We start from the raw sequence: 53,977 nt of genomic DNA, 5'->3' as shown, positions 1-53,977 counted from the left end.
GGCCTTGGTGACATCCTTGGTGCGCATTTGCAGTGCGATCCCGATTGTCGTTTCGGGCCAGATGCTGATGCGTCAATGACTGTAATGCCCTCAGGGGGCGGCTCAAAGTACAACTGGCCACCCACCTTGCATCTTCTCAAAGCTAGTGGTCTGGCTTTTCGCGCACGATCACGCCGGTCTTAGGGTCGGCGTGGAATTCCATCTTCTGTCCGTTCTTGATGCCTTCGCCCTCCCATTGGCCGTCGTCGGCTTCAAGCTTAGTGACCTGCGAATAGCCCGACTCCATGACCTTGGCCTTCACTTGCTCCATCGGCATCCAGTCAGGTCCGGGTTGGTCTGCTCTCGCTGCTGAGCCAATGGCGAGGGAACCGAGAACCAGAATTGTGGCAAGCTTCATTTTGGCCTCCTCTCGATGAAAGGCTTCAACGGGCGCGCTGAATTGATGTTCCTCTGTCGCGCCCGCGGACTTGGTGTCAGATCGACGCAAACGAATGGACTTCCGTTTTGGGCCCCTGGGGACAAGATGGTCGGCTTCGGGTCAAAACCGGCAACGCGGCCCCTTCTTACGGGAAAGACGATCCCTATCTCCGCATCATGCGTACCGCGTTCGAATTCTGCCTGCCGACCGCCGCCAAGGTGGTGCCGGCTGGCCCCGACTGGATCCACGAAATCAAGTATGACGGCTATCGCCTGCGCGTCGAGGGGCAAGACCGTGCGGCTTTTCACCCGCAACGGCCACGACTGGACCAAGCGATACCCCTGGATCGTCGAGGCCGCGCTGAACAACCGCGAGCAGCAATTCGCCATCGACGGCGAGGCCGTGGTGCTCGGCGTCGACGGCGCCTCGGACTTCAACGCCCTGCACTCGCGCAAGCATGATCACGAGGTTCAGCTCTATGCGTTCGACATCCTCGCGCTTGGCGGTGAGGACCTGCGCCAGCTGCCATTGACGATGCGCAAGACCAATTTGGCGCGGCTGCTGCGCGGCCGGCCTGATGGCATATTCGTCGCGCCGTTCGAGGCTGCCGAGATCGGTTCGGATCTATTCGCCGCCGCCTGCCGCATGGGCCTCGAGGGCCTGGTCTCGAAACGCCGCGACCGGCGTTATGGCGCCGGCCGCTCGAAAGACTGGATCAAGGTGAAGAACCGGACCCATCCGGCAATGACGCGAGAATTCTGAGCGTTCGGTCGCGCGCCTCCTGCCCAATCAAGGCCCGGCGGTTCAATTGCCCCTTTCCGTCCATCCCCTTTCTGGGCCCCTCGGTCGGCTGCGGGCAGCGTTCAGTCTATCGGCCTCTGCTTCAGCAGTGGAGTGCGACAAGCCAGACAGAGGCTTCCCGCCTTTTCCGATCGCAGGCACATCTAGTGAAAGATCCAGTACGGTGAACCGGCCGGTTACCGGTCGCTCATACCAAGCAACGTACCGCGCCTTCATTTCGGTCATTCTAGACCCCCTCGGTAGCGGATCGATCCTCGAATAGATCAACGTATCGCGCATGGAGAATCACGTAGCCCTTGGCACCGTCTAAGAGCACCTTGACCTGAGTGGCCGTTGCTCCCTGACCAAGAACGATGCCTTTCTTACCGCTAAGACGCGGTCCAGCCAAAGCAGCAATGACGATCCGTCGACCAGCAAGAAGCTCGTCCTTGGCGGCCATTAGGTCCGCAGATCTCGGCAGGTTACGGTTTGTGCTACGCGGCATGGCTTTAAAATAGCGCAGCACCATTGAGTTAAAAAGCCCGTGTGTCGGGGGACCACGGCTTGCGCGACCTTTTCGATCGGTCAAGCTGGCGAACCGCCAAGCGTGAATGGTGATCGCAATGCGTACTGCAGAACAATTGATGCAACTACCACATGTATTCAATCTTGGTGCACGTGATCAAACCCGCACGGTCTAACAAGCCGCTTATTTGTGCGCGCTGCTCAACAAATCTGCTAACTGCGAGGCGCCAAGCGGCGTTGACTTTCAGCGGGTCCTTGGCGTGACACCTAGATGCCCCCGGCGCTAGCCTCAGGCCATCCATCCGCGGCAGCCCCTGTCGTAAACCGGCAGGGGTTGCTTATTGGTGGTAGGCCCGCCAGTGAACCAGCGGGCCTTTGCCCGGCGGAGTATTTACAGCTCCCACTAGAGTGAAGCACTGATGTCTGACGACGGCGCACTCAAGAAGGAAATCGACGCTCATCAGCAGCAGATGACAGAGGCTGAACGTAAACTTTTGGTCGGCCTCGATGAGTTCATCAAGGGCAAGGTCGCGCTAGGCGTGCCCAGAGAGCGCGCCTACGCCATAGTTGCGGAGATACTCCCGTACGCTCGAGAGGTCAGAGCACGCGATCTACGCCGCGCGTTTAGGGTCGTCTAAGGCGTCCCGGGAGAGCTAGGCCCGCCAGCGTGACCAGCGGGCTGGTAGCGATCGTCAGGCGCAGTCGCGACCTCCGCGGGGTACGATCGAAGTACTGGCTCGTGGAGCTTCGCGCGCTTTGTCAATGTCCGAAAGGAGGTTCCAATGCGTACTCCGGCCTTGGCGATTTTGGCAATCGGGATGGCATCAACAGAGCCGGCGGCAGCTCAGACGTATAATCCGGCCTTTCCGGTTTGCCTGCACGTTTACCGCGCGGGGGCCAACTATTACGATTGCAGCTACACATCGCTGCCTCAGTGCAATGCTTCGGCATCGGGCCGCGCAGCAGAGTGCGCCATAAATCCATACTTCGCGGGCGTGGAAAACCCCGCAGCTTATCGGCGGCACGGCCGCCGCGCCTACTAGGGCAGTTGCGAGAGACGCCCAGCCCGCCATCGTGAACCGGCGGGCCTTTGCTTTTCCACACCCGCGACGCGCAGTAGTTCGCGCGCGTTCCGCGGCCCAAGGTTCGGATTAGCCTACGTCGTTCTGACATTGCCCCATAGGCTCCCGATAGCGTGAGCCGTGGGTCAACCACCGAGAGCAAGTAAAACCGGCCACAGCTTTGCAAGGAGCCAGAGCATCAGGGCGAAACACGCCCAAATGCCCATTAAAGCAAAGACGGCCCGAGGATTCCTGAAGATCATCACAGTGCCAACTTAGCACTCGTCGGAGATCTCCGCACTGAGCGAATGGGGTAGCCCGCCAGCGTGGAATTCGGCGGGCTCTCTATGCTCATGCGGACTGGGGCAAATGCGTCACCTTCTCCGCCGATCAATGTTGTTGTGGCCGGGGAAGAACAGACCGGCTAGCACGCCAATAGCAGCAGGTATGACAAGGCTGAGACAGTCCATGACGCACCGCCTCTCAGCAAACGGATCGCCTGCCCGATAAACTGACGGGCCTTCAACTGCGTTCCGCCTTCAACTGCGTTCCGCATCAGCGACAAAAACCCGCCATCGTGAATCGGCGGCCCTTTGCTTTTCCACACCCACGACCGGCAGTAGCTCGCGAGCATCCCGCGCCGCTAGGAATCGATAATTTGACTCTCGCCTGCGCCGCGGTTCGATGGCGTCATGACCAAGGCAGAGAACAGAGCGGCGGCGAGAGCTTGGCACCAACTACGCATGCGTCAGCGCGCGGAGGAAGTGCGGGCCGAGGCGATAGCGACCGATCTGGCCGAGCTCGGCCGGCTTCGCCACTACCTCATCTTTGGCAGGAAGGATCGCCGCGCCGACCGCGAGAAGCTGATGAGCGCCATTGACGACTACGTCGGTGAGATGACTGGCGATCGAACCGCGCTGCACGCCAAAAACCACAAGTGCGGGTGAAGCAGTTCGGCCTGGGGGGACGAAGAATCGGGTAGTCGATCTGCATGAAACTCGCCGCCGAACGTGCCTTTGCCGCACCTGAAGCCGCCGCCCGCAAACTGGTCGAGCTCGCGAAGACCATTGAAGCCGTCCAGGACGGTCGCATTCACATCGAAAAGCTCAATGCTCCGTTTCTCTACACGCTCAAGGCCACCGGGTCGGAGTTCGGCGCCGGCATCAAGCATTGAGAAGGGCTGGCCCGAGCTGCACGAGAGCGGGACCTATGTCCGGCTGATCAGCATCAGCGCAAAAGCGGCCCCAGCAAAAGACTAAGTTGCCGGGGCCGTTTGGAGGTCACCTTGGCGGTAATGGGGTCGCCAGGTGGTCATGAGCATAGGAAAAACCGGCAATCAGTTCTGTCCACTTGTGCCCAAAGCGGTATAGTTCCTCATCGGGAACGGAACCGATCGCAATGAAGGACATGCAGGCTCAGTTAGAAAAGCTCCGCACGGATGCTGCCGAGTGCGCCTTGATCCGCGATCTTGCTACTGAACCCAAGAAGCGAGAACTGTTCACAAGGCTGGCCGAGCATCTGACAGTTCTGGCCGACGAGGTTGAACACGCCATTGCTGCCGCGGGACCTGAACTGAAGCGAAAGGAATGACCGAACGAGGCTGGCGTCGGCCTTTCGAGGGTCCGATCAGGATCGGCGAACGCACTCTGGTGACGCTGCTCGACGCCGGCGAGTACATTGCCGCACTGCCGAAGAAAGAGCACGCGGCACCGGAGTGGCAAGCGGCGATGGAAGCCTTGATCCTGGTGGCGGAAGGTGGCGGTCCGACGATGTTTGCCCGCATCGGGGTCATACGGGCGTTGAACCGCCACCACGTCCTGGAGTTTAACCCGAAGGGAAAAGAACCGCATTGGGGCCGGCGCAAGCTGAAGAGGGATCAATGACCGTCTTCGTGTACGTCAATACGGCCAAGCAGGTCGGCGACATCGATCACATCAAGGTTTTCGCAACGGTGGACGCCGCGGAACGATGGTTCGATGAAAACGATCCGGAGGGCGTCGCCTTCGAATACGATGTTTTGGGCTTGCCAGCCGGAACCGCGTGATCTGAGACGCGGGTCCAATGGGAAAAGCCGCAGCGTGGTTCCAGCCCCCACTGCGGCATTCCCGGAACTACGAAAAACCTTGGTGCTCAAATCTCGCCGGTGTTCTTTTAATAGAACACCCCGTTCCGAAAATGGATTCCGTAAGAATACCGGTGCGCGAAGTTCGAGCATTGCCGTGTGAGGGCGAACATGGCACGGGCATGCATTCCAGCCCCAATGCTCCCGGCTGTCGATCCAATTGCGGATTAGAGCGCCGGGAGTGCTAGGCCCGCCAGCGTGAACCGGCGGGCCTCACTTGGTCGAAACTGGCGTGTACTCATAAACGTCAGCTTCCGAGAGCAAAGTGGAAGTTGCCCCGCTTACTTGGCATCGACTGCTTGTGATCCGAATTAGGCCGCCTAGGATGTCCGCCCCGCTCGCATCTCGCGCCATCTGCGTTTGGAACTGAAACATTTTCTACCCTGAATGATTTACTCCCGGGGCTTCGTAAGATGCGAGGCATTCATGAACCCTCTTTCGGCGAGCGACGTGTTCCTTACGGTCGCGGTTATGAGCACGACGTTCCTGATTGAGATCGGGTTTTTCATCCTGATCGGAATGTTCTGAAATAGCGCGCTATTGGGGTGATACGCAGCGGGTGCGAAGGTCTAGTTCTCCTCGAACTTGATGGTTGAGACCGGCCATCTTCCGTCATGACCTTTGATTGAAATCCGAAGCCCGTTCAATTCATCCAGCCAAACGTTCTCGACCGTGCCTGCCTTTCCGTCAGTAAGGACGACGGTTTTGCCGATCAATTCGGATTGCGCCTTACCGTACTCATTCAAGATCGTCGATGCACGAAGCTTCACCGGCGGCATCGTTCATCCATGTTCGGCCGAGGCTGCGGCTCAACCGCGCGCCTTGTTCCAGTGCTCGGCCGCTTCGAATTCGCGGAGCCGATCGATTTGCGCTCTCAGGCTCGCCGGTAGTTTCGACTCTGGTTTCAGCGACGCACGTAGTCTCTCGCCGATCTCTCGAATGATGGCCCGACAGTGTATGTGGTCAATGTCAATTCGGTTACGCATGACGGAGCCTTCGGTTCCGGCAGCACCCGTGCCTCCCCGGCAACCGATCGGGGCACTGCTGGCGATTTTGAATAGAACTGGAGACCGTCGCTTTTGGCTATCTGCGCGAGCGCTTGTGTTAAGAACAGCGGGTCGTTCGCCACGACCTTTGGCTATCCGCGACATGCGCCGTGTTACTACCGGCGAGCGACGGCCTCAGTTTTTCTAAAGCAGGCGGACGCTTTCGTTCCTTGATTTCTGATCGCGACCGCGATGTTCCATTCCGAAGGAGGAACCTGCCCCAGCGGCTAGTCGCTGGCGCCATGGAAGCAACTTCCGATGCGGCCGAAAACATTGGGCCGCAGTGTTCGGGAACCATTTCTGAGAGTGTCCGGTTAGTTCATGGGGCGATAAAGGGCACCATCGTCATGAGGACCAAATATCTCGCTGCGATTGCGATAGCTGTTCTTGCTTGTAGTGGGCTGGTCGTGAATTCCGTCGGCTCGCTTCATCGCGAAAAGCAGTCCACGCCGGGCGCCAACCAAGTGGCGGACCGTTTAGCTGGGTCCTTGGATCCGTATTTGATACGGTCTGGTGGCTAAAACGGCCGGTGCAACTCAGAAATGCATTGGCGGCGCTGCCTTAAGTCATGGGGCATCGCGCCCGTTCGGCAAGCAAGGCTGTAACGCCCTTGCCTCACATCCCATCGCACTCGCATCCATACGTCGCATTCCTCGTCTGTCGGATTGAACGCTGCCTCCGCCTACGGCGCAACTTCGTGTCCGTTACTTCCGATATTGGCCCCGAGCTGAACACCACGGAAGCCAACGCCACGTCTGCTGTCGGAGGGAAGCCGGACGTCGCCCCACTGGTTGGCTGGCAGCCGCTTTTGACCCTCAACGGACATTCAGGCGGCATCGGACGACTTCAACGCTGGTTCAGGATTCTTGGGTCGCAAATCCCGGTGGCTCTCCGCGCGCGCACGAACTTCTTCTTCCATCTTCCGTGACTGAGCGATGCGCCGAACAGCCTCAGCTATCCGGCGGAGGAGCGGCGTGAAGTCGGGTATGTCTGTCATCGCCACCAATAGAGCGGCAATCAAAGGAGATTGCCGCGAGCAAGCAGAGCGTCGCAACGACCTCATATTTGGCCTTCTGTTCCTGCGGGACCATTTTCTCAGGCAGGCAGAGAAGTCGGAGCATCAGGACGCCCATTGCCACGATGAACAACAAGAGAAAGGCTGCGGTGAACACCATGAGCGAGTCAATTTGCCCAGGGCTGCGTGATGAACCAAGGCAAATGCGTGGGAGATATAGGATGCCGCGTCTCGATCATTTCTTCCCTTCATGAACGCGAGCTACTGCACGCGCTGCACCGGGACGATGAGCGGAGATGAAGACCTATCGACCCACTACGCTCTAGCCAAGCTACTTAGCTGCCCCCGTCGTAACTCCTGGCGCCGGCGTAACACCGCGCCGCACTTGGCGCGCCTCACGGCGACCCTCGCGGCGCACTTGGCGCGCGTCACGGCGATCCTCGCGGCGCTCGTGGCGCCCCTCACGTCGATCTTGACGCCTTTCCATGCCAGCGGTCTGCGCCTCCGCGTCAGGGACCATCAGCACGGTCGGAAACGCGGCAATTGCAGTCGCCAAGCCGAAAGAAGAAAGAAGCTTCCGTCGAGAGATCATGACTGCCTCCCTCACTGGACTGCCCCAAGATTAGAAGTTTACTCGCTCTGCCTGTCCTCGTCTTGATCTATGTCATTGGACGGTTGCGCTCACATCCGCCATCCTTCGACGGTCGCGCCGTCGCGCGCGCATCAGCTCGACCTCGACCACGTCATCATGTCGGGACATCCATCGACACACATGCTTGCACTGCGCCACCGCGCCGAAGCCTCCTTTCGCAAGTCAGGTCAGTGCTACTGTCCACTCGCTCAGTCCACACTGATGTAGATCAACCCGAGGCGACTGAGTTGGTTTATACTTGTTGTGCGGGAGAGCTTGAGGAGGATCTCATGATCTCTCGGCGAAAGGCTCTTTCTTCTCTCGGATTGGCGACCGCGTTTGGCCTGATAGCGCTCCCTGCGATGATGGGGTCCTTGCCCGCTTTTGGCGGTGCTTTCTCGCATCAGCGGCATTTGGGGCCGCCATGCCAATAACGCCGCGATATCAACATGGAGACCGATCATGAAAAAGCTCAGTGTGTTTGCGATTATCGTTGGAGGCGCATTATTGGCGGCGGCGCCCTTCTCGTTTCAGTGGTCGCCTGAAAAGAACGTGGTGCTATCCCTTGACCGTGCTGATGCCCGAGTAGGACGGCCGCTAACTGCAACGAGCGTTGCAGGCGTCGGTCGAAGGACTGCGCGACGGGCATATCGCCGCGGATACTAACGGCGGCTGGGCTGGCGGTCGCTGCGGGCATCACCCGCGCACCCTGCCGATCAGCCTACGCAGCTTGCTTAGTCGGCGTTGAGCCTCGGTGGCGGCTCATCCATCATGCGCTCACCGGTCAGCTCTTCTGACCGCTGGTATAATTGCCGCGATGCAGGAGTCCGGAAGTGGCCCATCAGCGAAGTGGCGACACCTTTCATTGAGGTCCGCTTGGTGGAGTAGAGCGGACTGACTTTGCTCACTCTGAGTTCTTCATTTTGACCCGAAGCGGTCCTGCACGCGGATGGCGCGTTGTCGCATGCGCCATCCGCTCCCACAATCAATCTCTTGCGAAGAAGCGAGCGTTAAGCCTTCAGGTCGGTGATCCGCATAATCGCGACCACATTCCCGTCGTTGTACGCCTGTTCCTTAGTTTCCTTGTTGCAGGTCCAGACAAAATTCTTCTTGCCCGAAAAGGTCTTTCCCTCCTGCTCAAGCCGAAGCTCCCCTTCGGTGATATGGCAGACCATGGCATTCATCATCGGGGGCCCCATGGTCTTCGACCCCGGCTGCATAATGATATCGCGCATTGAGACGGTCTTAAAACCTGGGATCAGGGATGGTGTTTCGCCTTCATATTCACGCACCACCACACCTGGCCAAGGCGTCGTATCCTTGTAGCTTGTGGCTTGAGCGGCGGCAGGTTTGACCATGGCAGCCGAAACTGCAGCCAACCCGATTCCCAGTGCGGACCTTCGATCGACCTTGCCCATCGCTTTCCTCCCGACATTACTCGAACGAGCCGCCGCAAACGCAGCGCGCAAAAGTTCGTGGTGAACGGTGGTGCGAAACCGAAAAAAGAACGGTCTCTAAGAGGAGTGTGCTTGCCGATAGCGCCAGTGCTGCTCGTTTGCCCGGACGGTGATTTCGGCACGTCCCGCTTCAAGGGCAGTGACATTCTACGTCACCTGACGCATCCGGGAAACAGGTGGCGTCACACGAAGACACTGCGGGTTCCTAAGCAATGTTCGGCGGACCTTCGTGAAATGTCGGCCTCCGCGCCGCTGTTGGCGAATAAGTGGGTACTGGCCGAAATAGGCCACTCGCGAAAGTGAATTAGTGCCACTGGTAGGAACTAAGGGATTGCCCGCCCTGTTGCATGTTGTTCCTCCCTCTAAAGGAACAGCCTTATGGCCGACGACAACAACAAAGATCCAAATGAGAAGCAGCCCGGCGAGAATCCGGACGGCAAGTACCATTTCAATCCTGGGAACATGGCCGGGAAGAAGCCCGGGGATTCGGAGCAGACTGCCGAAAACCGTGGCGAGCAGCCGCACGCGGACAAAGAAAAACCCGCCGGTTAGGTGCTGGCCACTCGGAGGCCGCCAACTGAGGCGGCCCTACTCTTTTGCTTTGAACTCGCAAATCCTGCGGTTGAGGTGCCAAAGCTCTACATCATGACCATCCACAAGCTGTTCGGCCTGTTCCTTTGCGGCCTCGTCGTTCTCGCACAGAAGGTCGATCCGCTGTTGAATGTGACCATCCGCGCCTATGAGATAGGTGCGATATCCGATCATTTCGGGGCGCCAGACCCGGCGAGTTTAGCCACTCGCTTATGTGAGCGCCGGTCTCGGCTTGCCGAGCTTTGCGCACCGCCCGCTCCCGCTCGATACCTGGCGGAAGCAATTTGGGCGCTTCGCGCAGGCGAAAAGCTTCTAAGGCAAGGCGTTCTTCAAGGGTTGTGGTTTGCTTAGTGCGGCGTCGGTGCTGTATTGCGCCAGCTCCTGTCCCAAGGGAAGGAGGCGGGAGCGCGTGATGGCGTTCTCATCACCGATAGATGCCGGGGGCCGCGCGGTGATGGGTCCAGTGTCGCATGTCCGGTACCGGCCATATGGTGAATTTTGATCACCTCGCAAAAGTTACCGAAGGTAAATCAGGCCACTCCCCTCATAGGGGACTCTATGTGAGGCCAATACAAAAATTGCGGCTCAAGTCGTCTAGGTTCATCCTGTCGGCGAGCTTGCGGCGAGTTTCGAGGCCAACGAAGTTGACCTACAATCCACGGTGTTCCTCTCCCCGGATCTTGAAGCCCGATCTGGCAGTCGCTGAATGCGCTTAGGACCATAATCACAATGGGCTCGAGAGCGACGCATGCCCAGACGCAGGCGGGCTTGGAGGAAAGGAGTTGACTTGCTGTCCATGTCAGATGCGCTGCCATCCATTCTGCAACCGTCCGCTCGGTGCCGCTAAGGGACACACCGATTTACGTTTGCACCGAATTCACATCGGAGTAGCTTCTGGGTGCCGGGCTGGCCAATATCTCAGTTATTTTTTAAACCCGGCGAGAGCCGCAGCGTCAAAAGGTGCTGCGGCCCCCTTTTGCAGTTGGCAAAGCCCAACAGCGTGAACCGGCGGTTTGACGTGAAGACGGTCACGCGGCTCAATCAGCAAGGAGGATGACAATGGCCTTCTTGAATTGGCTAGGTGCACAACCGCCAGGAATCGCCACCTTCCTCGGCGCCCTAACGGGATCTAGCCTGGGCCTTCTGGCTATTATTGTGGGTGCGCTATTCAATGCCCATCTCAATCGGCGCAGAGACGATCGGATTCGCGATCACGACGCTCGGGCAGTCGCTACCGCGCTTTATGCAGAACTAACTGGGATAGACCGCGCGCTTCGTAGAGGCAGTGAAGCTCTCAGAGGTGCCCCAAGGGATGGCGAGCGATTCCTTGTCAGAACTCCGCTTGTAATTCAGATCTTCCCAAAATTGATCGATAAACTCGGGCTGCTTCACGCAGAAACCATTAGAGAAGTTTCCCACACGTATCTTGTCGCCGAAAGATACAAGCAGGACCTCTTGCTCTTGCCCCGCGGAAGGCATCACGCTGCCGAGGAAACCCCCTATGGTGTTCTGCTGCCCTTGGACCTCTCGGCATCAGTGATCGAGCTCAATGAAATGACGATGGCAACGACGAGCAAGACGCTTCAAATATTGAAACCTTACCTTTAGACAAGCCCGCCGGGAGCGTTGGACCGAAGCCCACGCGCCCATGTCGTCATCACTTTAGGGCGTGTACTCATAAAAGGTCGGATTACCAACGCAAAGCGGAAGTCGCCATCTTGAGCGTGATCGGCGGCTTGTGACCCAACTGCGACCTAGTGCACATCGAATGTTGCGGCGCAAAGTCAACTTTCGCCCTTCCAAAATCCCGATTGGAATCCTTACGATGTGGCCCCTCTGAGGCTTTTGGGGATGAGATGAGACGGCGGGAATTTCTTGTCGGGATTGCCGGGCTCCTTTTGCACCCGTCATTCGGCATTGCGCAGCCAGCAGGCTCTGTCCCAGTCGTGGGCGTCCTCTGGCACGCCGGGAGTGCGGAAGAAGAGAAGGATTTTGCGACCCCGTTGCGGGCAGGTTTTGCTGACCTAGGCTACATCGAAGGCAAGACAATCAAATTCGAGGAGCGGTTTCCGGCGGAGCAGAAAGAGCTTTTCGATCGCATGGCGACCGAATTGGTCGACGCAAAGGTCAATGTGATCGTGGCCGGCTCCATCCCAGCGGCGCTGGCAGCTCAACGGGCGACGTCGCTCATCCCCATTGTGCTAGTGGCCAACCCCGATCCCATAGGTCTGAAGCTGGTTGCCAGCCTGTCACGCCCCGGCGGCAATATCACCGGTCTCTCCTCGATGGGCTTCGATCTTGCGGTTAAGCGGCTCGAAGTGGTGAGGGAGGTCATTCCTGCGGCCTCGCGCATTGCGCTCCTGGTCAATCCCTATAATCCCTACGACGGCGAGCGGCAGGCCTCCGAACTTCTACCCAGCGCTCAGAAGCTAGGACTCGTCATCAAAGCATTCGAAGCCAAACACCCCGAACAGCTTCAGCCCGTAATAGAGCAGATTGCGGCGGAAAAATTCGATGCGATCATCATCACCCAGAACGCGATGTTCTACAACGAGCGAAAGCGGCTCGCGCAACTCGGGCGTGCCTACCGCATCGCGACCATGGCCCCCGCTGATCTGTTTTTGGATGCCGGCGCAGTCATGTCATATGGGCCAGTCTGGAGCGCCATGTTCCGGAATGCGGCGCGCTACGTCGATAAAATTCTCAAGGGAGCAAATCCGGCTGAACTTCCGGTGCAGCAGCCGACCCAATTCCGCTTCGTCATCAATTTGAAGGCTGCAAAGGCGATTGATCTCGAAATTCCTCCCATCGTCGTGTCTCGCGCTGATGAAGTCATGGAATGACTGCGTTTGGCCCTTCGGCGAAGTGGCGGCATCGCTCCACGAGGTCCGCTTATTCTTCGCATTTTGACCCACCCCGGACATCCGACCGCTTGCACGACGCGAGCCGCTGCAGGCAATAGTTGTCAGGTGCCACCGGCGATAAGCCGAGCGCCTGCCACATATCCGCTGCCTCCCTCGACACACCGAGGTTTCGTCCGTCTATGCCCTGAAGCAACGACTCCGACCGTGTTGCCAGGACATGGTTTTGCCGGTAACGGCGAAGCTATGCCACGAGCCAAACGACCTCAGCTCTCACCTGCCGCTGGTCAGCCGCGGCGGGATCTGGGACATCATCCAGAGCTCGATCGCTGCCAGGATCGCGACCGCCGCGCCGATGATCACATGCACCGTCATCGCGGTGGTTCCCTGGAAACCCAATACCCAGGGCGATACGAACGCCCACAAGCCGACGATGAGGTTCAGCCACTCCTCCCACACCGCGAATGCCGCCAGTGCCGCGATCGCAAGGATCGCGATGGCGATACCGGTGATATAGGCGTTTTGAGAGACCGTCCCGGCATCGAAACCGAATATCCAGGGCGAAACGAAGAGAAACGCGCCGAGGATCAGGTTCGCGACGTCACAAAATTTTGCGTTCGTCCAATTCTCTAGCCAATTCTGCATGACACCCTCCATTGGAGGTTTTCCATGTCAAATCAACCGTATGATCGCCGCGCCGGTTCCATCGCGGCCCGCGGCATAATGGCAAGGGAGCGGTGTACCTGCCGCGCCTGCCGCTGTCGCTGCTCGGCCGCGCCGACGTGATCGAACAGCGATGCAGTTTGTTGCAGTGCACGAGCCTCTTCCTGTCCTGGCCCATCAGCGAAGGTCGATCAGAACGATCTGCAAGAATACGCTAAGGACATCCGTATCGAAATAATCAGGCACGGGTCATGTCCCCGCGTCAGGGGAATGGGCAGCTGCAAGCGAGATCGTATACGTCTATTGGATCGGTTCGACCGATACTGCCACCAGGAAACGGGGCCCTAACGTCGCCGGTTTATCAGGGGCTAGTGCAATCGCTTAGAGCCGCGTCCGAATGTTGTCCGACCGGTTGCTCGAAAAGCAGTGCCACTTGATCTGGTTCGCCAAGGATCGCTGCGGCACAACCCATCATGGTCAATGCTCCGGCAACATCCCATAGCGTTACATTTTCTAATGTCGCATTTCCCGACTTTGCCCAAGCCAAGAGCGCAGTGATCATCGCGTCTGAGAAAAATAGAATACTGAGCGCTGGTAAGACGAGCTGGGAATCCAGCAGGAGTATCATCAAGAATGCAGGAGCTGCGACCAGTATGCTCAACACCGCGCATGTGCAAAATGCTTGCCGCCAAGAAGCATTCCTGTTTGTCCAACTTGCACGAGAAAGGATCATTTGATCCTCCTGCATAGGAGCACTTTTTAGCGCCACTCACCTGCTGAACTACTCTGGTCTAGCTGATCGTTTTCCGACGTCTCCCCATCAATGTTTTGTCCTATGCCGCTGACTCTCAATTAGCGTAAGAATGCCAGCGGTCACCACGGCAATAACGACGACGGCTGCCAGCGCCTCGACAGAGGCCAAGGTCCCGTACCACTTGTTCCAAAGCTCAATCATGTGCTGGCCTCTCGCGAGAGCGCACCCACGATCGATAAGATCTGCTCTCGAAAAAGAACGAACTGTGCGATCAAAAAAAGCAATGCTACTCATCGTCGCGCGGTTTTTCACCGCGCGGCAAGGTGACTTACGCGGCACCGATACGCAGGTCGCGCGGGTGTTTGGCGTCCGGATATCGGGTGACGCTGCGATCGAGTAAGCGTGCCGGATCAAGTCTATCAGCGTGATGGTTTCTTCTTAAAGAGCGCTCTCAGCTGCTCCCACTTGGCCTCGATCCACCTCAAAGCCATGAGAAGAGGCTTCTGTAGAATAGGGATGTCCTGTGCGATCAGAAGAAGGCCTAGAGGCAGCATCCAGAGGCCGAAGATAGGCAGAAAGCTGAAGACGCCTCCTAGGATGAGCAACCCGGCGACAACGACACGGACCCAAAACGAGGAGGTTCTCGTAGCCACAGAATGAAGGTCGACACCTTCGTAGGCACCCGTCGCCGGAACAATTCAAAGTATCTATCCAATTCCGCTTTGACAGAAGCCATTAACTCGACCTTCTCTGATACCAGGACGCGGCAACTCGCTCGAAATCCGCGACTAAATCAAAAGATCTGTACGGGAAGCGTTCCAAACCCTTCGGCTTGGAGATGACGGACGATCCGTCTGCGGACAGTCAGGGCCGAGACGTTGCCGGCACTGGACCGGTTCTCCATGGTGGCTTCGAAAGACCGCCGCCAAATTTCCTCAGGGTTGCGCAGGGCAGATGATAGCCGGCAAGCGCGGGTATGCCGGGTAGCCCTCGCCTAAAGCGTATCCGGTGTGCGTCGAGGTGAGCTTTGATCCTCGTTGAGCAATTCCTGCTCGGCCAAGCGCCAAAAGTCTTCGTCTCGGCCCTCTGGCTTACCTGCCTGCTCCCACAACTCGTAGGCCCGGGCCGCAACGGCTTCATGAATTCGCCTATTCATGAGCCTTCTCCAGACCCTCAACTAGGGGCAATCGGAGGCGTTCCTAATCCGGTCATCCCCCAAAAACGTGCCTGTGAACTAAGAAGCCTCCTATTCAGACCGTCGCGCTGTTGTGCCGACTCTGATCCAACTGCGTACGCACCGCGACAGGAACGAATCGGACGTCGACAACTTGAATCCGGGTTCCGTTGTGTGAGTTGCTTATGCGTCAGTCCCGACGGCTTATGTCGATTGCCCCGAACGGTGACGAGACCGTCTATTTGGTCGCAGATGACTTCGGCCGCAATCGCCGCGCCTGGCGCGAAGCAGACTTGGAGATGGCGGAAGAAGCAGTCATCCAGGATCTGCTTGCGGGAGAATATCGCAGGCCGATCAAGGTAATCGCCTTCAACAAAGCCGAGCGCTGCTCGGAAGATGTTTCTGAGGACATTGCCCGCGAGCTCCAGCGCCGTTGCAATTGGCAACAGAGCGACGTTCCCTCACACCTCAAGGAATTCGTCGACCGCAATGCCGCGCAGGATCTTCGGCAATTCAACCTGCGCCTCGTGTAACCATGGCGTTCCGACAGAAAACGCCGGAAGCGCTCGGCGTCAAAGTGCCCCTGCCCGGCTTCACCGCGCCGGCCCTAGCGAGCTCGATCGACCGAGTACCGACCGGCGATCGATGGATCCATGAAATCAAGCTCGACGGCTATCGTGTCCAGGTGCATCTCGCCAACAAAGCGGTGAAGGTTTTCACGCGGCGCGGCCACGATTGGACCAATCGCTTCCGGAAGGTCGCCAACGACGCTTGGCACGTCAGGGCCCGTGCCGCGATCATCGACGCTGAAATCGTGGTGCCCGCCGCCGACGGCACAACAGATTTCTCGGTTCTGCAGAACGAGCTCAAGGGCGCATCGACGAAAATCGTCCTGGTCGCTTTCGATCTGCTTTACCTCAATGGCAGGGACATTCGGAAATTGCCGCTATTCCAGCGCAAGGCCGAGCTGAAGAAGATCATTGCCGGTACCGACGTCCAATTCAGCGAGAGTTTTGAGATCGACGGGAGCGAGATGTTTGCCCACGCCTGCAAAGGTGGGGCTCGAAGGCGTCGTCTCCAAGGTGCGCGACAGCGTTTACCCGATCGGCCGCGGCAATGATTGGGTCAAGAAAACCTGCGCCCAGCGGGAGACGCTCACCATCGCCGGGTTCGCCCTCGATGAAGGCAAATGGGACGGCACGTATCTCGGTCGGCGCAAGGGCGAGGACCTGCTTTATGCGGGCAAAGTCGACCATGGCTTCGACAAGTCATCGGCCGCAGAGCTGCGCAAGAGGCTTCAGCGGCTCGTCCGCAAGGCACAGCCTTACACCAAGCGGATCGCGCACAAGGGCATATGGGTCGAGCCGAAGCTGCTGGCCGAGATCGAGTACCGCGCCAAGTCCGCCGAGGGAAAGGTGCGGCATCCGTTCTTCAAGGGGTTGCGCGAGGACCTGTAACGGTGCGGCGATCGGTGGCAAAATTTTTTCAGCCCCCCTCTTGAAACCAAAACCGGCTTTGCTAATTTTTTTGTCGCCATCTGACGATGGCGTCCGGGCGCCTCATGGGCCCGGGCCAAGAGACGGGCACCGGTTGTGTCCGGTGCCGCTCGTAGACATCTTGCTCTCAGGAGGATTTGGCTATGCGCACCTACGATTTTGCACCCCTCTGGCGCTCGACCATTGGCTTCGACCGCCTTTTCGACCTCGCAGAAACCGCTCAGCGGGCCAGCGAGGACAACTATCCACCCTACAACATCGAACGGCTGGCGGAGGATCGCTATCAGATCTCGCTGGCTGTGGCGGGTTTCTCGCCCGAAGATATAGTCATCACCGCCGAGCAGAACGTGGTGACGGTCGAAGGCAGCAAATCCGACAAGACAGAGCGTGATTTCCTCTATCGCGGTATCTCGCACCGCAACTTCAAGCGCCAGTTCAGCCTCGCCGAATATGTCCAGGTGAAGAGTGCCGCGTTCAATAACGGCTTGCTCACCATCGAACTCGTCCGCGAGATCCCGGAAGCCATGAAGCCCCGCCGGATTGCGATCGGCGATGCCTCGGCCGGCAGCGTGCCGAAGCTGGAAGCTAAGGCCGCCGCCTAGCGCAGACGCCATTGGAGCCGCGCGACGAATCGTGCGGCTCCCATCCATTCGTCAATGAAAAGGAGAGGACCATGCGGCCGACGACCGCTGACGACAACGTTTTCGATTTCGACGCTCTTCTTCATCCCGGCACGGTGTTTGAAGCACCGAGAGACGTGCTGGATCATCCGGCGCTGACGTTGAGCGAGAAACGCGCAATCCTGGCATCATGGGCGTCCGACGCGTCCGCGATCGCCTCTCGCCCGTCGATGCGCGCACCTGCCGGCCTCAAGAAACCGGTATCGATCGACGAGATCTTGGACGCGTTGCGCGCCCTGGACGGTGGCCCCCGGACGCCGCCCGGCGGAAAGCCTTACCGTCTCCGTTCGACCGAACGTGCGGCCGCCGCGGCGTAGTTTCGGAGGCCCAGATGACGACGGACGAAAACCTGGCACGCCTTCGTGCCCATCATAACAACATCAGCCGCTACCGTCGGCTCCTGCGTACCAGGCTTTTGCCTTTGGAACGCCAGTTCATCGAACGGCGGCTTTCTGACGAGGTGGCCGCTCTGCAGAGCCTTTCCGCTTCGACCTTCCCGATCGCCTTCAGTGAGCCAAGGCCTGGACGACCGCTGCCGGTTGCAGAAGTGATGGCATGAGCACGACCATCAATCTGGGCCGACCGGGCTCAGGCTCTTTCCCTTTGGCGCTCCTCGGAAGGTTCTTCCGTGCACGAAAATTGAAGACTCCGGCTGCGGACGGCGTATCATCGGCCGTGGAGATCTCAGGGATGGCTCTCTCGACCAACGAGCGTCCGATGTGTCCTGTGTGCAAACACCGGATGGGGTTGGCGCGCATCTCTCCCGGCCCGCGCGGATTCGACGAGCGCACCTTCGAGTGCTCGACTTGCGAGCGTACCGAAGTGGTTCGCTTGGCCGTGGATCCGATGCAAACGGACGCGGTTGGCTGGCTCGCCGGCGAGCTGAAGCCGCCGAACTGAAGTTCGGTGTGAGAGGCGCGATGGATGAGGACTTCTGCAAGAACACAAGAACAGAAGCAACGCATTCGCCCTTTGGCTGAGCGGGCTGATGCTCTTCACCAGGGGGCTGCCTGTTGGCGCTGGTCGGCCATACACCCCCGGAGGTGGCCAGTCCCTTGAAGGTCGCGGAGCGGCCGCTGCCGCTGCGCGCCACGCCGCGGGCGTCGATCCTCTCCGGGGTCGGGCGAGGCGTGACAAGGGCGCGACCGAAGTCCGGTGCGACGCTTGCGGCGGCGGGGTCGCTGCCCGCGTGGGATTCCGAGCCCGGCCGCACAATACGGGCCGCTGCCTGTTGCTGCAGGACAGCGTCTCGTTCAGGCTCCTGTTGGATGGCTAGGGTTGCAGCAGTGCGAGAAGGCGAAGTCGGTCTTCCTGGCGAAGGCGCTGGTTGGCACGCATCGTTTTCAGCTCGCCCTCGACTTAAATTATGTCCTGGCCCTGCCGCTTCAAGGCAATCACCAGTACCTCCTGCTCTGCAAGCTGTCGCTCAGCTTCAACTGCCTCGCGCTCTGGTCGCCTCAACTCATCAAAAAGTGGTCTGCATAACCAGATACGCTGCCGGGGCGCGCTCCGTAATTTGTGCCGCACGATCTCAACCGCCCGCATCAAGCTGCGTTCCTTAACCGGCCCCGGAGCGGGGTCGCGTTCCTATCGTTCGGAGCACGGCGGTCTTTGAGCAGAGCGTTCGCTGCCCGCCTCCACCCGCGTCCAGACTAGATCAGCGCGAAGCGCTCGCTACATCGCGCTTTAGGGCAGCAAATCGCTGGCCGCCACACGGTTGATCGTGGCGAGGCGCTGCTCGGCGCTTGCAGTGAAATCTATGCCAGCCACCAGATCGAGCAGACGATGATAGGCATGGTCGGCGACCGCGACCGGTAATGGCGCTTCGTCGAACGTATCGACATAGTTGTCGACGACCGAATTCAGCAGCCGACACAGGCCCTTGTGGTCAGGCTCGTCCTTGCAGGCTTCGTAGAGTTTTTGCTGGAATTCGCGGAAGGTGTGCAACCCGTGGTGCTGCTGCGAAAGCCACCTATGCAATGCGTTCATGATAGCCTCTTCGAATAGGGAGAAGAAGCTACCGACTTATACAGGCCGGAAAAAGCATCGACAAATGTGGTTTTCGCAAATCCATAATGCGCAATATGCAGCCGCTCGCAGGAGCTACGGTGCCAGGAAAGAACGGCAACTCAGCGCAATTGCTGCATTCGACTCTCGTCTAAGGAGGTGAATTGACGGCGTGATGTAACAACGCCAGTCCCGAACCGGTGACTTGATACCTCAATGACTGCTGCCCCTGATCCTTCCAAGACCGCCATGCAATATCTGATATGGACCATAGAGCACATCGAGAAAGCCGGAAACCAGGTGGCTGTGCGCCACGCTCGCAATGCTCTACGCGCTGAGCCGGGCCAGCGGATCTCCCCACATCAAAGACGAGCCCTAACCAACGAATTGAAACGCAAGCGCATTGCGTCAGCGCACCCAGAGCATCGGGCACGCCTCTGCACCCTACCGTGCAAATATGACGGCCGGGAACCTCAACGCCTCAGGAAGAAAATATCAGCTTGATCGCCAAGACGGTCGTAAACGCGCCAAGGGCGATGACAGCGATTTTAAAATGAAGATTACTATCCAAACCCATTTGCCCTCACCCACACAGCGCCCTCGGCTACTCGCCCTCGCAGACCGGAAAAACCCGGTGGCTCTGGAGGAGGCCACCGGGCCGACCCGCCGTCCATTCCAATGGCTGTAGGCTGAATACATGGCGCTGACGCGTCTGTTCGAATCTCGACAGATCGCCTCGGTTTGGTCGGACATGTGGCTCGCAGGCCACGCCGCGAAGCGGCGAGCGGCTCGTCTAGGAACGTTGGGTTTGTTGCCCCATTGAACCAGCGAAAGGGAGGGGCATCATGGTCCGTGACCTTTTGATCCTCGCCGCCGTTTCGATGGTGTTGAGCGTATTTGTCTGGAGCGTCTTTGGAAATTCACCACCGAGGCCCGCGCACCCGCGTGTTAGCGCAATACTCTCCTTGAATGCCGCTCCGGAGCCGGCGCCTGAGTTCAGTCCGTATATGAGGACAGAGCGCTGATAGGTCTGCCCTGTGCCCACTTCAGCACCGGCCGGCCGGTCTTAAATCGCCGTCGCGCGCTCTCATGGGCCCAGCACGTTGTGCACAGGGTCAGCGGAGGATGGCTGTCAGGGTAGGTCCTGACCTCGCCTGCAAAGTAGCGGCACTTGTCACTGTCGCACTTGGGATTGTTGTTCGGATTGTTCACCTTGGCCTCGGTCAGTGGCGATCTGCCCAGTGTGAGCGAAGTTTGTGACGCGTGCATGCGCGGGTGACCAGCAACGGCCTCACAGTGCGCTGTTGCCGGACAGTGCACTGTGAGGCCAGCCGCGACGAGCCACCCCTTGTGGGGGCTCGGGAAAACCCGGCAACCGGCCGGTCGTTCCTAAGAGAGGGGCCACTCTCCGACGAGGCGCTCGGCCGGCTGCGTCAGCTTCGCGCAGGTGCCGCGCGCTCGAAAAAGCTCTGCGCTCACGTCATGGCTTCGACGGCCACCGCCGCCGGCCTTGCCGAAGGCAACCCTGCGGCTCTAGGGGCGGGTCCCGTAGTGGCACGTCCGCCCCGCCCCATTTGAAACCAGAACCCGGCGCAATCCGTTAGGGTCGCGCCTCCACGGCCGCCTTGCCCCCAAGCTTCCGGCGCCGTTGGAGGGGACGGGTGCGCTCAAGGGCGTGCCCGTCTTATCAATCTGGTTTCGCTCGGTGCGCCCGGTCCCGAAGACCACTTCATGAAACGGAGGCGACCATATGGAGAGTCCCGATCTCAAAGCGTGGGTCGATGGCTGGATGGAGAAAGTGAAGCAAGGCGCTGAAGTCCATCGCCAGCAAGGTCTGTCACCGGAGGATGCCGAAGCGCGCGACTATGCCCCCGCTGACGTCAAGATCCTCACCATCGCCCACGTCCCGGAATCCCTGCAACAGGCGTGGCTGCAACATCTGCGCGACTTCGACGTCGCGCATCCTGGCTGCTATTTTGAGATGATGGTGGATGCGCCCGAGATGCCGCTGCCCGATATCATCAATATGCTGGCGATCAATCCGGGGCTGACCTTCACCAAACTACTCGAACGCAAATGAGCTGGCCCGACCGGCGGTGTAAATCCATACGCGCATCATCGTTTCCTTGGGGGAATGAGACGATCTAACCCCAGCGCCCACTAAGGTCGATGTCGCTGCGTTGCGTTGATCTACGTCAAGGTCATCTATCCTTTGACGCTCACGTTATGTCAGCCGCAACGGAGGCGATCCCGTCGTCTTTTCAGTTGCTAGTGCGAGGAGGATTACCATGCCTCGGAGCAAGCGTCTTTCGATTAGGTCAATGACAATGATTGTGGCCAGCGCCCTGTTGGGTGTAGCAGGTATCACTCTCAGTCCAACACCGGCTGAGGCGGTTGTGTACTGCACGTATGTTGGCTATCCGCCGAGTTGCGTCGCACGCGCCGGTGTTGTCCTTAGGCCTCGTCCGGTGGCACGCGCTGCGGTTCGCCATAACGCCGGTGGCAATCTAAATGGGGGTGTCAATCGCGTTGGCGTGCGGCGCTAGAACTTGGCCCGTCAAGACACCTTCGCGGTGCGAGCTGTCCGACGCAGGCAAGCCGTTTGCCTAATGAGGCTGAGGGTAAGGCAGGTCGGCATTGAACCAGAGTGGTGGCTGCCTCGGAGCAGTGGTGGTGTCGGTGATGTTTCTGGGATCACTCATCATCATCGCGCTGTGGTTCTTTTACTAGACACCATCGCGAAGGTTCGGCCGCCCCCAACATCGACAGCACGATGAAGCCGCCAACTGAGCCAAGGCTTACGTTCGCTTCTCGGCATTAATACGCAGGACATAGAGCGTGTTTCGGGACTCATCCACGACTTCCATCCGCCATTCGCGGTCGGGAGTTAACTTCCCATGGAGGCCTTGGAGTATCTGCCCAGCCGTTACCGTGGCTACCTTCCAAGCGGCGTGCTCGTCAGCTCATAGCCTTCGCGGTCGAGTTCGCGGCGTTTGTGGGTGACGTGGAAGAAATAGCGCGGCATGGTGCTGTCCTGCCCACAACGAATTCGCGGCGAATTGGCATCTAAGACGTTGATTTGGATCAACCATCCCGTGAATAAGCGGGACGCCTAGGGTATACAAGTGAACAGATGGAGCGGGTGGTGATGGGACACGCTCACTTCGGTGCGCTGGGCTTATCCCGGCGCGCTCGCGGCCCCGGCGTCCCGCTCTCGTTCTCCTCTCGCGAAGACGCTTGGGGCCGTCGCGCGCTGATTGTTCAAGTGGCGCGAACTGGCGCTGCAAATGCGCGTGGTTGTCGTCAGTGGAGATGTTTTGATGCGCGACCTGCTCAGTCCGCGTGAGAAGCGATTATTGAGGCGCTTGGCTGCCGGAAAGACTGACGCGGAGATCGCGGTGCGACTGGGCGGCACCGCCAAGCAAGTCTCACTGCAGAAAGCCAGGCTGCTCGCGCGATTGCAGATCAATCGCCCGACGAGATCGCCGATGCATGAGAGATGGGCGGCCTGGCCGCGCTATCGAGGCATCACGTAGAAATCTCGCCGGCGAAACCACGCGCACGTCTCTTGTCGGAACGGTCGGCGCACACCAGACGATACATTGACCTAAGGATCAAAGATGCGCCGCTGCCACTGATCCAGGGTTAACGAATGGTTAAGCCGGATCTGGGAGGTTGCAATGGGGGTGACCTAAAACGAGGTCCACCATGTTGAGGCTGAAGAAAGCTGCCCCGGTATCCCGCAATTTGAACATCGGCCAGATCGACACCGCCGAGTTGCTGCTGCACCGCGTGTACGCCTTTGGAGCGGCCGAGGGACATGCCTCCGGCGAGTCAGTGGGGCAAGACGCTGCGGGCTGGGAACGGGCAGAAATGGCTCTGCTACAGGCGCAGATCGACACCCAGCGTCAAATTATCAAGCTGCTCCGCAACGAATTGTCAGACGTGAGGAAGGAACGGGACGCTTGGCGCAGTCGGGCTCACAGGCTGTGTCGATCGGTTTCGACTGACCTCACAGCCACCCCGCGCCCCGGATCGTTTGCGGCATTGCTCCAGCAACCTCGAATACATTTCCGGCAGCATTGACTCAAACAACTGCCGCAAGGACCGCTTGTTTTTTGGCTGTCGAATATGAACGAGGTTAGGATGAGCGCCTATCTGGAAAGACAACCAGCATGTTCCCTGAAACAGCGCGCATGTTTTCGAAAAAAATTCCGCAACGGGTCAAAACCGGCAATACTCCGATTGAGCAAAGAATTTCTCCTTGGACCCAAAAGCTGACCTCTCCTCCTTATGGTTACACGCCCTAGACATCGCCATCATTCAGCGCTTCTAATCCCCGCTCCTCCAGCCACCGCTTCGACTTGAGCCGTAGCTGCATCGGCAGCGACCGCACAGCGGTGATGCACTTGTGCATCGTGTTCTCGGCCGCAGCGCGTCGTGAAAAACGACGCCCTTGCGGGTCGCCCATTGCTTGAAGCGCTCGACAGCAGGATAGCGTTGCACACCTGATTGTAGCGCGCGACGTCATCGGTGCCTGACGCATCGATCATTTTCTTTCGACCACGTCGTGAATTTCGTCCCAATCCGTTTTCATCTGTTGGGCGACTTCATCGATCAAAGCGAAGGCCTGCTCGCGTGTGTTTGCGATCTTGTCGATGTTCTCGGTGATATGCGATCCACACACCCCGATAATCGCGCAACGCTCACTCCCATCCCCGTACCCCAGCTCGAAGTACGGCTCCTGCCGTCGTCGATAGAGCGTAGTTCAATGCCGAAAGAAATCGGCAGCGCTATGCATCCCAACACGCTTTTACCGCGGATGTCCCTTCGCTGATATCTCTGAGCGTAGTTTGCGCCGGCATATCATCGCCGCGGTCACAACTCGAATTAGGAACGAGAAACCGCGCCTGTTCTGAGGGGTTATCGGGCTATTTCTTCTTCACTTCTACATTGAGCAACCCTATTCCCAGCCGTGGCGGGCCTCAAGTTGTTCTTTTTTGGTGAGGGGTTCCTGCTGCACGCACCTCGCTAGGGCTGCGCGACGTTCCTGATAAGTCTCCCGGCGGGCCGCCCGTGTGCGGCGGTGGCGGCATGCCCCAGCGCATCGCACCATCTCGCTCCCGGCATCAGTGTTGCGGATGACTGGAGCCGGATAGTCAGGAAAGACGCCGCGGGCATCTGCCGGCAAAATCCCAAAGTGCCCTCGACCAGACCGTGCTAAGAACACTTGCAATCTGCAGGAGACACCCGATGGGCTATTCTGTCGTAGATCTTGGTCCGATGCGGCCACAAGGAATAAGCAATCGAGGCGACGTCATCCTGGGCTCCGGGTTGAACCCGCCAAACTTTGTCCGCCTCGTGGACGGCACTCTCATCACTCTTCCATCTGAGATCATAGATGTACTGGCCATCAACAACGAGCGCGTTGTCCTCGCCAGAGTGCAGGGCTCCACCGGGCGGGAATACGCGCTTTACAATCTTGAAACGAATACGACCGAGCCGATCGCAATTCCGGGTTATCCCGCAATTGGACCCCTGGCGCTGAACAATTCCGGCGATGTGGTGGGAACAGCGGCAAAGGGCGGGAGCGTCCTGGATGATCAGAGAGGTTTTATCTTCAACCGCAACACCCAGGCGGTTACTTGGGTGTTGCCAACGTTACCGCTGTCGCAACCACCCGGATCGACGGCCTTCCTTGAATTGAAAGATATCAACGATATTGGCCACGCGATCGGAGTTCAAGGGTGGGTACTAGGCTTCGATCAGCTCGAAGTGCCCGTCTTTTACGATGGTGCAAATCTGCGCGCGGTGGCAAATCCCATCGTCATGTCCAATGGAATTCGCATCACCAACGACGACAAGCTGTGGGTTTGGTTTTTTGGTCGGGGCGGCCCCGAAGTACAGGCAATTTACGATGCCACCACCGACACACTCGCGCCATTCTCAAATGGCCAAATTCTTGACCTCAATGCTAACGGTCAAATCTTGTTTGAGCACGAATTTAACTACTATCTTCAAAGCGGAGGGTTTATCACAGCAGTAAGCGATCTCTTCCCGTCCGGATCCGGTTGGAGTCTAGACTTTGCAATTCAAATGAATGATTCCGGGGCAATTGTCGGCTGGGGTGAACTACATACCAATGCTGGTTCCTCCGCCGGGCATGGATTCTTATTGAGCCCCCCACCTCTCCGAATTCCGCGCGGCAAGCGGGACGATATTATCGCGATCATTCTCTGGGGCGTGATCAACTGCGGTCCCGGGGTAGCAATAATTGGGGGACATTTAGTCCGAATTCCACCTCACGGACCGCTGAACGAACTTATGGCCGCACTGCCTGAAGCCCTTCGCAACGAGCTGACGCCATTGATCAAGGATGCGCATTTCAGGGAACCCGCCGACGTGCGAGAGTTTCGCAGACGGGTCACGTCTGTAATCTCAAGCTACTCGCGCCGTACATTTGGTCGCTCATGAGGGCAGAGATGTAAGTGGTCCGCATGAATTTGAGGCCGGCAAACGTTTCAGATTTTTGGTGTGCCATTCCCTCAATTGCGGATTTTTTGACTTCTGGCCGACGGTAGGGTTCTTTACGACAACGTCGCTGAAGTGATCCACGACCGCTGCAATGGCGAAAACGCCGCCAAGTCGCTCATACAGGCTTTGATCCGGAGTGGTTTGCTGGACCTGCGCATGCGCTTGATTGGCTCCAGCCAAAGCCACGGGGGCGGCTGTCATCGCCAGTCCTGCGACGACGCTTCGTCTGCTGATGGACGTTGAACGAGCTTTTGCCATTGGTACCTCCTCATATCGGCGCTCAGCATCCTCCCGCGCTAACGGCCGCCGAGCGGGCATTGCCGCCCGGCGGCATTGTGGGTGATCGCCGTGCTCTCCCATCGGATGGTCGGAATAGAAATGCCCGGAAAATTTGGAGATGCCAACCATGCGTCCGGCGGGTGACTCCGCCTGAGTCAAAAGCTGAAGTCCGACCGTTCCCTTTCCGTGTTCGGCCCTACCGCCATCGATGAACCGGCTGCCTTGTCTGCTAAGGGCCAGGAGGAGGGAAGCACATTGGCCTGGCCAGATAACGGGCGACGCCTGAGACATTGGTTTCAACTCAGATGGCAGCGCCGGCCAGCAAGAACGCGCCGCCAAGCGCGACCATCACAAGTCCAGGCCAATTCGATTTGATGCCGAAGCCGCTGCCCGGTCTTTCAGGCTCCAGCGTGTCTCGCCCGGAGCGAAGCCGCTTTCCACCGCTGAGTCGGCTTCGCCAGATGGGCTGAAATGCCATTTGGAGCACGCCGCCGAAAACAAGGAGCGCACCAAGCCATATTGGTCATGCTCGCCTCCTTTACCCGCCAACGCCGAGAGGTTGCTGGACCGAGAACCCCCGGTCCATTCAGCATCTGTCCGCTGCTCTCGGAATCAGACCGACATTGAAAGCCTCGTCTTCGGGCGTTCAATAAGTTCGTATGAACGCGGCTGCTTTCCTGCCATGATTCCAGAACAGCTCCGCAGATTGCGCAGACCGCGTCACCTGTATGCGGAAACTTCTCTTCGGTGCGTCTGTACTCAGCACCGCAAGTGCATTGCACAACTGTCACCATCCCGGTGATATGTGCTTCGGATCAGGAATTTCCAGCCGCAACTTTCCTTGTTCTTCGCGAGTTTGCGCCGGCGCTTAGAGAAGTCCGCTTGGGGTCAGCACCGGTCGTCACGGCCCTACCCGACAGTCGTCTGCTCCTTTCCCATAGCGGACTCTTGGGACTTAGTTGGGCGTCGGGCATTCCTGCAGCCTAAAGCCGGGCACTAGTTATCCGGAACCTTGAGAAGGTTATTAAGTTCAATAAACGCCGCGCTGGAAGCGTTCGCTGCTGCGTAAATTAGCCCAGTATTCAAGGAACACCTCCGTGCATCGATCGATCGCAATCGCTTTCGCGCTGACCTTCTCTTGCGTCGCCGCCACCGCATCGGCCGAGCAGTGCGAGGACAAGCTCCAGCAAGATAAATCTCAGCAGAATTCAGCCGATGAGGCTCAAGTGAGGGGCGATCTCAAGGCCGGTTCACAATGCGCCACTCCAGGCGACAAGGAAGAGTCAGCAAAGAAGAACGAAGACAGAGCCGCAAAGCTCAAGAGCGAAGGGAAGGTGGAAGACCACACCACCGCCGGTCAGGCACATACCAAGGAATAGAAGCCAACCGCGCTGCCGCGTGCAACCGCAATTTGTACGTCCGCAATGGGTTAAACTGAGAAGATCTCACGGTGAGCAAAACGAGTCCGTTATTGCCTTGAATGCCGACGTGCAAGCGGACATGAATTTCCGTCGCTGAGGGCCAGAAGGAGACCTTGTCGTCTCTCTTACCATAGGCGAAGTCCGGCTATCTGGTAGTCGCCTCATTGTTCCGGAACGCCTGCCTTGCTCAGCCCATCGACGATGTCGTCGTACTCACGACGAAACTGCGGACTGCTCGAACGCGCATAGCCGATTTTTCGAAACCACTGGATCGTGAAGTCTGGTCGGCCACGAGAAAGTCCTCCGTCTCCACGAAATTAGCCGGATCAGGCCACTGCCGCTCGCGGCAGCCGGTATCATCTCTTCGGTGCCCCCCAAACAACGCGCCGATGTCCTCCGCGCGGAGATCCACGGAGACGGTTCCGGGCCGATCGGATCGATTGCTAATGGCTTCAGAAGGATCTCTTCGTCGACTACGGAGCGGGAGCGCTGATCTTCGCTCTCTTTCACACGGCGTGGACCTCTCGTCAGCTGCGTTGCTAGACAATGCAACCTCAGATACCCCATGTTTTGAATTGCAGATGCGCGAATTTTTGGGGGCCGCCGGTAGCTATGGACGAAGGTCGGAAGGATCTGACTCACCCCTCCCCCGTCCATGCGCCTCAGATGCTAAGCGGGATTTGTCGACGGCACATGCCCCCTCAATTCTGCGGCGCGCTGCCACGAGACATTGGCAGTCAGTTCAGAAACTTCACGGCGAGACGCCGCGCATCACGCCATACAACCGAGCAATCAATATCCAAACCAGCACTTGGAACGCGCAGGCCGAAGGCTGCAGGCACGAAGGGCGCGTTATCGATCTGGACTATTGCAGAGGAATCCGTGAGGTGGCGGACCTTGCACCGCACAGGACTACCGTCGACCAAGATCTGCGCAGCATAGACATTACGTCGCCGCCCGTTCGCCACGTCTCGCCGCCTCCCCGCGCCCTAGCGCGCGGGAGATATTGGTTGGCGATTCCAGTCTCAAATGAGGCTAGACCATGGTTTCATTGCTAGGCCGCGAGCTTTGTCTCCAGTGCCGTCAACGCCTCCAGCGCATTGTCCTGTGCCGCGACGCCCTTGCGCTCACCGGCCTTGCCCGAGCCCCAGCCTTTCGTATCGGCTATCTGGCGTGCGGTCAGGCCGTCCAAGCTCGCTTCCAGCATTGCGAAGTGCTCACCAAGCTGGGCGGCAACCCACCGCTGCCGCGAATAGCGAGGTGCCGCTGATTGTCCGCCTGCCGCTACTCATCGGTACTTCGGCGCCCGCCCCTTGACCTGCCGGAATAACTCCGCAGCGTCGTGCCAACGGTTGTCGGAGCTCTTCCATTTCAGGATGCGCCCGCCTTCAACCTTGAGGTGGCGCCGGGCCGCCGCGTCAAGCTCTTGCGGCGCAATCGGTCCATAGCTGTCACGGGCTAAAAATAGCGTCCTTTGCGGCGATCCGTACTACCTCGTCTGGCGACGGCCGGATCTCCACGATCCGGTCAACTTGGGCATTGCCAACCTCGTTATCACTCGCCGGCATCCAGGCCGAAGGCGAGTGCGGCGCGGCGTAATCTTGCAAGAGCCGCAAATCAGAGCGCCTGCTGGCGCGAGCAAGGCGGGACTCGAGTGGGGTGCGATGCATGGATTATCTCTCGTAACGTGACGTACTGGGCCTTTTCGGCTCTTGGTGTGGCCTTGACGGCTGCACACGGGGAAAAAAGTTCGAAAACCTGCGGGATTTAGCGCGCGATTGTGCGGCCGGAAGTTGAGGCCCACGGTGGGAGAGATCGAGATGGCCCCTACCCCCGCCTTGTCATAGCCCTGCGCTTCCGCAGCAACTTTTCCGCCATCCGAGGCGCATACTGTCCCGCAAAGAGGGCGACTGAGCGCGGTGGGTTGCGGGGGTAGCCGGTGCGGATTCTAGCCATGCACGGCGGCTGCAAGGTCGGTGAAGTCGGCGACCTGAATGGGGCCGTTGTCGTTTGCTGGTTTATACAGGTGTTGTGCACCCTTGAAGGGTTTCGTTTTTTACCGCTTCAGCGGTCTTGGCGTGGCCGGCTGCCGGCTGCACACTTCCCCGTGTTTGGGTTTTGGTTCTGCACGCGTGAAAGTCCGCCTTGGGGCGCCAGGTCCCTGAGTGGACGGCGGGAGGGATCGAGGGACCCTGCCCTATGGCACGTCGTACCGTACAGCGTGCCCCCCAGAGAAATAGAGGGTACGTACGATTAGATTTTCTCCCAATGACGGGGGTGTGTAAAACACACACCCCGTCATAGTATTTGGTTTTATGTTTGTGCGTCCTGCACGGCGTACGCACACAAACTATTGTTTTATATAATGTTTTTATTAGTCCGTACCGTAGCGCCCGCGGGCAGGTACGGCCGACGTATGCTTCCGCCGGCCTGACGAAACGACGTTCGCAGCGCTCTGCCGTGCCGCGTTCTCAGCGTGCAGTACGCGCGCGGCTTCGGGGGCTGCTTGCTCGCCCTTTTTGGTAAGTGACCAAACACCAAGGTCATACTGTATCATCTGCGCCTTCTTGAGACGGTCCGTCACGGTCTGTGCCTTGCGCTTGGCTGCGTCGTCATCGCCCCACTTCAGGAATTCCGCCAAGTCGCGCAGGCTGCGTTTGCCATTGGCGCGAATAGCAATAAGCATCTCCTGGTCCTCTTTCATGGCAGCAGCCGCTCGCGCGGAAAGCTCGCCGTCACTTACAGTTCTCGCCATGACGGTGGGAATCTGCCTGCCACGACTATCCACAAGGGTCGGAACGCGGATCTCGGGAAGGTCGAACGTGATACGAGCAAATTCGGGGCCTCGGAATTTGCCCTGCCAATGAAGTTCGGATGTGCGCTCGCCCTTCTTTGCTAGAGCGAGATTGCCGTCCACCTCATTCAGGAACGCCCCGCCGCCACGCGGCAGAAGGTTGCCTTCGCTTGCATTCTTAATAGGGTGGCTCGCTGCGATGACGGCGGGTCTGCACTCCATACGCGTCAGGGAGCGAAGAAGTCGCGCGTAGGCCCCCATTTCCACGTTGCTATTCTCGTCGGTGCCGGGGAAGTAGGCTGCCGTGGTGTCGACGAATATCGTATCAACACCGCCAAGGGCGATGACGTCCTGCTCGATGCGTTCGGCGAACTCCGGGATCGAAAACACGCCCTCAATAAAGTGGACATCAACGTCGTCTGGATTCAGACCTGACTCGTGGCACAATCCAATCCAGCGCATCCGTACGTCATCCGGGTTTTCGCCCGCGAAATACAGAACCCGACCACGCTTAACACCTTGCCCGGATAACGGCTCACCTCGTGCGATACACGAAGTCATCAGTAGAGCTACGGCCGTCTTGCCGGCGCCGGTCTGCCCTGTAATCGAATAGAGGAATCCAGATTGAATAATGCCGTCTATCAAATAATCCGGCGGAACAAACCCGCGCACGAACTCCCCTGACGACATGATGCCGGGGAACGCGTCCCGGGTGTCCTCGTCATCGTCTACACCAACATTCCCGGCATCCCTTATCTTCAGCAGCGCCTCAGGGCTAACCGCGTGCGTGCCGTCGTCTGGCTCGCCAACGCGCTCCCTCAACCAATCCACCGCTTCGTGCGATTGCAGCCTTCGACACACTCCAACCAGATCGATCGGAGAATATCCGCGGTTGTTATCCGCATAATCGCAGATGCCCTCCGGTTGGATATTTAGAGCGCGCCCACGTTTCTTTGCCGTCGAACTATTCGACGGACGGAAACTCGCAACCGCGTGGTAGCCGGCGTGATATCGCTTCAGCTCTTCAAGACCCAGCTGGGGCACCCAAGCGTCAAGATAGTCATAGGCACGCTGGTTGAGTGCCGACCACGGATGGTCAGACCATGCGTGCACCGGCTTCTCATTGTCATTGGCTGGGGCTTTACTGCCGTGCTTTATGAGCGTCCCGTGTTCCGAAAGGTACGCCTCGGCGCTGGCGAGCATCGCGTCAATGTCATCGGCGTGGATCTCAGGAAGCTCGACGAACGGCGTTTCGGCCGGCGAACCGTTGAACCACTCGTAATTGCGGCCGGTTTCGGGATGTGTGCCGTAGGCCACGAATTGTTGCCCGGCGCCCAGCACCTCGACCTGGCATTTTTGGCCGTCGATCAAATACGCGCCGGTTGCTACCTTTCCGCGCGGACTGTCGCTGCGGAATACATAACAGCGCTTTGGTGCTTTCCCGATGCGATACGGCGCGGCTGCGAGACCCGGAAGTTTCGCGACCATTGCAAGAATGGCATCTGATGTTGCTTGGTCTGGCGTATCGACGTCTATAGCGACGACAGAGCCAGTAAGAACGCCGGTGTTATGACCGTGCGGGTACAACCGCGCCAGGCCCTCCATCTGCTCCGCTGACCACTTTGAGTTTGACCAGCCCAGGCCACAGGCCTTCTTCCCACTGCAGGGAACGACTCGGTATCCCTGCGCGATTAGGCCGCGGCGCAGATGTACGATGGCCTCGGTGGGGTCAGTGGAAGTCTTAGCTGCGGTTTGCATCGGTCGGAAGCTCCAAGAGTTTCGCAAGGGCAAGATCAGAAATCGCGCGGTTGAACTGCTCGCCAAAAGCGGCAGTTCGCTCGCTGAAGGCATTGGGCGCAACGGTCCAGGACCTCTCACCTGGGCGCTGCCGCAGAGCGAGGTTGTAGAGTTTGAGGTGGTCGTTCAGTTCGAGATCAAAACGCGCGAGCGTCGTCGAGCCCGGAGGTGCCGGGCGGATGCTGATTATTCGGAATGTGGAATCCCCTAAATCGGGGTTGCGCCTTTGGCGCGGTGCACCTGGCTAAAGCGCCAGTCGTGCTAGGCGGCTTTGGTGCCGCTCTCTTTGCTGTTGTCGTTAGCTACGGTGCAGGACCGCGCCCATTCGTCGAGCGCCTCGGTTGAATAAACGACTGCCTTGCCGAAACGCATGAACTCAGGACCGTTGGTCCCGTAGCAGCGAGCTTTATCCAGAAAAGATTTTGAGACGCCGAGATATTCGGCTGCTTCCCGAACCCTGATATTCGCCATGGTTGCCCTCCCGTGGTTGGCATTGCATTCACAGGAGTAGTGCGCGTCCAACGACGGGATACTAAAAAAGGCGACGGAAAATATTTTTGGGATGGGGGCGTGGTTCTTGGGCCGTTGGCTACATATTGGCTAAAAATCTTATAGCCAGCTCTTGAGACTTCCCGCTAAGTCTTTGATTTTATTGGTCGGAGCGAGAGGATTTGAACCTCCGACCCCTAGTCTCCCAGACTAGTGCGCTAACCGGGCTGCGCCACGCTCCGAACGTCGTTCCATTAGCTAGGATCGCCGCTTTGCGCAAGGCGAGGTCACAGCATTTTGGCGTCCGTGCCCACAGCGCCGGAACTGCCGGCAAAGCTCGCGAAAAGCGCCCCTAGCCGTCCTTCAGCGCCTGATCCAGCATCTCCCGGCACGCGACAAGGTCGGCGAGCACCCGCCCAAGCCGCTCCCGGTCGATGGCGCTGGGCCCGGCTGGTGCGGCGGGGGTGCCGCCCTTGCGGAAGGTGGTGAGGATGTCCTCGTCGTCGACCTCGGTGAAGCGGAAGTCGATGCCTTCCTCCTCGTCGCCCTGGTAGTCGTCTTCGTCGGCATCCGTGACGCCCTTGATGGGCGCCTCGTCGTCGTCGTCGGGCTCCATCAGGCTGGCGCCGATGGCATCCTCAATGGCCCCGAACGAGACCGCGGCCGCGCCGTCGGCGAGGCCCTGCACCGACTTGACGCCGTGCTCCTTGAGGATCCGCTGCACCCCGCGGATGGTGTAGCCCTCCCCGTAGAGCAGGCGGCGGATGCCCTTGAGCAGGTCGACGTCGTCGGGGCGGTAATAGCGGCGGCCGCCGCTGCGCTTCATCGGCTTGATCTGGGAGAATCGGGTCTCCCAGAACCGCAGCACGTGCTGCGGAATGTCGAGTTCCTGCGCTACTTCGCTGATGGTTCGGAACGCATCCGGCGCCTTGTCCAAATGCCAAATCCTTCGCGCAGGCGGTTACGCCTCGGGTTGAGCCTTGCTGGCGTCGCCATTGCCGCGATGCTGGGTGTTGATCCGCTGCTTCAGGATGGCCGACGGCTTGAACACCATGACGCGGCGCGGCGAGATCGGCACCTCGGTGCCGGTCTTCGGGTTACGGCCGATACGCTGACCCTTCTTGCGGACCATGAAGGAGCCGAAAGAGGACAATTTCACCGTCTCGCCCTTCTCCAGGCAGTCGGTGATCTCCTTCAGGACGAGTTCCACGAAGGCGGACGATTCCGTGCGCGACAGGCCCACCTTCTGGTAGACGGCCTCGCAGAGATCAACACGCGTTACGGTTTTGCTTTGGTCGGTCATCGCCCTGCCCCACATCACGGCGAACAATTGTTGTCTGAAATTATGAGGTTACGATACGCCGGTCAACAGCGCTCATCAATGCAGGCGCATCGATAATGGCTAATTCCGGCAAAATTTTATCGAATGTGGCGCTACCAGCGCACCAGCGCGGAGCCCCAGGTGAACCCGCCGCCCATCGCCTCCAGCAAAACCAGGTCGCCGCGCTTGATGCGGCCGTCCTTGCGCGCCACCGACAGCGCCAGCGGGATCGAGGCCGCCGAGGTGTTGCCGTGGCGGTCCACCGTCAGCACCACCTTCTCCGGCGCGATGTGGAGCTTGTGGGCGGAGGCGTCGATGATTCGCTTGTTGGCCTGGTGCGGCACAAACCAGTCGATGCTGTCGGCATTGAGCCCGGTGGTCTGGAAGGCGTCGACGATCACGTCGGTGATCATGCCGACCGCGTGCTTGAAGACCTCGCGGCCCTCCATGCGCAGATGGCCGACGGTCTGGGTCGAGGACGGACCGCCGTCGACGAACAGCTTTGCCTTGTGGCGGCCGTCGGAGCGCAGGTGAGTGGTCACGACGCCCCGGTCGGTCGCGGCGTTGCCCGGCTGCTCCTGTGCCTCCAGCACCACCGCGCCGGCACCGTCACCGAACAGCACGCAGGTGCCGCGATCGTTCCAGTCGAGGATGCGCGAGAAGGTCTCGGCGCCGATCACCAGCGCGCGCTTGAAGGCGCCGGTGCGCAGGAAATTGTCGGCGGTGGCGAGCGCGAACACGAAGCCCGAGCACACCGCCTGGAGATCGAACGCCGCGCCATGGTTGATGCCGAGCGCGTGCTGCACCGCGACCGCGGTTGCGGGGAAGGTGTTGTCAGGCGTCGAGGTCGCCAGCACGATCAGCTCGATCGACTGCGCGTCCACGCCGGCGTCGCTGAGCGCAGCCTGCGCCGCCTTGATCGCCAGATGCGAGGTGAACTCGCCCTCGGCCGCGATATGCCGCTCGCGAATGCCGGTGCGCTGCACGATCCATTCGTCGGACGTATCGATGCGCGCCGCCAGCTGGGCGTTGGTCACCACCTGCTCCGGCAAATAAGAGCCGCAGCCCAGCACGACCGAACGAATTTGAGTCACGAAACAGCCTCCTGCGCGGTCTGCACGGAACTAAGTGCACCACCCTCGCGGTTGAGCATCTGATTGATCTTGTTCAGGAGATCGTAGTGAGCCATCTCATAGCCAACATCGATCGCATAGGCAAAGCCTTCGGAGCTGATTCCACCATGGCTCTTGACCACGATGCCGTTCAATCCAAGGAACACGCCGCCGTTGGACTTGTTCGGGTCCATCTTGTCCCGCAGGGCCTTGAAGGCGCTGCGCGCCAAGAGGTAGCCGAGCTTGGACAGCCAGCTCCGCTGCATCTCGTTGCGGAGTAATTCCGCCATCTGCCGTGCGGTTCCCTCGGCGGCCTTGAGCGCGATATTGCCGCTGAAGCCTTCGGTGACGATGACGTCGGCCAGCCCCTTGCCGATGCCGTCGCCCTCGACGAAGCCGAGATAATCGAGCTCCGGCAGGTTCACCGCACGCAGCCTGTCCCCGGCCTCGCGGATCTCCTCGTGCCCCTTGATCTCCTCGGTCCCGATATTGAGCAGGCCGACCGTGGGCCGGGGCTTGTCGAACAGGACGCTCGCCATCGCGGCGCCCATGACGGCGAGCGACACCAGATGGTGTGCGTCGCCACCGATGGCGGCACCGAGGTCGAGCACGACCGATTCGCCGCGCTTGGTCGGCCATACCCCGGCAATCGCCGGGCGGTCGATGCCCGGCAGCGTGCGCAGGTGGAAGCGCGACATCGCCATCAGCGCGCCGGTATTCCCGGCGGAGATCACGACATCCGCCTCGCCCTTCTTCACCGCGTCGATGGCGAGCCACATCGAGGAGGTCTTGCGGCCGCGCCGCAGCGCCTGGCTCGGCTTATCGTGCATGGCGACGGCGACGTCGGTATGGATGATCTTCGAAGCGGCCTTGAGGGCGGGATGCTTCTCGAGCTCGGGCTCGATCTTGGCGCGGTCCCCGACCAGCAGGAATTCGATCTCGCGATGCCTGTGAAGCGAGATGGCGGCGCCTGGAATGACCACGGCGGCGCCGACGTCGCCCCCCATGGCGTCAAGCGCGATGCGAACCTTGCTTGGCATAAAAGTCCTGGAAACCTGGTCTGGTGCGGTCTTGAACGAGCTGTGCCGCAAAATGGGTCCGCCATGGACATGGCGACCGGTCAGGCGCCACGCGGCGCCCGGACCGGGGCGCGACAATAGCGTTTTGTTATCCCGAAACAACCTCTTGCCCCCAGCCTTTTGCATTCGGGGCGACCCGCGGGCGGCGGCGAAAATTCACAATAAGCGCATTGAAATCAAACAGATATAAGCTCCTTTCAAAGCATCCGGACAAGCGGCTCACGCACCCCGCAAAGCGATCCTCACCGGGAATGCCCAGCTATTTGCCCTTCTTCTTGTCCTGGAGCGCCTTCAGCGCCGCGAACGGATGGTCCTCGGGGTCCAGCGCGGTGACCTCGGCCTCGAACTTGACGCCCGGCTTGCGCGGATAGGGATCGACCGCCAGGAACAGCGCATCGGTGGCAATCCGGCCGAGATCGATGATGCCGTTCACGATTGCCTCCGGCGGATCGATCACCTCCGGCGGCTCCGCGTCGTCCTGCCCCTCCTCGATCAGGTCGGCCATCTTCCGAACCTCGGCTTCGGGGGCGAACACCAGATCGACGTCCTCCTCGATCTCGCTCTCGATCGGATCGAGGGTGACGACGCAGATCTGGCCGATCCGGGCACGGACGTGCCCCGTAACCTGGATCCGGCCGCCGCTCTTGGGCACGACGTCGAAAGCAGCCTGGGCGGAGAGCACCTCCCGCAAGCCGCCGACCTCGGCGATGGCCTCCAGCTCGGCGGCTGAAGCCTCGAGCTTGCGGTGCAGGCCGGTGTCGGGGATCTGCGCGACGATGACGGGGGACCGCCAGGGATCGGGTCTGGATTCGGCGTTCGGTCGGCTCATCGCGTGATGTCCTCAGTGAGCGCTGGGGGATACTTGAAAGGCGCGCGCAGCAGCGTGGCCTCGTCGGTCCGGCCGAGATCGGCCTCGGTGGCCCGGGCGTAGGCCGCGAGCCGCCGCGCCTGGTCCATGCCGGTCCCATTCAGGATATTCTTGCAGATGGCGGCTGCCAGCGCCTCGCCGCCACCTTCGATGGCTTGGTCATAGGCCTGGACGCGGCCATAAAACGCCTCGCCGAAGGCCCGCATCCGCTTCGGCACGGTCTGGTCGCCTATCCCCATCTCGCGCAGATTGTCGTCCATGTCCTCACAGAAGCGGTCGAACAGCGCCTGCGACAGCTCCGTGGCGCCCTGGCCCTGGTTGGCGCCTTGGTTGACGCTCTGGACCGTGCGCAGGCGTCGCAGCAGCAGCCAGAGATGCAGCAGCAACAGGTCGAAACGCCCGTTAACCGTATCGGGCACGCCCAAGTCGCGGTAAAATATGGGTTCTCGCGCCTGCGTCACGATCATGCCATAGATGGCTTCAATGGTGCCGCGCGGGGCTTGCCGGGGTTTCCTGAAGTGATTGAACGGCCAAACCATTGTGGGTTCCGCAAGCGGGCGTGCGCGTGTTGCAATTGCAGTCTCCGCCCGGTACTTCAGCGCCTCGCGCGACGCAAGGGGACGGAATCAGTTCCACGATGACGATAACGAACCAGACCAGCCTGCGCGCCAACAAGCCGCGCGGCCTTCATGCACGCTGGCGCGGTTTGCGCATGCTCGCGGCCGTCGCCCTGGTCGGCGCCGCCCTTGCCGGCTGCACCGGCGAGCAGTTCCAGAAGGGTTACATCCTGCCGCCCGGCGCGCTGGAGCAGATTCCGATCGGCGCGAGCCAGGACCAAGTGCTGATCGTGATGGGCACGCCCTCCACGGTCGCAACCCTCGACGGCGAGGTGTTTTACTACATCTCGCAGCGCTCGGAGCGGATGGTCGCCTTCATGAACCAGAAGGTGGTCGACCAGCGCGTCATCGCGGTCTATTTCGACAAGAATCGGCGCGTGCGCCGGCTGGCGAATTACGGCCTTCAGGACGGCAAAATCTTCGACTTCATCAGCCGGACCACGGCGACGTCGGGTCAGGAGATGAACTACCTCACGCCGCTGTTCAAGCTGCTCAGCTTTAACTGAGTCTTCAGCCTGCGGCGTCGTGCCGCCCTCCGCGCGGCGCTTGCCGTCGCGTGCGGCTTGCCGTTGCGCGCCCGGTTCCATACGCTCCCTGCAAAACAAGAAGCAGGGAGTGGATTCGTGCCCAAGACTTTGTTGTCCCGCCGTCGCGTGCTCGCCGGTGCTGCCGGCCTCTCCGCCGCAGCAATCCTGCCGCGGTCGAGCCTGGCGGACTGGAAACCCACGGAAAACGTCCGCATCATCGTGCCGGCTGCGGCCGGTGGCTCGACCGATGTCATGGGCCGGCTCCTGGCCGCACATCTGCAGACCGCCTGGGGCCAGTCGGCGGTCGTGGAGAACCGCTCCGGCGGCGGCGGTACGATCGGCACGGCCGAGGCCGTCCGCGCCAAGCCTGACGGCCACACCATCCTGATCGGCAACCCCGGGCCGAACGCGATCGCCTACAGCATCTTCAAGAACCTCACCTACAAGCCGGACCAGCTCCAGCCGGTCTCCAACATGATCCGGATCCCGAACATCGTCTCGGCGCATCCGAAGACCGGCATCAAGTCGGTCGCCGAGCTGATCGCATATCTGAAGACCAACCCGGACAAGCTCAGCTACGCCTCGTCCGGCGTCGGCCAGAGCCCTCACCTCACCGGCGCCTGGTTTCTCCAGCTCACCGGACTGAAGATGACGCATATCCCGTTCCGCGGCGCGGGCCCCGCGCTCCAGGCCGCGCTGGCCGGCGACATCCAGATCCTGTTCGACAATCTCTATCCGAGCCTGCCGCAGGTGCAGAACGGCACCCTCACCGGCCTCTGCGTCACCACGACCGACCGTAGCGACCTCGCGCCGAACCTGCCGACCATGCGCGAGAGCGCGCCGGAGCTGGCCAATTTCGACGTGTCGTCGTGGTTCTCGGTGTTCCTGCCGAAGGGCGTGCAGCCCGCCGTGCTGGAAGCGCTCAATCTTCAGGTCAAGGCGATGCTGGAGCGCGACGACATCAAGAAGAACATCTCCGCCATGGGCGCCCGCGCCGATTACGGCTCGCCGCAGCAGTTCGCCGACTTCGTGGACGCCGAGACGAAGAAGTTCGCCGGCATCATCCAGAAGGAAGGGCTGCAGATGGACGTGCAGTAGGCACCACATCCGTCATTGCGAGCGCAGCGAAGCAATCCAGACTTTCGCCGCGGGAAGATTCTGGATTGCTTCGCTACGCTCGCAATGACGTGGTGAGAGGCTCCGGCCCACCAAAACAAAAACCCCGCGGCTCGCGCCGCGGGGTTTTGTCTTGTGTCGCTTGCGCCGCTCAGTGCGCGAGGATCGCCAGCAGCAGCAAGGCCACGATGTTGGTGATCTTGATCATCGGGTTCACCGCCGGTCCCGCCGTATCCTTGTAGGGATCGCCGACGGTGTCGCCGGTCACGGCCGACTTGTGGGCATCACTGCCCTTGCCGCCGAAGTGACCGTCCTCGATGTACTTCTTGGCGTTGTCCCAGGCGCCGCCGCCCGAGGTCATGGAGATCGCGACGAACAGGCCCGTCACGATCACGCCGAGCAACATCGCGCCCACCGCGGAGAACGCAGCCGACTTGCCGGCCGGGCCGCCACCCGCGATCGCATAGATCACGAAGTAGACGAAGATCGGCGACAGCACCGGCAGCAGCGAGGGGATGATCATCTCCTTGATCGCCGCCTTGGTCAGCAGGTCGACCGCCTTGCCGTAATCCGGCTTGTCGGTGCCCTGCATGATGCCCGGCTTTTCGCGGAACTGCCGGCGCACCTCCTCGACGATCGCGCTTGCCGCGCGACCGACCGCAGTCATGCCCATCGCGCCGAACAGATACGGCAAGAGGCCTCCGAACAGCAGGCCGACAACCACGTAGGGGTTGTTGAGCGAGAAGTCCGGATTGACGCCGGCGAAGTACGGATGGTGCGCGGAGTCCGCAACGAAGAACTTGAGGTCCTGGTTGTAGGCCGCGAACAGCACGAGGGCACCGAGACCGGCGGAACCGATCGCGTAGCCCTTCGTCACCGCCTTGGTGGTGTTGCCGACCGCATCGAGCGCGTCGGTCGACTTGCGCACCTCCTTCGGCAGGCCCGCCATCTCGGCGATGCCGCCGGCGTTGTCGGTGACCGGGCCGAAGGCGTCGAGGGCGACGACCATGCCGGCCAGCGCCAGCATGGTGGCCGTCGCGATCGCGATGCCGAACAGGCCCGCCAGGCTGTAGGTGACCAGGATGCCGGCGATGATGACGATCGCGGGCAGCGCGGTCGCTTCCATCGAGACGGCGAGACCCTGGATCACGTTGGTGCCGTGACCGGTCACCGACGCCTGGGCGATCGACTTCACCGGACGATAGTCGGTGCCGGTGTAGTATTCGGTGATCCAGATGATCAGCGCGGTGACGACGAGGCCGACGATGCCGCATTGGAACAGCGACATGCCGGTGTAGTCGACGCCGTCGAGCTTGCCGAAGCCGATCAGATAGTAGATCACGCCGGCGATGCCGATCAGCGACAGGATGCCGGTTGCGATCAGGCCCTTGTAGAGCGCGCCCATGATCGACTGGCTCGGCCCGAGCTTCACGAAGAAGGTGCCGATGATCGAGGTGATGATGCAGATGCCGCCGATGGCGAGCGGCAGCGTCATCATGTTCATGAGGATCGGCGTCTTGGCGAAGAAGATCGCCGCGAGCACCATGGTGGCGACCGCAGTCACCGCATAGGTCTCGAACAGGTCGGCAGCCATGCCGGCGCAGTCGCCCACGTTGTCACCGACATTGTCGGCAATGGTGGCCGGGTTGCGCGGATCGTCCTCGGGGATGCCGGCCTCGACCTTGCCGACGAGGTCGCCGCCGACGTCCGCACCCTTGGTGAAGATGCCGCCGCCGAGACGGGCGAAGATCGAGATCAGCGAGGCACCGAAGCCGAGCGCCACCAGGGCGTCGACCACGAGACGGCTATCAGGCGCCAGTTTCAGCGAGTGCACCAGGAAGCCGAAATAGAGGGTCACGCCGAGCAGCGCGAGACCCGCCACCAGCATGCCCGTGATGGCGCCTGCCTTGAAGGCGAGCTCGAGGCCGCCGGCAAGCGACGTGGTCGCTGCCTGGGCGGTGCGCACATTGGCGCGAACCGAGACGTTCATGCCGATGAAGCCGGCCGCCCCCGACAGGACGGCGCCGATCAAGAAGCCGATGCCGACGTAGAGACCAAGGAAATAGACAAGCAGGACGAAGATGACGACGCCGACAATACCGATCGTCGTATACTGGCGCCGCAGATACGCCTGTGCGCCTTCAGCGACTGCGCCTGCAATTTCCTGCATGCGCGGTGACCCCGCATCCGCACTCAACACCGAAGACGTCGCCCAGATCGCGTAGACGATGGAAAGCACTCCGCAGAGCACTATCAACCATAATGCTGTCATGTGATTTTTGCCTCAGATCCTTGATGTACGTACCCCCGGCGCCTTTTGTTTTTCCGTCATGCGGTGGGCGCCCTTATTTGAACAGGGCCGCCCCTTGCACGAAGGTGTGGCCCTGGTCGGTCACAAGCTTGCCAAAATCAAATTGAGGGTGCAACGCCGGATGAGGCCGAAAAAGCCGATCTCGGCAAGTATTTAGACCTAATCCCGAGCGCTTGGCCGCCGGCCTGGCGCAGCACCGGGAGGCGACCTCAGAACCGGGCGAGGCTTGGCCTGGGCCACGCCTAGGCCATCGCCCTCACGGGATGGCGAGAGGCTGACGCCATTTCCAGGGTCTGCCCGTCGGCTGTTGTACGCCGGTTGAAGATCTTGACCTCGTAGACGCCGCCATTCGGGCCGACCTCGTGCGTCACCGAAACGACCTGCTCGCGTGTGAGGCTGCCGAGCTGCACATCCTGGTCGGGCAGGATGAGCGTCGCCAGCTCATTGACGAACACCACCACGAGATGGCCTTTCGGCATGTTGCTCTTCGACAACAAGCGCAACTGGCCGTGATAAGGCTGCCGCGTCCAGGCCGATGGCACGCCGGGATCGACCACGACCTGGATGTTGTTGGTCTCGGGGTGCAAAGTGAGCACCATCTTCGACTGATCGGGCTTCCATTGCATGGACATCGTCGGCTCGGTTTTCCAGAGACAATTGAACGCCGCGCACTCGCTCGGCAGTTTGTCGTGGATCGTGCAGCCTCGGCCGGGCTTGCAATGCGAGCACCACTTGCCGGCGGCCTTGCCGAGCTCGACCACGTTGTAAACCTTGCAGCAGAGCGTGCAGCTTCCGCACTCCCTCCCGGGAACAATCTGCGCCTCGCTCAAACCCGCAACGGCCGCCGTCATAGAATCAAATCCATTGGCTGCATTCGCACCAACGGTTCGGATACATCTACTTGCTTTCGTCGGGGTTGCGGCAAGCGGCGACCGGCAAATCCGGATAGATCGGGCTCGAGGCGAGTCGAATTCAGAAGTGGCTGTAGGACAGGCGCTTCAAGGCCAGTTCCTGGCCCTGACCGTCCAAAAAGCGCGGCCGTTCGCGGCCCGCGACGATCGTGCCGATCGCCGTGACGGCCACGCCCGCCGCCTGCCCCGCGGCAATCAGCGCCTCACTTTGCGCCGGCGGCACCGTGCACAGCACCTCGTAGTCGTCGCCCCCGGCGAGCAGCGTCTCAACGCAAATAGCGTTGCGCGCGATCAGGCCGGCCGCAGCAGCCGAGAGCGGCACGTTCGCGACGTCAACCGTGGCCGAGACGCCCGACGCTGCACAGAGTTTCGCCAGATCGCCGGCGAGCCCGTCGGAGACATCCATCGCGGCCGTCGCGTGGTCGCGCACGGCCTGCGCCAGCACATTGCGCGGCTGCGGGATGCGATAGCGCGAGACCAGCATTTCCCTCGCTTGCGGTTCGGACGCGAGCGCCCCGGCTGCGGCGCCGCCTGTGAGCAGGTCGAGGCCGAGCGCGGCATCGCCGATCGTTCCCGTCACCAGGATGCGGTCGCCCGGCCGCGCGCCGGTACGGCCGACCATCCGCCCCTTCGGCACGCGGCCGAAGGCGGTGATCGAGATCATCTGCGGCCCCGGCGTCGACACCGTGTCGCCGCCGAGCAGCGGGCACACGAAGGTCCTGCTGTCCTCGCCGAGCGCGTCCGCGAACGGCCTGAGCCAGGCATCCTCCCGGCTGCGCAGCGCCAGCGTCAGCACGAAGCCGGCGGGCGCCGCGCCCTTGGCGGCGAGATCGGACAGGTTCACCCGCAGCGCCTTGCGCGCGATGGTGTCGGGCGGATCGGTTGCAAGATAATGCACGCCCTCGACGACGGCATCGGTGGTGACCACGATGTCGTCGCCGGACGGGGACAACACCGCGGCATCATCGACCAGCCCGAACGCACCGGGGTCAGTCGCCAGCGGCTTGAAATAGCGCGCGATGAGGGAGTCTTCGGCGGAGGGGTTTTGAGAGTCTGCCATCGGCCTTAGCCACACCCAATGCTGTCATCGCCCGGCTTGACCGGGCGATCCAGTACGCCGAGACGGCAGTGATGAATTACGACCGCCGCGGCGTACTGGATCACCCGCCTTCGCGGGTGATGACAGCGGAGTATGGGGCAGCCGCATCGCATCTCTTCACCGCCCTCGTGGATAACTACCCCCGCCCGAACTCATCGCCGCGGAACTGGCGGCCGATCTGGTCGAGCACGGCGTTGACCATGCCGGTCTCCTCGCGGTCGACGAAGGCATTCGCAACGTCGACATATTCTGACACGACGACGCGGCCCGGCACGTCCTTGCGATGCTGGAGCTCATAGGCCCCTGCCCGCAGCACCGCGCGCAGGATGGCCTCGATCCGCTTCAGCGGCCAGCCCTTCGACAGCGCCTCGTCGATCAGGGGATCGAGCATCTTCTGGTCGCGCACGACGCCGGAGACCACGTCGCGAAAGAAGGCGGCTTCCGCCGGCAGATAGGTATCGCCCTCGACCTCGTTGCCGAGCCAGTGGCTCTCGAACTCCGCAAAGATGTCGTTGATGCCGGCGCCGGCGATGTCCATCTGATATAGGGCCTGGACGGCCGCGAGCCGCGCCGCACCGCGCCGGTTCGCTTTCTTCTCGGTGCCAGCCGGCGGCTTTTTGCTGTGATCGGCCATGATCAAGCCCGCGCCAGCCGGCGCTTGATGCGCAGCATCGCAAGCGCGGCGCGCGCGGCATCGCCGCCCTTGTTGAGCTCGCTGGCGCGCGCCCGCGCCCAAGCCTGCGCCTCGGTGTTGACGGTGAGGATGCCGTTGCCCAGCGGCAGCTTTCGCGAAACCGCAAGATCCATCAGCGCGCGCGAGGATTCCTGCGAGACGATCTCGAAGTGGATTGTGTCGCCGCGGATCACGCAGCCGAGCGCGATCACCGCGTCATAGGGCTTGCCGTTCGCCGCAGCGGCATCGATCGCGATGGCGACCGCCGCCGGGATTTCCAGCGCGCCGGGAACCGTGATGACGTCATGCGTCAGACCGGCTGCCTTCAGCTCGGTCACCGCGCCGTCCAGAAGCGCATCCTGGAGATCGTCATAGAACCGCGCCTCGACAATCAGCGCGCGTGCGCCGGAAATGTCGGTCTGGTCCTTCAGGGGTGCGCGTCGCGCGTCTGCCATCGTCTAAATCCGTTCTACAGAGGTCGGCGCTATGTAGTCGCCGGACGCATGTAAGCCAAGTTCAAAGACACTGTCATTCCGGGGCGATGCGAAGCATCTAGCCCGGAATCTCGAGATTCCCCGGTGCGCAATTGCGCACCTGTGGTCTGGTCCATCGGACCATCCCGGAATAACGGCTCCGCCGTCACTTCATTTCCGTCAGCCGCGCTGCATAGCGGGCCATCAGGTCGACCTCGATATTGACCTCGGCGCCCGCTTTCCAGCCGCCGATCGTCGTGACCGTCAGGGTATGCGGAATGATCAGCACCGAAAAGGTCACGTCTCTCACCGTATTGACCGTCAGCGACACGCCGTCGAGCGTGATCGAGCCCTTGGTGGCGATGAAGCGCGCGAGCTCCCGCGTGGTCGAGAGCTCGAACCGCGCCATATCAGGCAGGTCCTCGCGACTGACGAGGGTGGCGACACCGTCGGCATGGCCGGCGACGATATGGCCGCCGAGTTCGTCGCCGATCTTGAGCGCGCGCTCGAGATTGAGCCTCGTGCCGACCTTCCAGTGCTTTGCAGTTGTCAGCGCCAGCGTCTCGGCGGCGGCATCGACGTCGAACCAGGTTCTGCCGCCTTCGACGCCGGAAGCAACCACCGTCAGGCAGACGCCGTTGCAGGCGATCGAGGCGCCGTCGGCGATGGTGGTCTGATCGTAGCGGCAAGCGATGCGCAGCCTGTGCAACTGGCCCTGCGCTGTCGGCGTGAAGCCGACGATCTCGCCGATATCGGTGACAATGCCAGTGAACATTACGCGCGCTCGTAGATGGTGAGAGTATCCTTGCCGAATGTCTCGCTAGCATGAACCTTATAGGCCTGCGACTGCGTGATTTTCGACAGGGGCAATGCATCGAGCGCATCGACGCCGCCCGGGCCGACCCCTTCCGCTCCGCGGAACAGCCAGATCTCGTCGGCGAGGTCGGCCGCGACGAAGGACGCCGCGACACGGCTGCCGCCCTCGACCATCAGCCGTGTGATGCCTTTCTCCGCCAGCACATGCAGCACGGCCGAAAGATCAAGCCCGGAAGCGTTTCCCGGCGGTACGCGGATGATCTGAGCGCCTGCCGCTCCGAGCCGCGTGGCGGCGGCGGCTTCCGCAAGCTCCGAGCCGATCACCCAGAGCGGCGTCTCCCGCGCGGAACGACCAAGCTGGCTCGCGGCCGGAATGCGCAGATTCTGGTCGAGCACGACGCGTATGGGAGAACGCGCTTCCATGCCCGGCAGGCGACAGTTGAGCTGCGGATCATCCGCCAGCACCGTGCCGATGCCGACCAGGATGGCGTCGCTCTGGGCGCGGAGCAGATGCACGCGATTGCGCACGGCCTCGCCCGTGATTGCAAGCGGCTTGCCGCCAGCCGCACCGATCTTACCGTCAGGCGAGACCGCGAGCTTCAGGATCACATGCGGGCGCTCGTCACGGATGCGGCGAAAATGCCCGGCATGGTCGAACGCGGCCTCCGCCGCGCACAGACCCACATCCACCGTGATGCCGGCGGCGCGCAAGCGCGCATGACCCTGGCCCGCGACTTCCGGATTGGGATCCTCGATCGCCGCGACCACCCGCGTGATGCCGGCGGCAATCACCGCGTCTGCGCAAGGCGGCGACTTGCCGAAATGCGAGCACGGCTCCAGCGTGACATAGAGCGTAGCGCCTCGCGCGGCCTCGCCGGCCCGGCGCAGCGCTTCGGGCTCGCCATGCGGTCGCCCGCCTGGCTGCGTCCAGCCACGGCCGATGATGAGCCCGTCTTTCACGATGACAGCGCCCACGGCAGGATTGGGCCAGGTGCGCCCCTGCCCGCGCTTGCCCAGCGCCAGCGCCAGCTGCATGAAGCGGCGATCGGCGTCCTTGGACTCGCGGGCCTTCTGCGCGAACTGATCCTCCAGGATCCGAAAGATCATTTGCGGATCGCGGCGAGCCGCGCTTCCTCCTCACCGGAGAGCTCGCCGAGCACGTCGGCGAAATCCTTGGCCTCGCGGAAATTGCGATAGACCGAGGCAAAGCGCACATAGGCGACGTCGTCGAGCGTGCGCAGATGCTCCATCACGGTCTCGCCGATCACCTCGGAGGAGATCTCGGCCTCGCCACCGGTCTCGAGCTCGCGGACGATGGTGGAGACCATCTTCTCGACCCGCTCCGGCTCGACCTGTCGCTTGCGCAAGGAGATCGACACCGAGCGCATCAGCTTGTCGCGGTCGAACGGCACGCGGCGGCCGTTGCGCTTGATCACCGTGAGCTCGCGCAACTGCACACGCTCGAAAGTGGTGAAGCGGAAATTGCAGGCGACGCACACGCGCCGCCTGCGGATCACGGAAGAGTCCTCGGTCGGACGCGAGTCCTTTACCTGCGTATCGAGACTGTTGCAGTTCGGGCAGCGCATCCGTGTACCTTGACCTTACTGATAGATCGGGAACCGATCGGTGAGCGCCTTGACCCGCTCCTTGATCGCGGCTTCGACCAGCGGCGCCTTGCCGTCGTCGGACTGCGCGATCGCGTTCAGGACCTCGGCGATCATGCCGCCGACCTGCTGGAATTCGGCGACGCCGAAACCGCGGGTCGTCGCCGCCGGGGTGCCGAGACGCAGGCCCGAGGTAACGAAGGGCTTTTCGGGGTCGAACGGAATGCCGTTCTTGTTGCAGGTGATGGCGGCGCGGACCAGCGCCTTCTCCGAGACGTTGCCCTTCAGGCCCTTCGGCCTGAGGTCGACCAGCATCAGATGGTTATCGGTGCCGCCGGAGACAATATCGAACCCGTGGCTCTTCATCGCCTCGGCCAGCGCCTTGGCGTTCTCGACGACGTTCTTCGCATAGATCTTGAAGTCCGGACGCAGCGCCTCGCCGAAGGCGACCGCCTTCGCCGCGATTACATGCATCAGGGGCCCACCCTGCAGGCCCGGGAAGATCGCCGAGTTGAGCTTCTTGGCGAGCGCCTCGTCGTTCGAGAGGATCAGGCCACCGCGCGGACCGCGCAGCGACTTGTGCGTGGTGGTGGTGGTGACGTGGGCATACGGCACGGGCGAGGCATGCACGCCGCCGGCGACGAGACCGGCGAAGTGCGCCATGTCGACCAGGAGGTACGCGCCGACGCTGTCCGCGATCTCGCGGAAACGCTTGAAGTCCCAGGCGCGCGAATAGGCCGAGCCGCCGGCGACGATCAGCTTGGGCTTGACCTCTTCGGCCTGCTTGGCGACCGCGTCCATGTCGATGATCTGGTCCTCGCGGCGCACGGTGTAGTGCGCGGCCTTGAACCACTTGCCGCTCATGTTGACGGGCGAGCCGTGGGTGAGATGGCCGCCGGCCGCGAGGTCGAGGCCCATGAAGGTGTCGCCGGGCTGCAGCAGCGCCAGGAACACCGCCTGGTTCATCTGGCTGCCGGAGTTCGGCTGCACGTTGGCGAAGTTGGCGCCGAACAGCTTCTTGGCGCGATCGATCGCGAGGTTCTCGGCGACGTCGACCCACTCACAACCGCCATAGTAGCGCGCGCCCGGATAACCCTCTGCGTACTTGTTGGTCATCACCGAACCCTGCGCTTCCAGCACGGCACGGCTGACGATGTTCTCGGAGGCGATCAGCTCGACCTCATGGCGCTGCCGGCCGAGCTCGCCCTTGATGGCGGCGGCGATTTCCGGGTCGGCCTGGTCGAGCGAGGCGGTGAAAAACGAGTCGGGCGCGGAGGCGGTTCTGGCTGAGGTCATCTTGCGAATATCTCCACCGCCGCAGCCTTTTGGCGGGCTACGGGCGGTCTGGTGTGGCGATCGGAAGCGGCGAGCGCGATCTACCACATCACCCGCCCCCGGCCAAGTATTTGCGGGTCGGGCCTGATATTTATGCAAGATATGGTGGGGATTGAAGGATCCGGGCGAGCTGACGGCCCCTTGAACTGACCGCCCCGATCAGTCCTGAAGGGTCCGATTTGGACCTTAAAATCCGTGCCGATGCGGGCCGGACCTGCCCCTACAGCCCGGTATACCCCGCCTTCACGGGATCGACGCTGCCGTCGAGCTGGCGCAGATAGGTCAGCCCGCACACGGTCAACCTGTGGGTGTCCTTCTCGCCGGCTTCCATCAAGGTATTGAGATAGTTCGTGACCTTGGCCCGCGCCTCCGCGCTCGCCGCGGACGTGCGGTTCGCGAGCAGGTCATAGGTCTGCATGATGCGGTCGATGGCAACTTCCATGGCACCCTCTGGTTCTGTCGAATTTTGGGAGTTTTGATCAGGCAACCGCGCGGGCCCCGGACTGGGCCTCGAACCGGCCAATGGCCTTGTTGGCGAGCCTGATCTTGTTGAGCTCGCCGTGCTGCAGCAGCTTGACGATGATCTCAAGCAGACTTTCGTTGGTGACCAGCGTGTCGGGAATCGCGCCGGAGCGGCGGAGGTAATTCGCTGCGATGGCATAGGCATCGCTCACGAGTTCGACGTTCATTGCCTGAAGCCCGCGCTCGACCAGCATCGCATCCTCCGATCCGCAGTAACAACTGCGCTGCGGGGAACTGGTTCCGCTCGGCCGGGTCATTATTTCGCAGTCGCGAACGACAAAACGCACCGGTCCGGGCAAAGCCGGGCCGGCGCGCTTGGGGAAGTCAGGCACGTTCGGGAGGCCTGCCGGTCTTGTTATGGGCCGGCTTGGCCAAGTCCCGTCGCAAAGAACTCAGAGACGATACAGGATCTGGTCGGTCCAGAACCGCTCGAGGCGGTGCAGCGACTTGTTGAGGGTCGAGAACTCCTCGCCCGAGATGCCGCCGACCTGCTCCACCGTCTTGACGTGCTTCTGGTAGAGGGAGTCGACGATGCGGCGGACTTCCTGGCCCTGCGGGGTCAGGCGGATGCGCACCGAGCGGCGATCGACGCGCGAGCGCTGATGATCGAGGAAGCCGAGCTCGACGAGCTTCTTCAGATTGTAGGAGACGTTGGAGCCGAGATAGTAACCGCGCGTGCGCAGCTCGCCCGCGGTCAGCTCCTTGTCGCCGATGTTGTAGAGCAGGAGCGCCTGGACCGAGTTGATGTCCGCACGGCCGCGGCGATCGAATTCATCCTTGATGACGTCGAGGAGCCGGCGATGCAGCCGCTCCACCAGAGTCAAAGCTTCCAGATAGAGCGACTGCACCGAACCCTGCTGGCCGGAGACGCGCTCTGCGGTATCTGCCGCAGTTGCGACGGCTTTCATCATGACACTTCCCCTGTTGTCGTTTTTATCGACACTCATTCGACGAAACTTGTGCTCCGTCTGATAGGTGCAACTTAAGGGGGGCGTTTGAAGATCGGCTTAAATAAGAGAATAAAGAGATCATGAATTTAAGACAGTGAATTGCGGATTAAGCCTGTGTCACAAGGGCTTTTCGCAACCGTCTGTTGACCCTCGCAAGGTCCTGTTCACCCTCCGTCCGCCACCTCTGTCGCATTCCAGTACAGGGCCGCCCCGTTTCGAAACGGGCGCGTAAGAGCTGTGGCGGAACGCACGGAGTCAATGAAAAGTTACCTCGAATTTTAGGCAACGAACGGTCAACCAAGCCACGACTTCGGAAATGCCGCTCTCGTGTCCCGGACAAGCGCAGCGAAGCGGAGCGCAGAGCCGGGACCCAGAAGCCGCAAACGAGATCGTGGAGAGCTGGGCCCCGGCTCAGCAGCGCATCACTGCGTGCTGCGCTGCGTCCGGGGCACGAGAGAGTGTGCGTTGAAATCGCAAGCGCGCTACGGCGGCCGCTCGCGCGCGGCCATCCAGGCGAGCGCGAGATAGGCGGCGAGCATGAAGGCTTCGACACCGACGACGATCAGGCTGCCGCCGTAGATGCCCGGGAACATCAGTTCGATCACCGCCATCGACACCACGGTCGTCAGCCAGACCACCGCGCCCCACGGCGTCGCGAGCCAGAGGCCGACCGCGGCAACGAGCTCGATCACGGCGAAATAGACGGTGGCGGCCTGCCAGGCCATCGACTGGTTCTCGAACGCCTCGTCCTCGCCGCCGACGAAGCCGGTGACCTGGGCCCAGTGATAGAGGCCCTTCAGAATCGACAGCAGCGCCATCACTCGCAGAAACAGCACGAGCCGGCGCGTCCAGACATTGTCGTCGGACTCGGGGCGCTCCGACGAGATCGCCGCCACCGACATCGCGTTGTCTCTGGCGTTGTCTCTGGCGGCGTCCTTGGCACTGGCGCCGTCGCGGGCCGCATCGCGGGTGGAGATTTCGGACATGGTCCCCTTCTGGCTGCTTCGCCCCGCAAAATCAATCGGCTGCCCGAGCGACCTCAATTTTGCCTTGCGGCAGGTCAAGCCGCGGTGGCGGGAACCATGCGAGCTGGTATAAGAATAATTCCAGCCGGAGGAAGAATGATGGCGATCAAATACGGACGTCCGATCGAATTGCGCGAGGTTTCGCGCCGGGATGGCGCCAGTGCCTCCCCTGCCCTCGATCTGACCGTCCGCCCGCGCCGCAACCGCAAAGCCGAATGGGCCCGGCGCATGGTGCGCGAGAACGTGCTCACCACCGACGACTTGATCTGGCCGCTGTTCCTGATCGACGGCGACAACAAGCGCGAGCAGATCGCCTCGATGCCGGGCGTCGACCGCCTCAGCGTCGACCAGGCCGTGCGCGAGGCCGAGCGCGCCATGAAGCTCACCATCCCCTGCCTCGCGCTGTTTCCCTACACCGACCCGTCCCTGCGCGACGAGGAAGGCTCCGAGGCGACCAATCCGAACAACCTGGTCTGCCAGGCGGTGCGCGCGATCAAGAAGGAGTTTCCCGACATCGGCATCCTCTGCGACGTCGCGCTCGATCCCTTCACCAGCCACGGCCATGACGGCCTGATCTCCGACGGCAAGATTTTGAACGACGAGACGGTCGCGGTGCTGGTGCGTCAGGCGCTGGTCCAGGCCGAAGCCGGCTGCGACATCATCGCGCCGTCCGACATGATGGACGGCCGCGTCGCCGCGATCCGCGAGGGGCTGGACCGCTCTGGCCTGCTCGACGTGCAGATCATGGCGTATGCGGCCAAATACGCCTCCGCCTTCTACGGCCCGTTCCGCGACGCCATCGGTTCGGCCAAGACGCTGACCGGCGACAAGCGCACCTACCAGATGGACAGCGCCAACACCGACGAGGCGCTGCGCGAGGTCGATCTCGACATCTCCGAGGGCGCCGACATGGTGATGGTGAAGCCCGGCATGCCCTATCTCGACGTGGTCCGGCGCGTGAAGGACACCTTTGCGATGCCGACCTTCGCCTACCAGGTCTCCGGCGAATACGCGATGATCGCAGCGGCCGCCAACAATGGCTGGCTCGACGGCGAGCGCGCGATGATGGAGAGCCTGTTGGCGTTCAAGCGCGCCGGCGCCGACGGCGTGCTCAGCTATTTTGCGCCGAGGGTGGCGGAGAAGCTGCGGAGCCAGACGTAAGGTATCGCGGGATGGGCCAAGCGGCTTGTCCGCCGTAGCTCGAAGAGCGAAGGCGGAAGCGTGCCCACCATGCCAGCTAGCGATCGCGGAACGATGGTGGGCACAGCGCTAACGCGCCTTTGCCTACCCTACGACGCCCTCCCTGAACGACAGCGGTAACAGCCCCGCCCCCGAATTGCCGGAATATTTCGGCTTGTTGACGCCCGCACGCCCTTGGCACGGGGATGACTTGCTCCCATGTCCTGCCACGGGAGTTTCCCTTGGGAGAACGGACTATGTCGTATTCGGACTCGGGCAATGCCTGGCGCAATGACGGCGCCATGCAACCGCACGCCTTCGATCCCTATCTGCACCCCGAATTGTTCCGTGGCGTGGCAACGCGGCGGGCGTTCGCGTTCCTGATCGACATGGTCGTGATCTCCGTTCCCGTCATCCTCGGCTACATCTTCATCGCGCTGTTTGGCATCGTCACGCTCGGCATCGGCTGGGCGCTGTTCTGGCTGGCCTGGCCGGCCTCCGTTGTTTGGGCGATCGTCTATTACGGTGCCTGCATCGGCGGTCCGTCGTCCGCGACGATCGGCATGCGCCTGATGGATCTGGAGTTGCGCACCTGGTACGGCGCGCCCGGCTATTTCGTGCTCGGCGCCACCCATGCCGTGCTGTTCTGGGTGACGGTCTCGTTCCTGACACCTTTCGTGGTGCTGGTTGGGCTGTTCAACGGCCGCCGGCGCCTGCTGCATGATGTCGTGCTGGGAACGGTCGTGATCAACAATTCCGTCCGCGCGCCCGTGCCGCAGGCCGCAAGGACCTACTGAGAGCCTGATGATCAAGAACCTATCAACCAGGACCGACTAAACTGAGTGATCTGACCTGCCGAGTAGACCGATTGACCGGGGGCCTTCGTAGCGCGATGTTAATGCCCACTTTGGAGGCCCACGACGTCCCTTGACCCAGCACTCGCGCGACACCCCCCAATTTTACCTCACGGCGCCCTCTCCCTGCCCGTATCTGCCGGGCCGGCATGAGCGCAAGGTGTTTACGCACCTCGTGGGGGAGCGCGCGGGCGACCTCAACGACCTTCTGACCCATGGCGGGTTCCGCCGCAGCCAGTCGATCGCCTACCGGCCGGCCTGCGACCAGTGCCGCGCCTGCGTCTCCGTCCGGGTGGTCGCCAACGAGTTCCGCCCCTCCCGCAACTTCCGGAAAGTCATCGCGCGCAACGCCGACATCATCGGCGAGCAGCGCAGTGCGGTGCCGACCTCCGAGCAATATTCGGTGTTCCGCGCCTATCTCGACTCCCGCCACCGCCATGGCGGCATGGCCGACATGACCGTGCTCGACTACGCCATGATGGTCGAGGACAGCCATGTCGAGACCAGGATCATCGAGTACCGCAAGCGCGGCCCCGACAGCGGTATCACCGGCCGCGGTGAGGAGCTGATCGCGGTGGCGCTGACCGACGTGCTCAGCGACGGCCTGTCGATGGTGTATTCGTTCTTCGAGCCGAGCCAGGTCAGCCGGTCGATGGGCACCTTCATGATCCTCGACCACATCGCCCGCGCTCGCCGCCAGGGGCTGCCTTACGTCTATCTCGGCTACTGGATCGAGGGCTCAAAGAAGATGGACTACAAGGCCCGCTTCCTGCCGCAGCAGCGCCTCGCGCCGTCAGGCTGGCTGCGCATCGATGCGCAAGGTGACGCGACGTCAGAGCCGCAGGATTAGCTCGCTGTCATGCCCCGGCTTGACCGGGGCATCCAGTACGCCGCGGCTTCTCGGTTCAATCACAACCGTCTCTGGAATACTGGGTCGGGGGGGGGGGCCGGGGGCGGGGGCGCGGGGGGTGGGGGGGGGCCGCCCCCCAC

General features: G+C 61.2%; 64 protein-coding genes, 1 tRNA gene and 1 pseudogene (1 of these 66 running past the window's edge). 30 read left to right on the top strand and 36 right to left on the bottom strand.

Annotated features, from left to right (window positions below):
* Positions 1-27 carry the 5' portion of a hypothetical protein gene (locus AC0L3X_RS32660; protein ID WP_135217200.1) on the bottom strand. Its footprint begins 171 nt before the window's first position, so the window shows 27 of its 198 coding nt (coding positions 1-27); it begins with the start codon at positions 25-27; its stop codon lies off the left edge, out of view.
* Positions 28-142: 115 nt separating this feature from the next.
* The gene (locus AC0L3X_RS32655; protein ID WP_039156949.1) at positions 143-397 is read right to left on the bottom strand and encodes a PepSY domain-containing protein; all 255 of its coding nucleotides are present in this window, start codon (positions 395-397) and stop codon (positions 143-145) included.
* 279 nt (positions 398-676) lie between these two features.
* Between AC0L3X_RS32655 and AC0L3X_RS32650 the strand changes: the two genes are divergently transcribed.
* Entirely contained in the window at positions 677-1,180 is a 504-nt protein-coding gene (locus tag AC0L3X_RS32650) for an ATP-dependent DNA ligase (protein ID WP_354096937.1), read from the top strand.
* A 265-nt stretch (positions 1,181-1,445) separates the two neighbouring features.
* Here the strand turns inward: AC0L3X_RS32650 and AC0L3X_RS32645 are convergent, their stop codons facing one another.
* Positions 1,446-1,727 carry a hypothetical protein gene (locus tag AC0L3X_RS32645; protein ID WP_283016715.1) on the bottom strand — a complete coding sequence of 94 codons (282 nt, stop codon included), beginning with the start codon at positions 1,725-1,727 and terminating at the stop codon, positions 1,446-1,448.
* A gap of 415 nt (positions 1,728-2,142) precedes the next feature.
* Here AC0L3X_RS32645 and AC0L3X_RS32640 point away from each other — a divergent pair, with 415 nt between their 5' ends.
* The 7 genes from AC0L3X_RS32640 (at position 2,143) to AC0L3X_RS32610 (ending at position 4,828) form a co-directional block, all read left to right on the top strand.
* Positions 2,143-2,361 carry a hypothetical protein gene (locus AC0L3X_RS32640; protein ID WP_283016716.1) on the top strand — a complete coding sequence of 73 codons (219 nt, stop codon included), beginning with the start codon at positions 2,143-2,145 and terminating at the stop codon, positions 2,359-2,361.
* Positions 2,362-2,505: 144 nt separating this feature from the next.
* Positions 2,506-2,766 (top strand): DUF3551 domain-containing protein, encoded by a 261-nt coding sequence (locus AC0L3X_RS32635; protein WP_071917452.1) that lies wholly within the window; start codon positions 2,506-2,508, stop codon positions 2,764-2,766.
* Positions 2,767-3,476: 710 nt separating this feature from the next.
* A complete protein-coding gene (locus AC0L3X_RS32630; protein WP_167768351.1) occupies positions 3,477-3,731 on the top strand; it encodes a hypothetical protein in 255 nt (84 codons plus the stop codon).
* 44 nt (positions 3,732-3,775) lie between these two features.
* Complete coding sequence (locus AC0L3X_RS32625) at positions 3,776-3,958, top strand: hypothetical protein (protein WP_343287527.1); 183 nt, start codon at positions 3,776-3,778, stop codon at positions 3,956-3,958.
* A gap of 224 nt (positions 3,959-4,182) precedes the next feature.
* Positions 4,183-4,374 (top strand): hypothetical protein, encoded by a 192-nt coding sequence (locus AC0L3X_RS32620; RefSeq protein ID WP_038955530.1) that lies wholly within the window; start codon positions 4,183-4,185, stop codon positions 4,372-4,374.
* On the top strand, positions 4,371-4,667 hold the full coding sequence (locus AC0L3X_RS32615) for a hypothetical protein (RefSeq protein ID WP_244623531.1): 297 nt from the start codon (positions 4,371-4,373) through the stop codon (positions 4,665-4,667). Before AC0L3X_RS32620 ends, AC0L3X_RS32615 begins: the two co-directional genes overlap by 4 nt.
* Positions 4,664-4,828, top strand: coding sequence for a hypothetical protein (locus AC0L3X_RS32610; RefSeq protein WP_283016719.1), 165 nt, complete (start codon positions 4,664-4,666; stop codon positions 4,826-4,828). Before AC0L3X_RS32615 ends, AC0L3X_RS32610 begins: the two co-directional genes overlap by 4 nt.
* Positions 4,829-5,475: 647 nt before the next feature.
* Here the strand turns inward: AC0L3X_RS32610 and AC0L3X_RS32605 are convergent.
* Positions 5,476-5,685 carry a PRC-barrel domain-containing protein gene (locus AC0L3X_RS32605; protein WP_283016720.1) on the bottom strand — a complete coding sequence of 70 codons (210 nt, stop codon included), beginning with the start codon at positions 5,683-5,685 and terminating at the stop codon, positions 5,476-5,478.
* Between the two features lie 1,253 nt (positions 5,686-6,938).
* Here AC0L3X_RS32605 and AC0L3X_RS32600 point away from each other — a divergent pair.
* Entirely contained in the window at positions 6,939-7,157 is a 219-nt protein-coding gene (locus AC0L3X_RS32600; RefSeq protein ID WP_283016721.1) for a hypothetical protein, read from the top strand.
* Positions 7,158-7,807: 650 nt separating this feature from the next.
* On the opposite strand, the gene AC0L3X_RS32595 is transcribed toward AC0L3X_RS32600, so the two are convergent.
* Together AC0L3X_RS32595 and AC0L3X_RS32590 are read right to left on the bottom strand one after the other, a co-directional pair.
* Entirely contained in the window at positions 7,808-8,062 is a 255-nt protein-coding gene (locus AC0L3X_RS32595; protein WP_283016722.1) for a hypothetical protein, read from the bottom strand.
* A 546-nt stretch (positions 8,063-8,608) separates the two neighbouring features.
* Positions 8,609-9,016, bottom strand: coding sequence for a hypothetical protein (locus AC0L3X_RS32590; RefSeq protein WP_283016723.1), 408 nt, complete (start codon positions 9,014-9,016; stop codon positions 8,609-8,611).
* Between the two features lie 417 nt (positions 9,017-9,433).
* On the opposite strand from AC0L3X_RS32590, the gene AC0L3X_RS32585 reads away from it, so the two are divergent.
* On the top strand, positions 9,434-9,607 hold the full coding sequence (locus tag AC0L3X_RS32585; RefSeq protein WP_354096938.1) for a hypothetical protein: 174 nt from the start codon (positions 9,434-9,436) through the stop codon (positions 9,605-9,607).
* A 36-nt stretch (positions 9,608-9,643) separates the two neighbouring features.
* Here the strand turns inward: AC0L3X_RS32585 and AC0L3X_RS32580 are convergent, their stop codons facing one another.
* Positions 9,644-9,820, bottom strand: a complete 177-nt coding sequence (locus tag AC0L3X_RS32580) for a hypothetical protein (protein WP_283016724.1) — start codon at positions 9,818-9,820, stop codon at positions 9,644-9,646.
* Between the two features lie 885 nt (positions 9,821-10,705).
* Here AC0L3X_RS32580 and AC0L3X_RS32575 point away from each other — a divergent pair.
* Together AC0L3X_RS32575 and AC0L3X_RS32570 are read left to right on the top strand one after the other, a co-directional pair.
* Positions 10,706-11,254, top strand: coding sequence for a hypothetical protein (locus tag AC0L3X_RS32575; RefSeq protein WP_283016725.1), 549 nt, complete (start codon positions 10,706-10,708; stop codon positions 11,252-11,254).
* Positions 11,255-11,502: 248 nt separating this feature from the next.
* A complete protein-coding gene (locus AC0L3X_RS32570; RefSeq protein ID WP_283016726.1) occupies positions 11,503-12,489 on the top strand; it encodes an ABC transporter substrate-binding protein in 987 nt (328 codons plus the stop codon).
* Between the two features lie 291 nt (positions 12,490-12,780).
* Here the strand turns inward: AC0L3X_RS32570 and AC0L3X_RS32565 are convergent, their stop codons facing one another.
* The 3 genes from AC0L3X_RS32565 to AC0L3X_RS32555 form a co-directional block, all read right to left on the bottom strand.
* Positions 12,781-13,152, bottom strand: coding sequence for an SPW repeat protein (locus AC0L3X_RS32565; protein ID WP_283016727.1), 372 nt, complete (start codon positions 13,150-13,152; stop codon positions 12,781-12,783).
* 379 nt (positions 13,153-13,531) lie between these two features.
* A complete protein-coding gene (locus tag AC0L3X_RS32560; RefSeq protein WP_283016728.1) occupies positions 13,532-13,903 on the bottom strand; it encodes a hypothetical protein in 372 nt (123 codons plus the stop codon).
* Positions 13,904-14,918: 1,015 nt separating this feature from the next.
* Positions 14,919-15,080, bottom strand: a complete 162-nt coding sequence (locus AC0L3X_RS32555; protein ID WP_283016731.1) for a DUF2934 domain-containing protein — start codon at positions 15,078-15,080, stop codon at positions 14,919-14,921.
* A 203-nt stretch (positions 15,081-15,283) separates the two neighbouring features.
* Between AC0L3X_RS32555 and AC0L3X_RS32550 the strand changes: the two genes are divergently transcribed.
* The 7 genes and pseudogenes from AC0L3X_RS32550 to AC0L3X_RS32520 all read left to right on the top strand — a co-directional run bounded on the left by AC0L3X_RS32550 (position 15,284) and on the right by AC0L3X_RS32520 (position 18,759).
* Positions 15,284-15,631: a hypothetical protein gene (locus AC0L3X_RS32550; RefSeq protein ID WP_283016732.1), complete on the top strand. Its 348-nt coding sequence runs from the start codon at positions 15,284-15,286 to the stop codon at positions 15,629-15,631.
* 2 nt (positions 15,632-15,633) lie between these two features.
* Positions 15,634-16,555, top strand: a pseudogene (gene ligD, locus AC0L3X_RS32545) (non-homologous end-joining DNA ligase).
* 182 nt (positions 16,556-16,737) lie between these two features.
* Entirely contained in the window at positions 16,738-17,196 is a 459-nt protein-coding gene (locus AC0L3X_RS32540) for an Hsp20 family protein (protein WP_283016733.1), read from the top strand.
* Between the two features lie 71 nt (positions 17,197-17,267).
* Positions 17,268-17,591: a hypothetical protein gene (locus AC0L3X_RS32535; protein WP_354096939.1), complete on the top strand. Its 324-nt coding sequence runs from the start codon at positions 17,268-17,270 to the stop codon at positions 17,589-17,591.
* Positions 17,592-17,605: 14 nt separating this feature from the next.
* The gene (locus tag AC0L3X_RS32530; RefSeq protein ID WP_283016734.1) at positions 17,606-17,833 is read left to right on the top strand and encodes a hypothetical protein; all 228 of its coding nucleotides are present in this window, start codon (positions 17,606-17,608) and stop codon (positions 17,831-17,833) included.
* The gene (locus AC0L3X_RS32525; protein WP_259222823.1) at positions 17,830-18,174 is read left to right on the top strand and encodes a hypothetical protein; all 345 of its coding nucleotides are present in this window, start codon (positions 17,830-17,832) and stop codon (positions 18,172-18,174) included. Before AC0L3X_RS32530 ends, AC0L3X_RS32525 begins: the two co-directional genes overlap by 4 nt.
* A gap of 378 nt (positions 18,175-18,552) precedes the next feature.
* A complete protein-coding gene (locus AC0L3X_RS32520) occupies positions 18,553-18,759 on the top strand; it encodes a hypothetical protein (protein WP_028156207.1) in 207 nt (68 codons plus the stop codon).
* Between the two features lie 201 nt (positions 18,760-18,960).
* Here AC0L3X_RS32520 and AC0L3X_RS32515 read toward each other — a convergent pair whose 3' ends face one another.
* On the bottom strand, positions 18,961-19,263 hold the full coding sequence (locus AC0L3X_RS32515; RefSeq protein WP_473317120.1) for a hypothetical protein: 303 nt from the start codon (positions 19,261-19,263) through the stop codon (positions 18,961-18,963).
* 1,768 nt (positions 19,264-21,031) lie between these two features.
* On the opposite strand from AC0L3X_RS32515, the gene AC0L3X_RS32510 reads away from it, so the two are divergent.
* Both AC0L3X_RS32510 and AC0L3X_RS32505 read left to right on the top strand, forming a co-directional pair.
* The gene (locus AC0L3X_RS32510; protein WP_283016735.1) at positions 21,032-21,361 is read left to right on the top strand and encodes a hypothetical protein; all 330 of its coding nucleotides are present in this window, start codon (positions 21,032-21,034) and stop codon (positions 21,359-21,361) included.
* Positions 21,362-21,569: 208 nt separating this feature from the next.
* Positions 21,570-21,827, top strand: coding sequence for a hypothetical protein (locus tag AC0L3X_RS32505; RefSeq protein ID WP_283016736.1), 258 nt, complete (start codon positions 21,570-21,572; stop codon positions 21,825-21,827).
* A 252-nt stretch (positions 21,828-22,079) separates the two neighbouring features.
* Here the strand turns inward: AC0L3X_RS32505 and AC0L3X_RS32500 are convergent, their stop codons facing one another.
* Positions 22,080-22,196, bottom strand: a complete 117-nt coding sequence (locus AC0L3X_RS32500; RefSeq protein ID WP_428841312.1) for a hypothetical protein — start codon at positions 22,194-22,196, stop codon at positions 22,080-22,082.
* Positions 22,197-22,538: 342 nt separating this feature from the next.
* On the opposite strand from AC0L3X_RS32500, the gene AC0L3X_RS32495 reads away from it, so the two are divergent.
* The 3 genes from AC0L3X_RS32495 (at position 22,539) to AC0L3X_RS32485 (ending at position 25,755) form a co-directional block, all read left to right on the top strand.
* Positions 22,539-22,817 (top strand): LuxR C-terminal-related transcriptional regulator, encoded by a 279-nt coding sequence (locus AC0L3X_RS32495; RefSeq protein WP_283016737.1) that lies wholly within the window; start codon positions 22,539-22,541, stop codon positions 22,815-22,817.
* A gap of 172 nt (positions 22,818-22,989) precedes the next feature.
* Positions 22,990-23,367 carry a hypothetical protein gene (locus tag AC0L3X_RS32490; protein WP_283016738.1) on the top strand — a complete coding sequence of 126 codons (378 nt, stop codon included), beginning with the start codon at positions 22,990-22,992 and terminating at the stop codon, positions 23,365-23,367.
* Positions 23,368-24,534: 1,167 nt separating this feature from the next.
* Entirely contained in the window at positions 24,535-25,755 is a 1,221-nt protein-coding gene (locus AC0L3X_RS32485; RefSeq protein WP_354124272.1) for a hypothetical protein, read from the top strand.
* Here the strand turns inward: AC0L3X_RS32485 and AC0L3X_RS32480 are convergent.
* Positions 25,750-26,073, bottom strand: a complete 324-nt coding sequence (locus AC0L3X_RS32480) for a globin family protein (protein ID WP_283016740.1) — start codon at positions 26,071-26,073, stop codon at positions 25,750-25,752. The two genes, AC0L3X_RS32485 and AC0L3X_RS32480, sit on opposite strands and share 6 nt — an antisense overlap.
* 1,118 nt (positions 26,074-27,191) lie before the next feature.
* Here AC0L3X_RS32480 and AC0L3X_RS32475 point away from each other — a divergent pair.
* Positions 27,192-27,473: a hypothetical protein gene (locus tag AC0L3X_RS32475; RefSeq protein ID WP_283016741.1), complete on the top strand. Its 282-nt coding sequence runs from the start codon at positions 27,192-27,194 to the stop codon at positions 27,471-27,473.
* 1,096 nt (positions 27,474-28,569) lie between these two features.
* Here the strand turns inward: AC0L3X_RS32475 and AC0L3X_RS32470 are convergent.
* The 10 genes from AC0L3X_RS32470 to AC0L3X_RS32425 form a co-directional block, all read right to left on the bottom strand.
* The gene (locus tag AC0L3X_RS32470; protein WP_283016742.1) at positions 28,570-28,707 is read right to left on the bottom strand and encodes a hypothetical protein; all 138 of its coding nucleotides are present in this window, start codon (positions 28,705-28,707) and stop codon (positions 28,570-28,572) included.
* Between the two features lie 1,182 nt (positions 28,708-29,889).
* Positions 29,890-32,067, bottom strand: a complete 2,178-nt coding sequence (locus tag AC0L3X_RS32465; protein WP_473317118.1) for an AAA family ATPase — start codon at positions 32,065-32,067, stop codon at positions 29,890-29,892.
* A 300-nt stretch (positions 32,068-32,367) separates the two neighbouring features.
* Positions 32,368-32,577, bottom strand: coding sequence for a helix-turn-helix transcriptional regulator (locus tag AC0L3X_RS32460; protein ID WP_283016744.1), 210 nt, complete (start codon positions 32,575-32,577; stop codon positions 32,368-32,370).
* A 182-nt stretch (positions 32,578-32,759) separates the two neighbouring features.
* Positions 32,760-32,837, bottom strand: a tRNA-Pro gene (locus tag AC0L3X_RS32455).
* Positions 32,838-32,947: 110 nt separating this feature from the next.
* Positions 32,948-33,532, bottom strand: a complete 585-nt coding sequence (locus AC0L3X_RS32450) for a MerR family transcriptional regulator (RefSeq protein WP_071913245.1) — start codon at positions 33,530-33,532, stop codon at positions 32,948-32,950.
* 24 nt (positions 33,533-33,556) lie between these two features.
* Complete coding sequence (locus AC0L3X_RS32445; protein ID WP_028152484.1) at positions 33,557-33,898, bottom strand: integration host factor subunit alpha; 342 nt, start codon at positions 33,896-33,898, stop codon at positions 33,557-33,559.
* A gap of 131 nt (positions 33,899-34,029) precedes the next feature.
* Positions 34,030-35,010: a beta-ketoacyl-ACP synthase III gene (locus tag AC0L3X_RS32440; protein WP_071913243.1), complete on the bottom strand. Its 981-nt coding sequence runs from the start codon at positions 35,008-35,010 to the stop codon at positions 34,030-34,032.
* Positions 35,007-36,068 carry a phosphate acyltransferase PlsX gene (plsX, locus tag AC0L3X_RS32435; protein ID WP_063982863.1) on the bottom strand — a complete coding sequence of 354 codons (1,062 nt, stop codon included), beginning with the start codon at positions 36,066-36,068 and terminating at the stop codon, positions 35,007-35,009. Before plsX ends, AC0L3X_RS32440 begins: the two co-directional genes overlap by 4 nt.
* Before the next feature lie 298 nt (positions 36,069-36,366).
* Positions 36,367-36,936, bottom strand: a complete 570-nt coding sequence (locus AC0L3X_RS32430) for a YceD family protein (RefSeq protein ID WP_283016745.1) — start codon at positions 36,934-36,936, stop codon at positions 36,367-36,369.
* Entirely contained in the window at positions 36,933-37,514 is a 582-nt protein-coding gene (locus tag AC0L3X_RS32425) for a ubiquinol-cytochrome C chaperone family protein (protein WP_283016746.1), read from the bottom strand. Before AC0L3X_RS32425 ends, AC0L3X_RS32430 begins: the two co-directional genes overlap by 4 nt.
* A 98-nt stretch (positions 37,515-37,612) precedes the next feature.
* Between AC0L3X_RS32425 and AC0L3X_RS32420 the strand changes: the two genes are divergently transcribed.
* Positions 37,613-38,098 (top strand): outer membrane protein assembly factor BamE, encoded by a 486-nt coding sequence (locus AC0L3X_RS32420; RefSeq protein WP_028152489.1) that lies wholly within the window; start codon positions 37,613-37,615, stop codon positions 38,096-38,098.
* Between the two features lie 117 nt (positions 38,099-38,215).
* The gene (locus tag AC0L3X_RS32415; protein WP_166097063.1) at positions 38,216-39,217 is read left to right on the top strand and encodes a Bug family tripartite tricarboxylate transporter substrate binding protein; all 1,002 of its coding nucleotides are present in this window, start codon (positions 38,216-38,218) and stop codon (positions 39,215-39,217) included.
* A 169-nt stretch (positions 39,218-39,386) separates the two neighbouring features.
* Here AC0L3X_RS32415 and AC0L3X_RS32410 read toward each other — a convergent pair whose 3' ends face one another.
* The 13 genes from AC0L3X_RS32410 to AC0L3X_RS32350 all read right to left on the bottom strand — a co-directional run bounded on the left by AC0L3X_RS32410 (position 39,387) and on the right by AC0L3X_RS32350 (position 50,915).
* Positions 39,387-41,507: a sodium-translocating pyrophosphatase gene (locus AC0L3X_RS32410; RefSeq protein ID WP_071913231.1), complete on the bottom strand. Its 2,121-nt coding sequence runs from the start codon at positions 41,505-41,507 to the stop codon at positions 39,387-39,389.
* A gap of 281 nt (positions 41,508-41,788) precedes the next feature.
* Positions 41,789-42,397, bottom strand: a complete 609-nt coding sequence (locus AC0L3X_RS32405; protein ID WP_283016747.1) for a hypothetical protein — start codon at positions 42,395-42,397, stop codon at positions 41,789-41,791.
* Positions 42,398-42,518: 121 nt separating this feature from the next.
* Positions 42,519-43,517, bottom strand: coding sequence for a thiamine-phosphate kinase (gene thiL / locus AC0L3X_RS32400; RefSeq protein WP_283016748.1), 999 nt, complete (start codon positions 43,515-43,517; stop codon positions 42,519-42,521).
* Positions 43,518-43,692: 175 nt separating this feature from the next.
* Positions 43,693-44,190, bottom strand: coding sequence for a transcription antitermination factor NusB (gene nusB / locus AC0L3X_RS32395; protein ID WP_063982855.1), 498 nt, complete (start codon positions 44,188-44,190; stop codon positions 43,693-43,695).
* Between the two features lie 2 nt (positions 44,191-44,192).
* A complete protein-coding gene (ribH, locus tag AC0L3X_RS32390) occupies positions 44,193-44,684 on the bottom strand; it encodes a 6,7-dimethyl-8-ribityllumazine synthase (RefSeq protein WP_166342075.1) in 492 nt (163 codons plus the stop codon).
* A gap of 184 nt (positions 44,685-44,868) precedes the next feature.
* Positions 44,869-45,477: a riboflavin synthase gene (locus AC0L3X_RS32385; protein ID WP_085399860.1), complete on the bottom strand. Its 609-nt coding sequence runs from the start codon at positions 45,475-45,477 to the stop codon at positions 44,869-44,871.
* The gene (gene ribD, locus AC0L3X_RS32380; RefSeq protein ID WP_283016749.1) at positions 45,477-46,625 is read right to left on the bottom strand and encodes a bifunctional diaminohydroxyphosphoribosylaminopyrimidine deaminase/5-amino-6-(5-phosphoribosylamino)uracil reductase RibD; all 1,149 of its coding nucleotides are present in this window, start codon (positions 46,623-46,625) and stop codon (positions 45,477-45,479) included. Before ribD ends, AC0L3X_RS32385 begins: the two co-directional genes overlap by 1 nt.
* Positions 46,622-47,104: a transcriptional regulator NrdR gene (gene nrdR / locus AC0L3X_RS32375; protein ID WP_007603426.1), complete on the bottom strand. Its 483-nt coding sequence runs from the start codon at positions 47,102-47,104 to the stop codon at positions 46,622-46,624. Before nrdR ends, ribD begins: the two co-directional genes overlap by 4 nt.
* A gap of 15 nt (positions 47,105-47,119) precedes the next feature.
* On the bottom strand, positions 47,120-48,418 hold the full coding sequence (gene glyA / locus AC0L3X_RS32370; protein WP_028152497.1) for a serine hydroxymethyltransferase: 1,299 nt from the start codon (positions 48,416-48,418) through the stop codon (positions 47,120-47,122).
* Between the two features lie 259 nt (positions 48,419-48,677).
* On the bottom strand, positions 48,678-48,899 hold the full coding sequence (locus tag AC0L3X_RS32365) for a hypothetical protein (protein WP_283016750.1): 222 nt from the start codon (positions 48,897-48,899) through the stop codon (positions 48,678-48,680).
* A gap of 37 nt (positions 48,900-48,936) precedes the next feature.
* Complete coding sequence (locus AC0L3X_RS32360; RefSeq protein WP_283016751.1) at positions 48,937-49,173, bottom strand: hypothetical protein; 237 nt, start codon at positions 49,171-49,173, stop codon at positions 48,937-48,939.
* Positions 49,174-49,371: 198 nt separating this feature from the next.
* On the bottom strand, positions 49,372-49,890 hold the full coding sequence (gene ldtR, locus AC0L3X_RS32355) for a transcriptional regulator LdtR (RefSeq protein WP_011087797.1): 519 nt from the start codon (positions 49,888-49,890) through the stop codon (positions 49,372-49,374).
* Positions 49,891-50,411: 521 nt separating this feature from the next.
* Entirely contained in the window at positions 50,412-50,915 is a 504-nt protein-coding gene (locus tag AC0L3X_RS32350) for a DUF6163 family protein (RefSeq protein ID WP_283016752.1), read from the bottom strand.
* A gap of 138 nt (positions 50,916-51,053) precedes the next feature.
* On the opposite strand from AC0L3X_RS32350, the gene hemB reads away from it, so the two are divergent.
* The 3 genes from hemB (at position 51,054) to AC0L3X_RS32335 (ending at position 53,837) form a co-directional block, all read left to right on the top strand.
* The gene (gene hemB / locus AC0L3X_RS32345; RefSeq protein WP_085399885.1) at positions 51,054-52,115 is read left to right on the top strand and encodes a porphobilinogen synthase; all 1,062 of its coding nucleotides are present in this window, start codon (positions 51,054-51,056) and stop codon (positions 52,113-52,115) included.
* A 275-nt stretch (positions 52,116-52,390) separates the two neighbouring features.
* Positions 52,391-52,930, top strand: a complete 540-nt coding sequence (locus AC0L3X_RS32340; protein ID WP_063982851.1) for an RDD family protein — start codon at positions 52,391-52,393, stop codon at positions 52,928-52,930.
* A gap of 130 nt (positions 52,931-53,060) precedes the next feature.
* Positions 53,061-53,837 (top strand): arginyltransferase, encoded by a 777-nt coding sequence (locus AC0L3X_RS32335; RefSeq protein WP_014494765.1) that lies wholly within the window; start codon positions 53,061-53,063, stop codon positions 53,835-53,837.
* Positions 53,838-53,977: the final 140 nt, after the last annotated feature.

The organism is Bradyrhizobium sp. MI1.7 (genome assembly GCF_055811795.1).
Note: the sequence above shows the minus strand (reverse complement) of the source record. Positions and strands in the feature narration are given on the sequence as shown.

Bases quoted from the DNA above. Each gene is read 5' to 3' on its own strand.
- AC0L3X_RS32595 (WP_283016722.1), bottom strand. From the start codon at position 8,062: ATGATCGGTCTCCATGTTGATATCGCGGCGTTATTGGCATGGCGGCCC.
- AC0L3X_RS32425 (WP_283016746.1), bottom strand. From the start codon at position 37,514: ATGGTTTGGCCGTTCAATCACTTCAGGAAACCCCGGCAAGCCCCGCGC.
- AC0L3X_RS32460 (WP_283016744.1), bottom strand. From the start codon at position 32,577: ATGGCGAATATCAGGGTTCGGGAAGCAGCCGAATATCTCGGCGTCTCA.
- AC0L3X_RS32510 (WP_283016735.1), top strand. From the start codon at position 21,032: ATGGAGAGTCCCGATCTCAAAGCGTGGGTCGATGGCTGGATGGAGAAA.
- thiL (WP_283016748.1), bottom strand. From the start codon at position 43,517: ATGGCAGACTCTCAAAACCCCTCCGCCGAAGACTCCCTCATCGCGCGC.
- AC0L3X_RS32655 (WP_039156949.1), bottom strand. From the start codon at position 397: ATGAAGCTTGCCACAATTCTGGTTCTCGGTTCCCTCGCCATTGGCTCA.
- AC0L3X_RS32490 (WP_283016738.1), top strand. From the start codon at position 22,990: ATGTTGAGGCTGAAGAAAGCTGCCCCGGTATCCCGCAATTTGAACATC.
- glyA (WP_028152497.1), bottom strand. From the start codon at position 48,418: ATGACCTCAGCCAGAACCGCCTCCGCGCCCGACTCGTTTTTCACCGCC.
- AC0L3X_RS32350 (WP_283016752.1), bottom strand. From the start codon at position 50,915: ATGTCCGAAATCTCCACCCGCGATGCGGCCCGCGACGGCGCCAGTGCC.
- AC0L3X_RS32540 (WP_283016733.1), top strand. From the start codon at position 16,738: ATGCGCACCTACGATTTTGCACCCCTCTGGCGCTCGACCATTGGCTTC.
- nusB (WP_063982855.1), bottom strand. From the start codon at position 44,190: ATGGCCGATCACAGCAAAAAGCCGCCGGCTGGCACCGAGAAGAAAGCG.
- AC0L3X_RS32615 (WP_244623531.1), top strand. From the start codon at position 4,371: ATGACCGAACGAGGCTGGCGTCGGCCTTTCGAGGGTCCGATCAGGATC.
- AC0L3X_RS32515 (WP_473317120.1), bottom strand. From the start codon at position 19,263: ATGAACGCATTGCATAGGTGGCTTTCGCAGCAGCACCACGGGTTGCAC.
- ribH (WP_166342075.1), bottom strand. From the start codon at position 44,684: ATGGCAGACGCGCGACGCGCACCCCTGAAGGACCAGACCGACATTTCC.
- hemB (WP_085399885.1), top strand. From the start codon at position 51,054: ATGGCGATCAAATACGGACGTCCGATCGAATTGCGCGAGGTTTCGCGC.
- AC0L3X_RS32600 (WP_283016721.1), top strand. From the start codon at position 6,939: ATGTCTGTCATCGCCACCAATAGAGCGGCAATCAAAGGAGATTGCCGC.
- AC0L3X_RS32550 (WP_283016732.1), top strand. From the start codon at position 15,284: ATGCGTCAGTCCCGACGGCTTATGTCGATTGCCCCGAACGGTGACGAG.
- nrdR (WP_007603426.1), bottom strand. From the start codon at position 47,104: ATGCGCTGCCCGAACTGCAACAGTCTCGATACGCAGGTAAAGGACTCG.
- AC0L3X_RS32590 (WP_283016723.1), bottom strand. From the start codon at position 9,016: ATGGGCAAGGTCGATCGAAGGTCCGCACTGGGAATCGGGTTGGCTGCA.
- AC0L3X_RS32645 (WP_283016715.1), bottom strand. From the start codon at position 1,727: ATGGTGCTGCGCTATTTTAAAGCCATGCCGCGTAGCACAAACCGTAAC.
- AC0L3X_RS32580 (WP_283016724.1), bottom strand. From the start codon at position 9,820: ATGATCGGATATCGCACCTATCTCATAGGCGCGGATGGTCACATTCAA.
- AC0L3X_RS32605 (WP_283016720.1), bottom strand. From the start codon at position 5,685: ATGCCGCCGGTGAAGCTTCGTGCATCGACGATCTTGAATGAGTACGGT.
- AC0L3X_RS32480 (WP_283016740.1), bottom strand. From the start codon at position 26,073: ATGGCAAAAGCTCGTTCAACGTCCATCAGCAGACGAAGCGTCGTCGCA.
- AC0L3X_RS32385 (WP_085399860.1), bottom strand. From the start codon at position 45,477: ATGTTCACTGGCATTGTCACCGATATCGGCGAGATCGTCGGCTTCACG.
- AC0L3X_RS32445 (WP_028152484.1), bottom strand. From the start codon at position 33,898: ATGACCGACCAAAGCAAAACCGTAACGCGTGTTGATCTCTGCGAGGCC.
- AC0L3X_RS32560 (WP_283016728.1), bottom strand. From the start codon at position 13,903: ATGATCCTTTCTCGTGCAAGTTGGACAAACAGGAATGCTTCTTGGCGG.
- AC0L3X_RS32625 (WP_343287527.1), top strand. From the start codon at position 3,776: ATGAAACTCGCCGCCGAACGTGCCTTTGCCGCACCTGAAGCCGCCGCC.
- AC0L3X_RS32465 (WP_473317118.1), bottom strand. From the start codon at position 32,067: ATGCAAACCGCAGCTAAGACTTCCACTGACCCCACCGAGGCCATCGTA.
- AC0L3X_RS32570 (WP_283016726.1), top strand. From the start codon at position 11,503: ATGAGACGGCGGGAATTTCTTGTCGGGATTGCCGGGCTCCTTTTGCAC.
- AC0L3X_RS32565 (WP_283016727.1), bottom strand. From the start codon at position 13,152: ATGCAGAATTGGCTAGAGAATTGGACGAACGCAAAATTTTGTGACGTC.
- AC0L3X_RS32420 (WP_028152489.1), top strand. From the start codon at position 37,613: ATGACGATAACGAACCAGACCAGCCTGCGCGCCAACAAGCCGCGCGGC.
- AC0L3X_RS32410 (WP_071913231.1), bottom strand. From the start codon at position 41,507: ATGACAGCATTATGGTTGATAGTGCTCTGCGGAGTGCTTTCCATCGTC.
- AC0L3X_RS32485 (WP_354124272.1), top strand. From the start codon at position 24,535: ATGGGCTATTCTGTCGTAGATCTTGGTCCGATGCGGCCACAAGGAATA.
- AC0L3X_RS32555 (WP_283016731.1), bottom strand. From the start codon at position 15,080: ATGAATAGGCGAATTCATGAAGCCGTTGCGGCCCGGGCCTACGAGTTG.
- AC0L3X_RS32585 (WP_354096938.1), top strand. From the start codon at position 9,434: ATGGCCGACGACAACAACAAAGATCCAAATGAGAAGCAGCCCGGCGAG.
- AC0L3X_RS32340 (WP_063982851.1), top strand. From the start codon at position 52,391: ATGTCGTATTCGGACTCGGGCAATGCCTGGCGCAATGACGGCGCCATG.
- AC0L3X_RS32405 (WP_283016747.1), bottom strand. From the start codon at position 42,397: ATGACGGCGGCCGTTGCGGGTTTGAGCGAGGCGCAGATTGTTCCCGGG.
- AC0L3X_RS32530 (WP_283016734.1), top strand. From the start codon at position 17,606: ATGACGACGGACGAAAACCTGGCACGCCTTCGTGCCCATCATAACAAC.
- AC0L3X_RS32620 (WP_038955530.1), top strand. From the start codon at position 4,183: ATGAAGGACATGCAGGCTCAGTTAGAAAAGCTCCGCACGGATGCTGCC.
- AC0L3X_RS32430 (WP_283016745.1), bottom strand. From the start codon at position 36,936: ATGAGCCGACCGAACGCCGAATCCAGACCCGATCCCTGGCGGTCCCCC.
- AC0L3X_RS32610 (WP_283016719.1), top strand. From the start codon at position 4,664: ATGACCGTCTTCGTGTACGTCAATACGGCCAAGCAGGTCGGCGACATC.
- AC0L3X_RS32650 (WP_354096937.1), top strand. From the start codon at position 677: ATGACGGCTATCGCCTGCGCGTCGAGGGGCAAGACCGTGCGGCTTTTC.
- AC0L3X_RS32630 (WP_167768351.1), top strand. From the start codon at position 3,477: ATGACCAAGGCAGAGAACAGAGCGGCGGCGAGAGCTTGGCACCAACTA.
- plsX (WP_063982863.1), bottom strand. From the start codon at position 36,068: ATGCCAAGCAAGGTTCGCATCGCGCTTGACGCCATGGGGGGCGACGTC.
- AC0L3X_RS32360 (WP_283016751.1), bottom strand. From the start codon at position 49,173: ATGCTGGTCGAGCGCGGGCTTCAGGCAATGAACGTCGAACTCGTGAGC.
- AC0L3X_RS32575 (WP_283016725.1), top strand. From the start codon at position 10,706: ATGGCCTTCTTGAATTGGCTAGGTGCACAACCGCCAGGAATCGCCACC.
- ldtR (WP_011087797.1), bottom strand. From the start codon at position 49,890: ATGATGAAAGCCGTCGCAACTGCGGCAGATACCGCAGAGCGCGTCTCC.
- AC0L3X_RS32640 (WP_283016716.1), top strand. From the start codon at position 2,143: ATGTCTGACGACGGCGCACTCAAGAAGGAAATCGACGCTCATCAGCAG.
- AC0L3X_RS32535 (WP_354096939.1), top strand. From the start codon at position 17,268: ATGCGGCCGACGACCGCTGACGACAACGTTTTCGATTTCGACGCTCTT.
- AC0L3X_RS32505 (WP_283016736.1), top strand. From the start codon at position 21,570: ATGCCTCGGAGCAAGCGTCTTTCGATTAGGTCAATGACAATGATTGTG.
- AC0L3X_RS32635 (WP_071917452.1), top strand. From the start codon at position 2,506: ATGCGTACTCCGGCCTTGGCGATTTTGGCAATCGGGATGGCATCAACA.
- ribD (WP_283016749.1), bottom strand. From the start codon at position 46,625: ATGATCTTTCGGATCCTGGAGGATCAGTTCGCGCAGAAGGCCCGCGAG.
- AC0L3X_RS32365 (WP_283016750.1), bottom strand. From the start codon at position 48,899: ATGGAAGTTGCCATCGACCGCATCATGCAGACCTATGACCTGCTCGCG.
- AC0L3X_RS32525 (WP_259222823.1), top strand. From the start codon at position 17,830: ATGAGCACGACCATCAATCTGGGCCGACCGGGCTCAGGCTCTTTCCCT.